The organism is Mycobacterium sp. 852002-50816_SCH5313054-b (assembly GCF_001667185.1).
Classification (GTDB): Bacteria; Actinomycetota; Actinomycetes; order Mycobacteriales; family Mycobacteriaceae; genus Mycobacterium.
Genome location: NZ_LZIC01000131.1, coordinates 1 through 55,671 on the forward strand (window position 1 = coordinate 1; position 55,671 = coordinate 55,671).

Annotated in this window: 58 protein-coding genes, 1 tRNA gene and 1 pseudogene (1 of these 60 only partly in view); 19 read left to right on the forward strand and 41 right to left on the reverse strand. The window is 69.3% G+C overall.

Going from position 1 to position 55,671, the window contains the following annotated elements:
• Positions 1–153 precede the first annotated feature (153 nt).
• Both A5787_RS23375 and A5787_RS23380 read right to left on the reverse strand, forming a co-directional pair.
• Positions 154–633 (reverse strand): NADH-quinone oxidoreductase subunit B family protein, encoded by a 480-nt coding sequence (locus A5787_RS23375; protein ID WP_066971471.1) that lies wholly within the window; start codon positions 631–633, stop codon positions 154–156.
• Between the two features lie 5 nt (positions 634–638).
• Complete coding sequence (locus A5787_RS23380; RefSeq protein ID WP_066971473.1) at positions 639–974, reverse strand: lsr2/espR transcriptional regulator; 336 nt, start codon at positions 972–974, stop codon at positions 639–641.
• 183 nt (positions 975–1,157) lie between these two features.
• On the opposite strand from A5787_RS23380, the gene A5787_RS23385 reads away from it, so the two are divergent.
• Both A5787_RS23385 and A5787_RS23390 read left to right on the forward strand, forming a co-directional pair.
• Positions 1,158–1,946, forward strand: a complete 789-nt coding sequence (locus tag A5787_RS23385) for a gluconate 2-dehydrogenase subunit 3 family protein (RefSeq protein WP_066971475.1) — start codon at positions 1,158–1,160, stop codon at positions 1,944–1,946.
• Entirely contained in the window at positions 1,939–3,636 is a 1,698-nt protein-coding gene (locus A5787_RS23390; protein WP_156764093.1) for a GMC oxidoreductase, read from the forward strand. The genes A5787_RS23385 and A5787_RS23390 overlap by 8 nt, the downstream gene beginning before the upstream one ends.
• On the opposite strand, the gene A5787_RS23395 is transcribed toward A5787_RS23390, so the two are convergent.
• The gene (locus tag A5787_RS23395) at positions 3,620–4,387 is read right to left on the reverse strand and encodes an alpha/beta fold hydrolase (protein ID WP_066971480.1); all 768 of its coding nucleotides are present in this window, start codon (positions 4,385–4,387) and stop codon (positions 3,620–3,622) included. The genes A5787_RS23390 and A5787_RS23395 overlap by 17 nt on opposite strands.
• A 63-nt stretch (positions 4,388–4,450) precedes the next feature.
• On the opposite strand from A5787_RS23395, the gene mhuD reads away from it, so the two are divergent.
• From mhuD to A5787_RS23410, 3 genes are read left to right on the forward strand one after another with little or no spacing between them, the layout of a single operon-like run.
• Positions 4,451–4,771, forward strand: coding sequence for a mycobilin-forming heme oxygenase MhuD (mhuD, locus tag A5787_RS23400; RefSeq protein WP_066971482.1), 321 nt, complete (start codon positions 4,451–4,453; stop codon positions 4,769–4,771).
• Positions 4,764–6,110 carry a serine hydrolase gene (locus A5787_RS23405; RefSeq protein ID WP_369829156.1) on the forward strand — a complete coding sequence of 449 codons (1,347 nt, stop codon included), beginning with the start codon at positions 4,764–4,766 and terminating at the stop codon, positions 6,108–6,110. Before mhuD ends, A5787_RS23405 begins: the two co-directional genes overlap by 8 nt.
• 3 nt (positions 6,111–6,113) lie before the next feature.
• Entirely contained in the window at positions 6,114–6,869 is a 756-nt protein-coding gene (locus A5787_RS23410; RefSeq protein ID WP_066971486.1) for a hypothetical protein, read from the forward strand.
• 89 nt (positions 6,870–6,958) lie between these two features.
• Here the strand turns inward: A5787_RS23410 and A5787_RS23415 are convergent, their stop codons facing one another.
• From A5787_RS23415 to ftsH, 18 genes are all read right to left on the reverse strand, one after another.
• Positions 6,959–7,510 carry a histidine phosphatase family protein gene (locus A5787_RS23415; protein WP_066971488.1) on the reverse strand — a complete coding sequence of 184 codons (552 nt, stop codon included), beginning with the start codon at positions 7,508–7,510 and terminating at the stop codon, positions 6,959–6,961.
• The gene (locus tag A5787_RS23420; protein WP_066971490.1) at positions 7,507–8,274 is read right to left on the reverse strand and encodes a CbtA family protein; all 768 of its coding nucleotides are present in this window, start codon (positions 8,272–8,274) and stop codon (positions 7,507–7,509) included. Before A5787_RS23420 ends, A5787_RS23415 begins: the two co-directional genes overlap by 4 nt.
• A 4-nt stretch (positions 8,275–8,278) precedes the next feature.
• A complete protein-coding gene (locus A5787_RS23425; protein ID WP_066971491.1) occupies positions 8,279–8,494 on the reverse strand; it encodes a CbtB-domain containing protein in 216 nt (71 codons plus the stop codon).
• A gap of 137 nt (positions 8,495–8,631) precedes the next feature.
• Positions 8,632–9,012 carry a YbjQ family protein gene (locus A5787_RS23430; RefSeq protein WP_066971493.1) on the reverse strand — a complete coding sequence of 127 codons (381 nt, stop codon included), beginning with the start codon at positions 9,010–9,012 and terminating at the stop codon, positions 8,632–8,634.
• Positions 9,013–9,082: 70 nt separating this feature from the next.
• On the reverse strand, positions 9,083–11,617 hold the full coding sequence (gene clpC1 / locus A5787_RS23435; RefSeq protein ID WP_066971495.1) for an ATP-dependent protease ATP-binding subunit ClpC: 2,535 nt from the start codon (positions 11,615–11,617) through the stop codon (positions 9,083–9,085).
• A gap of 267 nt (positions 11,618–11,884) precedes the next feature.
• Positions 11,885–12,223: a histone-like nucleoid-structuring protein Lsr2 gene (gene lsr2 / locus A5787_RS23440; protein WP_036363110.1), complete on the reverse strand. Its 339-nt coding sequence runs from the start codon at positions 12,221–12,223 to the stop codon at positions 11,885–11,887.
• A gap of 113 nt (positions 12,224–12,336) precedes the next feature.
• On the reverse strand, positions 12,337–13,836 hold the full coding sequence (gene lysS, locus A5787_RS23445; protein WP_066971497.1) for a lysine--tRNA ligase: 1,500 nt from the start codon (positions 13,834–13,836) through the stop codon (positions 12,337–12,339).
• 53 nt (positions 13,837–13,889) lie between these two features.
• Positions 13,890–14,714, reverse strand: a complete 825-nt coding sequence (locus A5787_RS23450) for a type III pantothenate kinase (RefSeq protein WP_066971499.1) — start codon at positions 14,712–14,714, stop codon at positions 13,890–13,892.
• A 2-nt stretch (positions 14,715–14,716) separates the two neighbouring features.
• Positions 14,717–15,136: an aspartate 1-decarboxylase gene (gene panD / locus A5787_RS23455; RefSeq protein WP_066971501.1), complete on the reverse strand. Its 420-nt coding sequence runs from the start codon at positions 15,134–15,136 to the stop codon at positions 14,717–14,719.
• On the reverse strand, positions 15,136–16,062 hold the full coding sequence (gene panC, locus A5787_RS23460; protein ID WP_066971503.1) for a pantoate--beta-alanine ligase: 927 nt from the start codon (positions 16,060–16,062) through the stop codon (positions 15,136–15,138). The genes panD and panC overlap by 1 nt, the downstream gene beginning before the upstream one ends.
• The gene (locus A5787_RS23465; RefSeq protein ID WP_066971505.1) at positions 16,059–16,970 is read right to left on the reverse strand and encodes a Rossmann-like and DUF2520 domain-containing protein; all 912 of its coding nucleotides are present in this window, start codon (positions 16,968–16,970) and stop codon (positions 16,059–16,061) included. The genes panC and A5787_RS23465 overlap by 4 nt, the downstream gene beginning before the upstream one ends.
• Before the next feature lie 124 nt (positions 16,971–17,094).
• Positions 17,095–18,414 carry a DUF6779 domain-containing protein gene (locus A5787_RS23470; RefSeq protein ID WP_066971507.1) on the reverse strand — a complete coding sequence of 440 codons (1,320 nt, stop codon included), beginning with the start codon at positions 18,412–18,414 and terminating at the stop codon, positions 17,095–17,097.
• Positions 18,415–18,478: 64 nt separating this feature from the next.
• On the reverse strand, positions 18,479–18,955 hold the full coding sequence (locus A5787_RS23475) for a DUF3180 domain-containing protein (RefSeq protein ID WP_066971509.1): 477 nt from the start codon (positions 18,953–18,955) through the stop codon (positions 18,479–18,481).
• Positions 18,955–19,482, reverse strand: a complete 528-nt coding sequence (folK, locus tag A5787_RS23480) for a 2-amino-4-hydroxy-6-hydroxymethyldihydropteridine diphosphokinase (protein ID WP_066971511.1) — start codon at positions 19,480–19,482, stop codon at positions 18,955–18,957. Before folK ends, A5787_RS23475 begins: the two co-directional genes overlap by 1 nt.
• On the reverse strand, positions 19,479–19,880 hold the full coding sequence (gene folB / locus A5787_RS23485) for a dihydroneopterin aldolase (protein WP_066971513.1): 402 nt from the start codon (positions 19,878–19,880) through the stop codon (positions 19,479–19,481). Before folB ends, folK begins: the two co-directional genes overlap by 4 nt.
• Positions 19,873–20,697 carry a dihydropteroate synthase gene (gene folP, locus A5787_RS23490; RefSeq protein WP_156764094.1) on the reverse strand — a complete coding sequence of 275 codons (825 nt, stop codon included), beginning with the start codon at positions 20,695–20,697 and terminating at the stop codon, positions 19,873–19,875. The genes folB and folP overlap by 8 nt, the downstream gene beginning before the upstream one ends.
• Complete coding sequence (gene folE, locus A5787_RS23495; protein WP_066971516.1) at positions 20,694–21,326, reverse strand: GTP cyclohydrolase I FolE; 633 nt, start codon at positions 21,324–21,326, stop codon at positions 20,694–20,696. The genes folP and folE overlap by 4 nt, the downstream gene beginning before the upstream one ends.
• Positions 21,327–21,340: 14 nt before the next feature.
• The gene (gene ftsH, locus A5787_RS23500) at positions 21,341–23,743 is read right to left on the reverse strand and encodes an ATP-dependent zinc metalloprotease FtsH (RefSeq protein WP_066971517.1); all 2,403 of its coding nucleotides are present in this window, start codon (positions 23,741–23,743) and stop codon (positions 21,341–21,343) included.
• 68 nt (positions 23,744–23,811) lie between these two features.
• On the opposite strand from ftsH, the gene A5787_RS27495 reads away from it, so the two are divergent.
• Positions 23,812–23,931 carry an epoxide hydrolase gene (locus tag A5787_RS27495; RefSeq protein WP_066971520.1) on the forward strand — a complete coding sequence of 40 codons (120 nt, stop codon included), beginning with the start codon at positions 23,812–23,814 and terminating at the stop codon, positions 23,929–23,931.
• A 71-nt stretch (positions 23,932–24,002) separates the two neighbouring features.
• Here the strand turns inward: A5787_RS27495 and A5787_RS23510 are convergent, their stop codons facing one another.
• The gene (locus tag A5787_RS23510; protein WP_066971522.1) at positions 24,003–24,419 is read right to left on the reverse strand and encodes a VOC family protein; all 417 of its coding nucleotides are present in this window, start codon (positions 24,417–24,419) and stop codon (positions 24,003–24,005) included.
• 136 nt (positions 24,420–24,555) lie between these two features.
• Between A5787_RS23510 and A5787_RS23515 the strand changes: the two genes are divergently transcribed.
• From A5787_RS23515 to A5787_RS23525, 3 genes are read left to right on the forward strand one after another with little or no spacing between them, the layout of a single operon-like run.
• The gene (locus tag A5787_RS23515; RefSeq protein ID WP_156764095.1) at positions 24,556–25,524 is read left to right on the forward strand and encodes an alpha/beta fold hydrolase; all 969 of its coding nucleotides are present in this window, start codon (positions 24,556–24,558) and stop codon (positions 25,522–25,524) included.
• A complete protein-coding gene (locus tag A5787_RS23520; protein ID WP_066971526.1) occupies positions 25,521–26,711 on the forward strand; it encodes an LLM class flavin-dependent oxidoreductase in 1,191 nt (396 codons plus the stop codon). Before A5787_RS23515 ends, A5787_RS23520 begins: the two co-directional genes overlap by 4 nt.
• A complete protein-coding gene (locus A5787_RS23525) occupies positions 26,711–27,724 on the forward strand; it encodes a zinc-binding dehydrogenase (protein WP_066971528.1) in 1,014 nt (337 codons plus the stop codon). Before A5787_RS23520 ends, A5787_RS23525 begins: the two co-directional genes overlap by 1 nt.
• A 9-nt stretch (positions 27,725–27,733) precedes the next feature.
• Here A5787_RS23525 and A5787_RS23530 read toward each other — a convergent pair whose 3' ends face one another.
• From A5787_RS23530 to A5787_RS28825, 4 genes and pseudogenes are all read right to left on the reverse strand, one after another.
• Positions 27,734–28,018 carry a WXG100 family type VII secretion target gene (locus tag A5787_RS23530; protein WP_066971530.1) on the reverse strand — a complete coding sequence of 95 codons (285 nt, stop codon included), beginning with the start codon at positions 28,016–28,018 and terminating at the stop codon, positions 27,734–27,736.
• A gap of 31 nt (positions 28,019–28,049) precedes the next feature.
• Positions 28,050–28,346 carry a WXG100 family type VII secretion target gene (locus A5787_RS23535; protein WP_066971532.1) on the reverse strand — a complete coding sequence of 99 codons (297 nt, stop codon included), beginning with the start codon at positions 28,344–28,346 and terminating at the stop codon, positions 28,050–28,052.
• Positions 28,347–28,422: 76 nt separating this feature from the next.
• Positions 28,423–29,538, reverse strand: a complete 1,116-nt coding sequence (locus A5787_RS28680) for a PPE family protein (protein WP_066971534.1) — start codon at positions 29,536–29,538, stop codon at positions 28,423–28,425.
• 566 nt (positions 29,539–30,104) lie between these two features.
• A pseudogene (locus tag A5787_RS28825) lies at positions 30,105–30,398 on the reverse strand (PE family protein); the annotation flags it as partial.
• 176 nt (positions 30,399–30,574) lie between these two features.
• Between A5787_RS28825 and A5787_RS23550 the strand changes: the two are divergent.
• Positions 30,575–30,925, forward strand: coding sequence for a hypothetical protein (locus A5787_RS23550; RefSeq protein ID WP_066971538.1), 351 nt, complete (start codon positions 30,575–30,577; stop codon positions 30,923–30,925).
• A gap of 75 nt (positions 30,926–31,000) precedes the next feature.
• Here A5787_RS23550 and A5787_RS23555 read toward each other — a convergent pair whose 3' ends face one another.
• The 3 genes from A5787_RS23555 to A5787_RS23565 form a co-directional block, all read right to left on the reverse strand.
• Complete coding sequence (locus A5787_RS23555) at positions 31,001–31,243, reverse strand: hypothetical protein (RefSeq protein WP_156764096.1); 243 nt, start codon at positions 31,241–31,243, stop codon at positions 31,001–31,003.
• A 264-nt stretch (positions 31,244–31,507) separates the two neighbouring features.
• Positions 31,508–32,728 (reverse strand): PPE family protein, encoded by a 1,221-nt coding sequence (locus tag A5787_RS23560; RefSeq protein WP_066971542.1) that lies wholly within the window; start codon positions 32,726–32,728, stop codon positions 31,508–31,510.
• Positions 32,729–32,741: 13 nt separating this feature from the next.
• Positions 32,742–33,041 carry a PE family protein gene (locus tag A5787_RS23565; RefSeq protein ID WP_066971547.1) on the reverse strand — a complete coding sequence of 100 codons (300 nt, stop codon included), beginning with the start codon at positions 33,039–33,041 and terminating at the stop codon, positions 32,742–32,744.
• Between the two features lie 323 nt (positions 33,042–33,364).
• Here A5787_RS23565 and A5787_RS23570 point away from each other — a divergent pair, with 323 nt between their 5' ends.
• Positions 33,365–34,117, forward strand: coding sequence for an SIMPL domain-containing protein (locus A5787_RS23570; RefSeq protein ID WP_066971549.1), 753 nt, complete (start codon positions 33,365–33,367; stop codon positions 34,115–34,117).
• Here A5787_RS23570 and hpt read toward each other — a convergent pair.
• Genes hpt through dacB form a run of 4 tightly spaced genes read right to left on the reverse strand, consistent with a single transcriptional unit; the run spans position 34,105 to position 38,144 of the window.
• Complete coding sequence (gene hpt, locus A5787_RS23575) at positions 34,105–34,716, reverse strand: hypoxanthine phosphoribosyltransferase (RefSeq protein WP_066971551.1); 612 nt, start codon at positions 34,714–34,716, stop codon at positions 34,105–34,107. The genes A5787_RS23570 and hpt overlap by 13 nt on opposite strands.
• Before the next feature lie 43 nt (positions 34,717–34,759).
• Positions 34,760–35,719 carry a tRNA lysidine(34) synthetase TilS gene (tilS, locus tag A5787_RS23580; RefSeq protein ID WP_066971553.1) on the reverse strand — a complete coding sequence of 320 codons (960 nt, stop codon included), beginning with the start codon at positions 35,717–35,719 and terminating at the stop codon, positions 34,760–34,762.
• Entirely contained in the window at positions 35,698–36,762 is a 1,065-nt protein-coding gene (locus A5787_RS23585; RefSeq protein WP_066971555.1) for a zinc-dependent metalloprotease, read from the reverse strand. The genes tilS and A5787_RS23585 overlap by 22 nt, the downstream gene beginning before the upstream one ends.
• The gene (gene dacB, locus A5787_RS23590; RefSeq protein WP_156764101.1) at positions 36,759–38,144 is read right to left on the reverse strand and encodes a D-alanyl-D-alanine carboxypeptidase/D-alanyl-D-alanine-endopeptidase; all 1,386 of its coding nucleotides are present in this window, start codon (positions 38,142–38,144) and stop codon (positions 36,759–36,761) included. The genes A5787_RS23585 and dacB overlap by 4 nt, the downstream gene beginning before the upstream one ends.
• Positions 38,145–38,258: 114 nt before the next feature.
• Here dacB and A5787_RS23595 point away from each other — a divergent pair, with 114 nt between their 5' ends.
• Complete coding sequence (locus A5787_RS23595) at positions 38,259–38,750, forward strand: inorganic diphosphatase (protein ID WP_066971559.1); 492 nt, start codon at positions 38,259–38,261, stop codon at positions 38,748–38,750.
• 59 nt (positions 38,751–38,809) lie between these two features.
• Positions 38,810–39,502 carry a hypothetical protein gene (locus A5787_RS23600; RefSeq protein WP_066971560.1) on the forward strand — a complete coding sequence of 231 codons (693 nt, stop codon included), beginning with the start codon at positions 38,810–38,812 and terminating at the stop codon, positions 39,500–39,502.
• Here A5787_RS23600 and A5787_RS23605 read toward each other — a convergent pair.
• The gene (locus A5787_RS23605; protein WP_066971561.1) at positions 39,499–40,593 is read right to left on the reverse strand and encodes a DUF475 domain-containing protein; all 1,095 of its coding nucleotides are present in this window, start codon (positions 40,591–40,593) and stop codon (positions 39,499–39,501) included. The genes A5787_RS23600 and A5787_RS23605 overlap by 4 nt on opposite strands.
• Positions 40,594–40,700: 107 nt before the next feature.
• On the opposite strand from A5787_RS23605, the gene A5787_RS23610 reads away from it, so the two are divergent.
• From A5787_RS23610 to A5787_RS23620, 3 genes are read left to right on the forward strand one after another with little or no spacing between them, the layout of a single operon-like run.
• Positions 40,701–41,960: a hypothetical protein gene (locus A5787_RS23610; protein WP_066971562.1), complete on the forward strand. Its 1,260-nt coding sequence runs from the start codon at positions 40,701–40,703 to the stop codon at positions 41,958–41,960.
• A 24-nt stretch (positions 41,961–41,984) separates the two neighbouring features.
• Positions 41,985–42,686 (forward strand): glycosyltransferase family 2 protein, encoded by a 702-nt coding sequence (locus A5787_RS23615; protein WP_066971566.1) that lies wholly within the window; start codon positions 41,985–41,987, stop codon positions 42,684–42,686.
• A complete protein-coding gene (locus A5787_RS23620; protein ID WP_066971568.1) occupies positions 42,683–43,039 on the forward strand; it encodes a DUF2304 domain-containing protein in 357 nt (118 codons plus the stop codon). The genes A5787_RS23615 and A5787_RS23620 overlap by 4 nt, the downstream gene beginning before the upstream one ends.
• 70 nt (positions 43,040–43,109) lie before the next feature.
• Here the strand turns inward: A5787_RS23620 and A5787_RS23625 are convergent, their stop codons facing one another.
• Both A5787_RS23625 and A5787_RS23630 read right to left on the reverse strand, forming a co-directional pair.
• Entirely contained in the window at positions 43,110–45,761 is a 2,652-nt protein-coding gene (locus tag A5787_RS23625) for a PE family protein (RefSeq protein WP_066971570.1), read from the reverse strand.
• A gap of 270 nt (positions 45,762–46,031) precedes the next feature.
• A complete protein-coding gene (locus A5787_RS23630) occupies positions 46,032–46,976 on the reverse strand; it encodes an NAD-dependent epimerase/dehydratase family protein (protein WP_066971572.1) in 945 nt (314 codons plus the stop codon).
• Between the two features lie 25 nt (positions 46,977–47,001).
• On the opposite strand from A5787_RS23630, the gene A5787_RS23635 reads away from it, so the two are divergent.
• Positions 47,002–48,759 (forward strand): hypothetical protein, encoded by a 1,758-nt coding sequence (locus A5787_RS23635; protein ID WP_066971641.1) that lies wholly within the window; start codon positions 47,002–47,004, stop codon positions 48,757–48,759.
• Here the strand turns inward: A5787_RS23635 and A5787_RS23640 are convergent.
• Positions 48,756–49,556, reverse strand: a complete 801-nt coding sequence (locus tag A5787_RS23640) for a hypothetical protein (protein ID WP_066971573.1) — start codon at positions 49,554–49,556, stop codon at positions 48,756–48,758. The two genes, A5787_RS23635 and A5787_RS23640, sit on opposite strands and share 4 nt — an antisense overlap.
• 1 nt (position 49,557) lies before the next feature.
• Complete coding sequence (locus A5787_RS23645; RefSeq protein ID WP_231994137.1) at positions 49,558–50,778, reverse strand: SRPBCC family protein; 1,221 nt, start codon at positions 50,776–50,778, stop codon at positions 49,558–49,560.
• 74 nt (positions 50,779–50,852) lie between these two features.
• On the opposite strand from A5787_RS23645, the gene A5787_RS23650 reads away from it, so the two are divergent.
• Entirely contained in the window at positions 50,853–51,458 is a 606-nt protein-coding gene (locus tag A5787_RS23650) for a TetR/AcrR family transcriptional regulator (RefSeq protein WP_197507367.1), read from the forward strand.
• Here the strand turns inward: A5787_RS23650 and A5787_RS23655 are convergent.
• Both A5787_RS23655 and A5787_RS23660 read right to left on the reverse strand, forming a co-directional pair.
• Positions 51,449–51,521 (reverse strand) — tRNA-Thr (locus A5787_RS23655). The genes A5787_RS23650 and A5787_RS23655 overlap by 10 nt on opposite strands.
• A gap of 42 nt (positions 51,522–51,563) precedes the next feature.
• Complete coding sequence (locus tag A5787_RS23660; protein WP_066971579.1) at positions 51,564–52,769, reverse strand: DNA polymerase III subunit delta'; 1,206 nt, start codon at positions 52,767–52,769, stop codon at positions 51,564–51,566.
• A gap of 106 nt (positions 52,770–52,875) precedes the next feature.
• Here A5787_RS23660 and A5787_RS23665 point away from each other — a divergent pair, with 106 nt between their 5' ends.
• Positions 52,876–54,528 (forward strand): adenylate/guanylate cyclase domain-containing protein, encoded by a 1,653-nt coding sequence (locus tag A5787_RS23665; protein ID WP_156764097.1) that lies wholly within the window; start codon positions 52,876–52,878, stop codon positions 54,526–54,528.
• Here the strand turns inward: A5787_RS23665 and topA are convergent.
• On the reverse strand, positions 54,525–55,671 hold the final stretch of the coding sequence (gene topA / locus A5787_RS23670; protein WP_066971581.1) for a type I DNA topoisomerase. 1,670 nt of this gene lie beyond the right edge of the window; only the last 1,147 of its 2,817 coding nucleotides appear in the window; the start codon falls outside the window, past its right edge; it ends in the stop codon at positions 54,525–54,527. The two genes, A5787_RS23665 and topA, sit on opposite strands and share 4 nt — an antisense overlap.

Below are 55,671 nucleotides of genomic sequence, written 5' to 3' on the forward strand. Positions count from 1 at the left end.
CCCCGGCTCTCCGGCCCGCCACCGGCCAGCGCCCCCCGAACCGGCGCCCCGGCCCGCCCCCCCCCCAACCCTCCTGGCCCGCCGACGCGGGCCCGCGTTCGTGGCGGGCCAGGAGTTTTGGGGCAGGGGCCGGACGGGCCAACAGTTCGGTGGTCACTTGCCGGTCACCGACCGGAGAGCCTCGACGATCTGGTCCGGCGAAGGCGGGCAGCCCGGGATTTCCAGGTCGACCGGCACCACCTCACCGACTGCGCCGACCACGCCATACGCATCCGCGAAGACGCCCCGGTCGATGGCGCAGTCCCCGCAGGCGATTACCCGCCGCGGCCGGGGCGTGGCGTCGAGCGTGGCGCGCAGCGGACCGGCCATGTTGTGCGTCACGACGCCGGTGACCAGCAGCGCGTCCGCGTGCCGGGGGGACGCCACCAGCCGCGCGCCGTACCGCTCCGCGTCGTAGACCGGCCCGAACGCGCCCGAGATCTCGACTTCGCATCCATTGCAGGATCCCGCGTCGACATGCCGGATCTGCAGCGAACCGCGCACTCCCGCAACAGATTTCATGGCCTGTGGCGGCACTGGTCCCGCGGGTTCGGTGATCCGGCCGACGCCGAAGGCCTTACGAATCCAGCCCATGAGCGTTACTGCGCACTCCCGGCGCGCAGGTCCTCCAACAGCGCCACCCGGTCGCTGAGCACACCGGTGAGGACCTTGCGCGCCACCAGCAGCAGTTCGGCGATGTCCGGGGAGGCGATCGAGTAGATCATCGTGTTGCCGTCCCGGTGCGCGTCGACCACACCCGCTCGGCGCAAGACCCCCAGCTGCTGGGACAGGTTCGACGATTCCAGCCCGACCTCGGGCAACAGCTCGGCGACCGACTTGTCCCCGGTAACGAGCAGCTCGAGGACCCTGATCCGCGCCGGATGGCCCAACGTCTTGAAGAACTCGGCCTTGACCTTGTACAGCGGCTCGGACACGCCAGCTCTCCTGAAGATTCGTTGGATTCTACGTATGAACAATTGAAGAATTTATCAGATTATGCCGCGTCGCGCGCGGCGAGGGCCCGCCCGGTATCGCAGAATCCGGCGCCGGCGCAACCCGACACGCCGCCCGGGCGAGCGTTCCACCGCAGATTCGAATCTGCGTCTTACCCTGCCGATGTGCCCAGCGAGGAGGCCGCCGACGGATCCCGCTTGCCGCCGGTGTCCCGGCGCGCGGTGCTGGGCGGCCTGAGCCTGCTGCCGCTGGCCGCCGCCATGCGGGGGCCCCTGTCCGCCGCGACCGCCGACACGGGCTACCGATTCCTGTCGCCGCACCAGGCCGCGGTGCTCGATGCCGCCACCCGCCGGCTGATCCCCGGGCCGGACGACTGCCCGGTCGAGCTCGGCAGCCCCGGGGCGCACGAGGCGAACGTGGTGAACTACCTGGACCGGATGCTGTCGGTGTTCGACGTCGCGCCCGCCGATGTGCACGCCGGCGGCCCATGGAGCGACCGCGCCGGCGGCTCCCAGGACTACATGGCCACCTTCGTCCCGCTCAACCGCGCCCAGGCCTACGGGTGGCAACAGCGGCTGACGCAACTTCGCAACCAGTACACCAGCGGCATCGCGCTGCTCGACCAGCAGGCCGGCGGCGACTTCACCGCGGCGCAGCCGGTCCGGCAGGACCTCATCCTGGCCCACGGGCCGGCGGCGGCCTTCGCCAACATCCTGTTCGGCCACACCATCGAAGCGATGTACAGCGTCCCCGAATACGGCGGCAACGCGAACCTGGTCGGTTGGAAGGACATCAAGTACCCCGGGGACTCCCAGCCGCGCGGATACACCCCCACCCAGGTCGAAGCGATCCAGTGGGACGTGGTGATCGTCACCGACATCATCAACCGGCTGCGCCACGGCTGGGAACAGGTGATCTCCAAACTGGGCGGAAGGGGCGGCGTGAGTGCCTAAGGCGATCATCGTTGGCTCCGGCGCCGGCGGGTCGACGGTGGCGATGGAGCTCGCCCAAAATGGTTGGGACGTCGTGATATTCGAGAAGGGGTCGAACTACTACACAAACCTCGACGGCACCGGCCCGCTCGGGACGACGTTCTCGAACGACGAACTCAAGTCGTTGTACCGCTACTTCGAGCAGCCGGACCCCCTGGCCTACCCGCGCACGTTCCGCGCCAACGCCAGCCAGGCGGCCAGCTACGTCGGCCCGGTCAACGAGCTCCCGGTGACCGTCGGCGGCGGCACCACGCACTGGGACGCGAAGGTCCCACGGTTCTGGGACATCGACTTCAAGGGGCTGTCGATGCTGGGCCCGCAGCCCGGCGCGGACGTTCAGGATTGGCCGTTCGAATACACCGAGATCGCCCCCTACTACGACGCGATCGAAACGCTGCTCGGGACGCAGGGCGATGTCCGGGCGATACCCGCGCTGTCCTTCAAGCACGCGCCGCGCACCCGGAATTTCCCGATGCCGCCGGGACCGCAGCAGCGCTCCTCCACGCTCATCGCCAAGGGGGCCAAGCGCATTGGGCTGCACCCGTATCCATTTCCGACCGCGATCAATTCGGTCGAGTACGACGGCCGCCCGGCGTGCAACAACTGCGGGTTCTGCAGTAATTACGGCTGCCCGATCTCGGCCCGGGTGGGCGCGCTGGCGCCGCTGCGCCTGGCGCTGCGGACCGGACGGGCGCAGTTGCACCCCGAAACCACCGTCACGAAGGTCAACTTCACCGGCCGGCGCGCCACCGGCGTCTCCTATCTCGACCCGCAGGGCAATCCCGGCGGGGAGAGCGCCGACCTGGTGGTGCTGGCCGCCTCGGCGATCGAGACGGCGCGCCTGGTGTTGCTCTCCGGCCTGCCCGACGCCAGCGGACGCATCGGCACCCGGCTGATGTTCCACAACTTTGTCGACGGGTTCGGCATCTACCTCGACCAACGGGTCCACGCCTACCGCGGCCGCTCGATCACGCAGTGCATGGAGGATTTCTGTGACCCGAACTTTCCCGGGGCCCGCCTCGCGGCGAAACTCGCCGGGCTGCCCTACATCCGCGGCGGCCTGTGCGAGCTGGGCGGCAGCCAGGACCCGATCACCGAGGGCAAGTTCTACCAGGAGATCCTGGGATTCCTGCCTGGGGTGCAGCTGTTCGGCAGCCCGTTCAAGGACCTGATGCGCGCCTCGCTGCTGCGCGACCGGCTCGCCGGCGTCAACTTCATCGGCACCGATCTGCCCTACCTGACCAACAACGTCACCCTCGACCCGACGGTCACCGACCTCAACGGCCAGCCGGTGGCCCGCGTGACCTGGGCGCCCGGCAGGCACGAGGCGGTCGCGCAAACGTTTTTCCTGGTGCCCATCACCGCGATGATGGCGGCCGCCGGCGCGCAGCTGTTCGCCGCCATCCCGGACGGTCTGGAGCGGAAACTAAGCGGCGGCACACCGCCCAACACCAAGCATGTGATGGGCGGCATGCAGATGGGCGTGTCCCCGGCGACGAGCGTCGTCGACCCCAACGGGCGAATGCACCAGATGGACAACGTTTACGTCGCCGACGGCAGCGTGTTCGTCACGTCGGGCTGCCAGAACCCGACCAACACACTCATGGCGGTGGCGCTGCGCACCGCGTTCGGGCTCACCGGCCGGCGGTAGCCACCAGGAAGGACTCCACGGCCTTGCGGTACTCCTGCGGCGCGTCGTCGTGGATCAGGTGACCGGCCTGCGGGACGCGCAAATAGGTTGTCGGGGAATCCGTTTCGGTCATCGCCCGCATCTGGCCCGGCGGGGTGACGGAGCTGCCGGCCTCGAGGAGCAGCGCCGGGGCCCGCACGGCCTTCCACTGCGCCCAGTAGTCGCGGGTGCCCCATTCGGCGGCGATCTCGATCCACCGGGAGGTGTGCCCGTGCAGCCGCCACCCGCCTTCCGTGCGGTCGAAGGCGTCCAGGAAATACCGGCCGGCGACGGGCCCGAATTCGTCGAAAACCTGCTCGGCGGAATCGAATTCGACTGGAAGGGCGTGCAGCCACGGCTCCCACGGCCCGGTGGTGCGGCCCCGGAAGTCCGGCGCCATGTCCTCGACCACCAGCACCGAGACCAGGTCCGGACGTTCGGCCGCCAGGCACCACGAGTGCAGCGCGCCCATCGAATGCCCCACCAGCCTGGCCGGTGCCCCCAGGGCGCCCACCGCGTCGGCCAGGTCGGCCACGAAGCGTTCGGTGCTGATCGGGTGTGGATCGTCGACGTCGCGGCCCCGGTGCCACGGGGCATCGTAGGTGTAGACGGTGCCCAGCCGGGCCAGCCACGGCAGCTGCCGCGACCACGTGGTGCCGCGGCCCATCAGGCCATGCACCAGCACCAACGGCTCGCCACGGCCGCCGTGGCAGGTCAACAGATCGCTGGGCATAGCACCATCTTGCGTGGCGCGCCCGGGGGTTGGACAGCTGGAGCCGCGCGGTAGCCTAGCGGAATGCCGCACGTGGTGAAGATCAACGCAATCGAGGTGCCCGCGGACGCCGGCCCCGAACTGGAGAAGCGGTTCGCCCACCGCGCGCATGCGGTCGATCGGCAACCCGGCTTCCTCGGCTTCCAGCTGCTGCGGCCCATCAAGGGCGAAAACCGCTACTTCGTGGTGACGCACTGGGAGTCCGAAGATGCCTTCCAGACGTGGGCGCAGGGACCCGCGATCGAGGCCCACGCCGGCGAGCGGGCCAACCCCGTGGCGACTGGGGCGTCGCTGCTGGAATTCGAGGTCGTGATGGACGTTGCCGGCACCAAGCAGGGTGGCTAGCGGTCACTCGACCCGGCGCCGCGTCGCGGCGTTGGGCGCCGCCGCGGCTCTGGTCGTGACGCTCGCGCCCGGTTGCGCGCCCTCCCCCGCCCCGCACGCCAACGCTGCCAACCCCGGGCGGCAGATCGACACCCGGACGCCCCCCGGCATCCGGGCCCAGCAGACCCTGGACATGCTGAACTCGGACTGGCCCATCGGCCCGGTCGGCGTCGGCACCCTCGCCGCGCCCGGCGAGGTCGAGTCGGTCGAGACCACCATGGAGGGGCTGTGGTGGGATCGCCCGTTCACCCTCGCCAGCGTCGACATCAGCGCCAGCGTCGCCACCCTGCACCTGGTCACCTCGTACGGCGCGCGCCAGGACATTCGGATACACACCGACGACGAGGGTCGGGTGGACCGGTTCGACGTCGACACGCAGGCGCCGAAGGTCAACTCCTGGCACGACATCGACGCGGTGCTGAGCAAGACCGGCGCCCGCTACTCCTACCAGGTCGCCAAGGTCGACAACGGTCGCTGCGACCCGGTGGCGGGCACCAACACGGGCGAATCCCTGCCGCTGGCATCGATTTTCAAGCTCTACGTGCTGCACGCGCTGGCCGGCGCGGTCCGGAGCGGAACGGTGTCGTGGGACGATCAGCTCACCGTCACAGACAAGAGCCGCGCGGTCGGCTCGTCGGGCCTGGAACTGCTTCCCGGAGATCATGTTTCGGTGCGCACGGCCGCCGAGAAGATGATCGCCACGAGTGACAACATGGCCACCGACCTCCTGATCGGCCGGATGGGCACGCACGCCATCGAGGAGGCACTCGTCACGGCCGGCCATCACGACCCGGCCAGCATGACGCCGTTCCCCACAATGTACGAGTTGTTCTCCGTCGGATGGGGCAAACCTGACCTGCGCGACCAATGGAAACAAGGATCCAAGCAAGTCCGCGCCCAGCTGCTGCAGCAGGCGGATTCGACTCCCTACCAACCCGATCCGACCCATGCCCACGCCCCGGCCTCGGCCTACGGCGCCGAGTGGTACGGCAGCGCCGAGGACATCTGCCGGGTGCACGCGGCGCTGCAGGCCGACGCGGTCGGCCCGGCCGCACCCGTCAGACAGATCCTGTCCGCGGTGGCCGGCATCCAGCTGGACCGCAACGTCTGGCCCTATATCGGCGCGAAAGCCGGTGGACTGCCGGGCGATCTGACGTTCAGCTGGTACGCCGTCGACAAGACCCAGCAGGCCTGGGTGGTCAGCTTCCAGCTGAACTGGCCCCGCGATCACGGGCCCAGGGTGACCGGCTGGATGTTGCAGGTGGCCCGGCAGGCCTTCGCGCTGATCGCGCCCCAATAGCTGGTGAGCGGTCGCGAATCGCTGCTGGACACCTTTCCCGGGCGCCTGTTCATCGAGGACATGCGGTCATTCGGCGGCCTGGTGATCCCAGAACGGCTCGTCAGAGCCGCGGCCCGGGCGGTCGGCGGCTATCTCTACTCCGATCGGTGCCTTGAGGCCGCGCACCTCGACGTGAGCGACAAGGAGCTGCGCGCGTACGACGAGGCGGGGCTGGCGGCCCTGTCGACGCTGCCCGCGTTCGGATCGCCGCAAATCCATCAGGGGACCCTCAGCGAGTTGCGCGCGCCGAGCATCCGCAATCGGGCTCCGTTGAGCGCGTTGCCAAACGGCGCGTTCTGGACCTCCACCCCCATCACCGACGGCGAAGACACCTGGACCTTGTGCGGTGAGAACCTGAAGCGCGAACGCCCGCGCTGGGAGGTGCATTTCGACGCAGCGCACGCTCGCGTCGCGCGGATAGCTTCGGCCGCCGACTGGGCCGACCTGATCGACTCGCATCCAGCGACGGCCGGTGGCTGTAAGTTCCCGGACTGGCCGGCGATCGCAGAGACCTGGGATGCGGTGCATCTGTCGCCTGCGGGATTGCTGCTGGCCCATCCCAAGATCTCGGCCACCCCGTTCGTCACGACCGATGGGTCCGGTTACGCGCATAGTGAGGCGGGAACCTATGCCAGCGTTGCGCACTGGTCCGCGGTCTCTACCGCCTGGCTGCGCGAACCACCGAACGCGGAATTCGGACCGGCGCCTGGCTCCGATTGACTCTGGGTATAGGTGACTTACGAATTCGATAGCGTATGCGCTATCAACTTCGGGGCAAGCCGCATGGTCTGGAGAGCCGCGAAGTCCCGTTACAAACGCAGCGTCCAGCGGCCGTTCCGGAAGTGCAGCACGGTGCGGCTCACCGGGGCAATGTCGATGCCCCAGAACGACTTCGGGGGCGCGTCGAGGCTGTGCAGGATGGCGGCGCGGATCACCGCCGGATGCGTCACCGCCACCACGGGCGCGGTGTTGCCGGTGAGGGACTCCAGCCAGCCCGCGACCCGTTGGATCAGGTCGAGGATCGACTCACCGCCGTGCGGGGCCCGGACAGGATCGGTCAGCCACGTCTCCAGGTCCGCGGGTCCGACGGCCCGCAACGTCTGCCCGCACCATTCCCCGCACTGCAGGTCGGCCAGCCGCGGTTCGGTTGCGGCGTGCAGGCCCAGCAGTTGTGCGGTCTCCCGCACCCGCTGCTCGGGTCCCGCGAGCGGACGCGCGTCTTTCTGAACATCAAGGCGCCCAGCCTTTTTGACCTGCCGGCGCCCGATCTCGTTGAGGGGCTCGTCGACGGGAAACCGTCCGGCCGCCATGGCGTCGGTCATAGCGTGCGAGACGAGGGTCAGCCGGACGACCTCGCTCACGCGGGCACTCGTTCCTCCAGCGGCCGCCGCACAAGGGTCGCGAACACCAGGCCTATCGTCGCCCACAACACCAGCTGAGTAGCCAGAGCAAGCAGCCTGAATTCGTACAGGACGTCGGCGGGAAAACCCGGATAGACGATCGCACCGGAGGCGTCGCGCACCGGTTGCGGAGTCTCGTCGGTGCTCGGCAGCAGCGCCAGCACCACCGCGACCGTCGCGACATAGGCGCCCGCCGCGAGCAGTCGCCCGTTCCATGCGCCGAACCGGGCGGTCAGCCCCCGCGCCGACCACACCGCGGCGATGGCCAGCGCCACCGACGCCAGCACCGCCACCAGATACCAGCCGGTGCGCGCCCCGATCGTGTCCGACTGGCCCACCGCGGGCGGGTTCGGCGGATATTTCACGAACGGCAGCAGGTACACCGCAACGAAGGCGGCCGTCGCCAACAGCAGCGAAAGCCGGCGTGGTGCAACGTCTCCCGCGCGCGGGACAACCACGCAGAACACGACGCCGAACAGCGCGCCCATCGCGACGCCGAAGATCAGGACGCCGAACCCCAGTCCCGCATTGGACTGCACTCCGCGACTGAACAACTCGGCGCCGTGCTCGTGCACGCCATGGGCGTCCAGCGCGTCGGCGCGTCCGTCCTCGAAAGCGATCGCGCGGCCGATGACCGGTTCGGCGCACAGGCGGGCGAAGGCGAACGCCAGCACCGCGCCGATTGCACCGGCCAGCAGGCCGCGTCCGATCAGACGCTTCTCCACGCGATCAGTGGCAGGGGAAGCCGAGCAGATGCCGGGCATCGTGCACGAACTCGTGCACGTGCGAATCGCCGCCGAACAACGACACAGCCCCCTGGTCGACGCCGACGAAGTACAGCGCCAGCAGCGCCAGGAAGGCGGTCGCCGCCAACCACACCGCGGCGCTCGCCGCCGCCAGGTCGACCGACCGGATCCGGGTACGGGTCGTCGGGAGATTGGGCATTGTCTGCTCCTTCCGGGATGTCGCGTCCCGCTTGGGGATGGGTGACGGGCTCCGGGTCTGACTGTGACAGTGGCGCGACCGTTCTGGAGTTTCACCAGAATTCCGGGTTGCCGTCGCTGGTCAGTGTAGACGGGGGGTCAATGCTGCGGCGCCGCGGAGCCGTAGCCGAGCTCGCCCGCGGTGTACTTGGCGGCGTCGGTGACCGGGACCGCTTGGACCGCGGTGCCATAGGCGCAGATCTCGGTCCACACGTCGCCGATCTCGGTGGTGTCGAACCGCATCGCGACGATCGCGTTGCCACCGCGATTGCGCGCCTCGGCGATCAGGCGTCCCATCGCCTCGTTGCGGCTCTCGGCGAGATTCTTGGTCATGCCGGCCAGCTCGCCGCCGAACATCGCCTTGAAGCCCGCGCCCATCTGGGAGAAGGCGTTTCGCGAGCGGACGGTCAACCCGAACACTTCGCCGCAGACGCGCTGGATTTCCCAGCCCGGAAGGTCGTTGGTCGTCACGATCAGCACAGGCGGGCCCCTTACATGCGAAACGGGCGGTTAATCCCGTCAGAGATTAACCGCCCGTTTGCTGCGATCGCTACTGCGTTTCCGGTGCGCTGTGCGCCCCAGCCTTGGCCAGGTCCGGCTCGGCCGGCGGCTTGCGGGTCCCGGTGAATGTGAACACCGCGTCCTCGCCGGCTCCCTCGCCGTCCCAGTTGTCCACGTCGACCGTGACGATCTGACCCGGACCGACCTCCTCGAAGAGGATCTTCTCGGACAGCTGGTCCTCGATCTCGCGCTGGATGGTGCGCCGCAGCGGGCGGGCACCCAGCACCGGGTCGAAGCCACGCTTGGCCAGCAATGACTTCGCCTTGTCGGTCAGCTCCATCGCCATGTCCTTGCTCTTGAGCTGGCCGGCGACCCGGGTGATCATCAGGTCGACCATCTTGATGATCTCGTCACGAGTCAGCTGGTGGAAGACGATGACCTCGTCGATGCGGTTGAGGAACTCCGGGCGGAAGTGCTTCTTGAGCTCGTCGTTGACCTTCTGCTTCATCCGCTCGTAGTCGTTCTCACCGCCACCCTGGGTGAAGCCCAGGCCGACCGGCTTGGAGATGTCGGACGTGCCCAGGTTGGAGGTGAAGATCAGCACGGTGTTCTTGAAGTCCACCGTGCGGCCCTGGCCGTCGGTGAGCCGGCCATCCTCGAGGACCTGCAACAGGCTGTTGTAGATCTCCTGGTGTGCCTTCTCGATCTCGTCGAACAGCACCACCGAGAACGGCTTGCGCCGCACCTTCTCGGTGAGCTGGCCGCCCTCCTCGTAGCCGACGTATCCCGGCGGGGCGCCGAACAGCCGCGACGCGGTGAACCGGTCGTGGAACTCGCCCATGTCGATCTGGATGAGCGCGTCGTCGTCGCCGAACAGGAAGTTGGCCAGCGCCTTGGACAGCTCGGTCTTACCGACACCCGACGGGCCGGCGAAGATGAACGAGCCCGACGGGCGCTTGGGGTCCTTCAGCCCGGCGCGGGTGCGGCGGATCGCCTTGGAGACGGCCTTGACGGCGTCCTCCTGGCCGATGATCCGCTTGTGCAGCTCGTCTTCCATCCGCAGCAGTCGGGTGGTCTCGGCCTCGGTGAGCTTGAACACCGGAATGCCGGTCCAGTTGCCCAGCACCTCGGCGATCTGCTCGTCGTCGACCTCGGCGACCACGTCCATATCGCCTGAGCGCCACTGCTTTTCGCGCTCCGCCCGCTGGGCCACCAGCTGCTTCTCCCGGTCGCGCAGGCTGGCCGCCTTCTCGAAGTCCTGGGCGTCGATCGCCGATTCCTTCTCGCGGCGGGCCTCGGCGATCTTCTCGTCGAACTCCCGCAGGTCTGGCGGTGCGGTCATCCGGCGGATCCGCATCCGGGCGCCGGCCTCGTCGATCAGGTCGATCGCCTTGTCCGGCAGGAACCGGTCGTTGATGTAGCGATCGGCCAGGGTGGCGGCCGCCACGATCGCGGCGTCGCTGATCGACACCCGGTGGTGGGCTTCGTACCGGTCGCGCAGGCCCTTGAGGATCTCGATGGTGTGCTCCACCGTCGGCTCCCCCACCTGCACGGGCTGGAAGCGGCGCTCCAGGGCGGCGTCCTTCTCGATGTACTTGCGGTACTCGTCGAGCGTGGTGGCACCGATCGTCTGCAGCTCACCGCGGGCCAGCTTGGGCTTCAGGATCGACGCGGCGTCGATCGCGCCCTCGGCGGCACCGGCACCGACCAGCGTGTGCAGCTCGTCGATGAACAGGATGATGTCGCCGCGGGTGTTGATCTCCTTGAGCACCTTCTTGAGGCGTTCCTCGAAGTCACCGCGGTAGCGGCTGCCCGCGACCAGCGAACCCAGGTCGAGCGTGTAGAGCTGCTTGTCCTTCAGCGTCTCCGGAACCTGGCCGTGCACGATGGCCTGCGCCAGGCCCTCGACGACGGCGGTCTTGCCGACGCCGGGCTCGCCGATCAGCACCGGGTTGTTCTTGGTGCGCCGGCTCAACACCTGCATCACCCGCTCGATTTCCTTCTCGCGGCCAATGACCGGGTCCAGCTTGCCTTCCATCGCGGCGGCCGTCAGGTTGCGCCCGAACTGATCGAGCACCAGCGACGTGGACGGGCTGCCGGACTCGCCGCCGCGGCCACCCGTGCCGGCCTCCGCGGCCTCCTTGCCCTGGTAGCCGCTCAGCAGCTGGATGACCTGCTGGCGCACCCGGGTCAGCTCCGCGCCCAGCTTCACCAGCACCTGGGCGGCCACGCCCTCACCCTCGCGGATCAGGCCCAGCAAGATGTGCTCGGTGCCGATGTAGTTGTGGCCCAATTGCAGCGCCTCGCGCAGGCTCAGCTCGAGAACCTTCTTGGCGCGCGGGGTGAACGGGATGTGTCCCGACGGCGCCTGCTGCCCCTGGCCGATGATCTCCTCGACCTGGCTGCGGACGCCCTCCAACGAGATGCCCAGCGACTCCAACGACTTCGCCGCGACGCCCTCGCCCTCGTGAATCAGGCCCAACAAAATGTGCTCGGTGCCGATGTAGTTGTGGTTGAGCATCCGGGCCTCTTCTTGCGCCAGGACGACGACCCTGCGGGCACGGTCGGTAAATCTTTCGAACATCGGTGGTTACCTGCTCTCCCTCACCATCGGTACAGCTGGGGCATCGCGTACCTGCCATCCACTGTAATGGTCGGCCCGCCGGGGTTCCTAACGTTGCGGTGGCTGGCGATCAGGCCGCATACCCCCGTTAGCGCAGAGCCGTAACAGGTAAACGAGGAAAATCGCCAAAGCGTTTCCCGTGAGGGCCGGCGATCATTCCGCCGCCAGCGAAATTGAAAACAACCGGCGCCCAGGCCTGCGGGGCCCGGGCGCCGGTAAGCGGTCCGCTTAGGTGGCCGCGTGGAACGCGTCGATGACGTCGGCGGGGATGCGACCGCGCGTCGACACGTTGTGCCCGTTGCGGCGGGCCCACTCGCGGATCGCGGCGCTCTGCTCGCGGTCGATGGCCCCACGTCCACGTCCCGAGCCGGAACGCCCGCGCCGACGACCGCCGACACGGCGTCCCGCCGCTACCCATTGCTTCAAATCGTTGCGCAGTTTCGCGGCATTCTTGGACGAAAGATCAATCTCGTAGGTCACCCCGTCAAGCCCGAATTCAACCGTTTCGTCGGCCGCGCCCGCACCGTCGAAATCATCGACCAAGGTGACGGTCACTTTTTTCGCCATTAGCTTACCCTCGCGTTTCGTCCTGAGCAGTTGCTGAGCAGTTCGGATTCACTCCCCAAGACACCAATCTGCCATAAGAACGCAGGATACTCAATCCGGACGCAACGGGTAACTCAACCGGAGTGCGGTCGAACAATCGGGAACAAAACTGTCTCTCTAATTGACAGGCCGGTCAAAGTCATCAGCAACCGATCGATACCCATTCCGGTTCCGGTGCACGGCGGCATCCCGTACTCGAGCGCGGCGAGAAAGTCTTCGTCGAGCACCATGGCCTCGTCGTCGCCGGCCGCCGCGGCGCGGGCCTGCGCAGCGAACCTCTCGCGCTGCACGACCGGGTCGTTGAGTTCGGAATACCCGGTGGCCAGCTCGACCCCGCGCAGGTACAGGTCCCACTTCTCGGTGACACCGGGAATGCTGCGGTGCTGGCGCGTCAAAGGTGTTGTCTCGACAGGGAAATCCTTGACGAAGGTGGGAGCGGTGAGCGCGTTGCCCACGGCGTGCTCCCACAGTTCCTCGACGAGCTTGCCGTGCCCGTAGCCGCGGTTCTCGGGGATCTCCACCCCGAGCCGATTTGCGATGGCCCACAGCCTGTCGACCGTCGTCTCGGGCGTGATCTCCTCACCGAGCGCCGCCGACAGCGACGGATACATTTGTATCGACGCCCATTCTCCGTCTATGTCGTAGACGCTGCCGTCTGGCAACGGGAGTTGTCGAGTTCCGATGGCCTCGTCGGCCACCTCTTGAATAAGCTCGCGTGTGACGATCGCTGAATCGTCATAGGTTCCGTAGGTCTGGTAGGTCTCCAACATCGAAAATTCTGGAGAATGCGTCGAATCGGCCCCTTCGTTTCGGAACACGCGATTTAGCTCGAAGACCCTGTCGAATCCGCCGACGATGCAGCGCTTGAGGAACAGTTCCGGCGCGATCCGCAGGTAGAGATCGATGTCGAGCGCATTGGAATGGGTGATGAACGGCCGGGCCGCGGCGCCACCGGCCAGCGTCTGCAACATAGGCGTTTCGACTTCGAGAAACCCGCGCCGTTCCATCGCGTTGCGTATCGCGCGGATGACGGCGATTCTCTGCCGGGCCACCGACCGGGCCTGAGGGCGGACGATGAGGTCGACGTAGCGCTGCCGCACCCGCGACTCTTCGTTCATCTCCTTGTGCGCGACGGGCAGCGGGCGCAGCGACTTGGCCGCCATCCGCCAGGAATCCGCCAGCACGGACAACTCGCCGCGCCGCGAGCTGATCACGTTGCCGTGCACGTAGACGATGTCACCCAGGTCGACGTCGGTCTTCCACGCGTCGAGCGCCTGCTGCCCCACCTTGTCGAGGCTGATCATCACCTGCAGGGTGGTGCCATCGCCGTCCTGGAGTGTCGCAAAGCACAATTTCCCGGAATTGCGCGCGAAGATGACGCGGCCCGCGACGCCGACGATGTCGTCGGTGGCGGTGTCGGTCGGCAGGTCGGGGTGGGCGGCGCGCACCTCGGCCAGGGTGTGGGTGCGCTCGATGGCGACCGGGTAAGGGTCGCACCCCTCCTCCAGCAGGCGAGCGCGCTTGTCCCGGCGGATCCGGAACTGCTCGGGAAGGTCGGGGTCGGCTTCGCTCACGACGTGCCAGCTTAATTGACGGGGCATCGAGCCTGCGCCGACGGCGACGACCGTCAGCGGGCGGTCTTGAGCCGACCGCGCTGGGCGTCCCGGTTGCGTTCGAAGACCAGCTGCAGTCCGTGCAGCGTCAGGTGTTGGTCGTAGTGGCTGACGGTGTGCAGCTCGGGCAGCAGCAGGGGCGCGGTATGGCCGGTCGCCACGACCGCGACCTGATCGCCCAGGGCGTCGGCGAAGCCGTCCACGTCCTCGCGGACGCGCTGGACCAAGCCGTCGACCAGCCCGGCGAACCCGAACACCGCGCCGGCCTGCATGCATTCGACGGTGTTCTTGCCGACCACCGAACGGGGCCGGGTCAATTCGACGCGACGCAGCGCGGCGGAGCGGGCCGCGGCGGCATCGGAGGACACCTGCACGCCGGGGGCGATGGCGCCGCCGAGAAACTCGCCCTTGGCCGACACGACGTCCACGCAGATCGAGGACCCGAAATCGATGACGATGGCCGCCGTGCCGAACTTGTGAAACGCCGCCAGGCAGTTGACGATGCGGTCGGCGCCCACTTCTTTCGGATTGTCGACCAGCAGGGGAATCCCGGTACGCACACCCGGCTCGATGAGCACGTGCGGCACCGACGGCCAGTACTGATCGAGCATCACCCGCACCTCGTGCAGCACCGACGGAACGGTCGACAGCGCGGCGGCGCCGGTGAGGCGCTCGGAATCGTCGCCGATCAGGCCGTCGATCGTCAGCGCCAGTTCATCCGCGGTGGCCTCTGATTCGGTGCGGATCCGCCAGTGCTGCACGACTTTTGCGTGCTCCTTGGATCCGGATATCAGTCCGACGACGGTATGGGTGTTGCGGACGTCGATGGCCAGCAGCACGGCTACCGCGCGCCGATCCGCGGGTCCAACAGCTCCGCCGCGTCGGCCGGCACGAAGGCCGGGTCGTGCCCGAGGTCGATCGGCTTGTTGTCGGCGTCGACGAAGACGATCCGCGGGCGGTAGGCGCGCGCCTCCGCCTCCTCCATCGTCCCGTAGGCGATCAGGATCACCAGGTCACCCGGGTGCACCAGATGCGCTGCGGCGCCGTTGATTCCGATCACCCCGGTGCCGCGTTCGCCGGTGATCGCGTAGGTGACCAGGCGGGCACCGTTGTCGATGTCGACGATGGTGACCTGTTCGCCCTCGAGCAGGTCGGCGGCTTCCATCAAGTCGGCGTCGATGGTCACCGAGCCGACGTAGTGCAGGTCGGCCTGCGTGACGGTGGCGCGATGGATCTTCGACTTCAGCATCGTCCGTAACATCAATTCCTCCAATGTGATTGGGCGAGTTCGTCCGGCCCAGCGGTGCCGGCGAGGTTTCCGATCTGGATTGAGACATTGTCGAGCAGCCTGGTGCTGCCGAGCCTGGCCGCGACCAGCAACCGGCCGGATCCGTTATCCCGCAACGGCGCAAGGTCGGCGTCGCGCAGCTCGAGGTAATCGACCACGAGGCCGGGCGTCGCTTCGAGCACCGCGCGCGCCGCGTCCAGCGCGGCCCGGGCGCCGGAGGTCGCGGCGTGCGCTCCGGCCGTCAGCGCCGCCGAAAGCGCCACGGCCAATTCGCGCTGCGTCGCGTCCAGGTAGCGGTTGCGCGAGGACATCGCCAGCCCGTCGTGTTCGCGCACCGTCGGGACGCCGACGACGGCCACGTCGAAGTTCAGGTCGGCGACCATCTGGCGGATCATCACCAGCTGCTGATAATCCTTCTCGCCGAAGTAAACCCGGTCAGGACGCACGATCTGCAGCAGTTTGCACACCACCGTGAGCACGCCGGCGAAATGGGTCGGCCGCGGGCCGCCCTCGAGCTCGGCGGCCAGCGGGCCGGGCTGCACGGTGGTGCGCAGCCCGTCGGGATACATCGCCGCAGCGGTCGGCGCGAAGACGATCTCGACGCCTTCGCCGCGCAGCAGCGCCAGGTCGTCGTCGAGGGTGCGGGGGTAGGCGTCGAGGTCTTCGCCGGCCCCGAACTGCAGGGGGTTGACGAAGATCGAGACCACCACCACGGCACCGGGCACGCGCTTGGCGGCACGCACCAGCGCCAGGTGCCCCTCGTGCAGCGCGCCCATCGTGGGTACCAGCGTCACCCGGCGGCCGGTGTGGCGCAGTGCGCGGCTGACGTCTGTGACGTCACGCGGCGCCGAGTACACGTTGAGCGCACCCGGTTTGAAGGCGGGCTTGTGTGCGGTCATCGCGCCAGCACCGCCACGACGTCCTCGGGGGCGTGCGCGCGCTGGGCGGTCCGCAGGGCGTTGACCCGGTAGGCCTGGGCCAGCTCCGGCTCGACCTCTGCGAGCGCGGCGAGATGCTCGGCGACCGCAGCCGCGTCGCCACGGGCGACCGGGCCGGTGAGCGCGGCCTGCCCGCGCTGCAGGGTGTTCTCCAGCGCCGCCCGGGCCAGCGGCCCGACAATGCGTTCGGCGAGGCCCCCCGGCTGATCGTCGACGGTCTGTTGGCCGAGCAGTTCGCTGCCGCGCAGCGCGGCCCGCAGCGCCTCGAGCGCGTCGGCGATCACCGTCACGATGTGGTTGCCGGCGTGCGCCAGCGCGGCGTGGTACAGGACGCGGGCGTCCTCGCGGACGCAGAACGGCTCCCCGCCCATCTCGAGGACCAGCGACTGCCCGATCGCGTACCCGACGTCGTCCGCCGCGGTGATCGCGAAGCAGGTGTCGGGCAGCCGGCTGATGTCCTCGTCGGAACCGGTGAACGTCATCGCCGGGTGAATCGCCAGCGGGATGCAGCCGTCGTGGGCCAGCGGTGCCAAGATGCCGACGCCGTTGGCGCCGGACGTGTGCACCACGATGGTGCCCGGCCGCACGGCCGACGTCGCCGCCAGGCCCGACACCAGGCCGGCGAACTCGCTGTCCGGGACGGCCAGCAGCAGCAGTTCGGCGTTGGCGGCCACGTCCGGCGGCGCTACCACCGGCGTCTCGGGCAACCGGCGCTGCGCCCGCTGGCGCGACACCCTCGAGACGCCGCTGCACGCCACAACGACGTGGTCGGCGCGCTCCAGCGCGACACCGAGCGCGGAGCCCACCCGGCCGGCGGAGATGATTCCCACCTTGAGCCTGGCCGGGCGCAGTCCGTCGAACTGCCCCATCGCAGACGACCTCACAGCTTTCTTTTTCGTTCCGGTCCACTGCTCGGGTACCGGACGGTCACTAAGACTTTAATCGATTCATCATGCCGAGCCCAATGAAAGCCGGTGTGAGGAAGCTCCCAGCTCAGCCGTCACGTCGACGGCGCCGACCGCCGCCGGACGGCTCGGCCTGCAGCCTCGCCAGCAGTTCGGCCACCGACTGGCCGCCGCTCGGCGGCCCATCCGCCGAGCCCTCCGGCCCCGGCTCCAGCGGATCCGCGCCGCGATGGCGCGGGACCGGCTCCACCGACGGCGGCGGAGCCATCTGGGGTGGCGGCGGCGCGGCGGGAGGCGGCGGCATCGGATGGGGAGGCGGCGGCGCGGCGGCCGGCGCGCCGAAGTCGCGGTAGTCGGCCGAATGGCGCGCCCGCGCCCGGCCACCAGATTCGCCGTACGGCGGCGGCGGCTGCTGCGCGTGTTCGAAAGGCGAGCCGTCCAGCGTTTCCCCGGCGCCGTAGTGCCGCGCGCGACGCCCGCCCGTCGGCTCACCACCCGGTCCGCCGGCCGACTCGGCGCCCGCCCAGTTGCCGCCCGGTGCCCCGGGAGGCAGCCACAGCCCCTGGGCGCCGGCCGGCTGCCAGTCCTGCATCTGCGGCTGCGGTTGCGGCGGCGGTGGTGGAGGCTGTTGCCGGGGATCGAATCGCGGCTCGGGCTCCGGCGGCGCCGTCATGTACGGGGGCTCCTGGGAAACCACGTACCGGGCCTCGGGCGGGACCTCGTACTGGGCGCGCACGCGCTCGCCCGGGGACGACGGCGGCTGGCGGGGCGGCAGCAGCGGCTCCTCGGGCACGTCGATGATCGCGGCCTCGTCGGCGCGGCCGTCGCCGTGACCGGGCGGGTTGTCCCGGGTGACCGATGTCACCCGGTCGCTGGCCACCCAATCCGGGTTGCTCTCGCCGTTGCGGTCCCAGTCGCTGTAGGCGCGGGTGCGCGGCGCCTCGGTTTCGACCGTCTCCAGCGCCGGGTGGTGCTGCAGGTCGGTGTCGAACAAGATCTCCAGGCTGGTTCGCAGCGCGCTCAGCTCGGCGCGCAGCGCGGCCAGGTCGTCTTCGGCCTGCGCGCGCAGCTCGGAGGCCAGCTCGCGACGCAGCTGGGACTCCACGGTCAGCTCGTACTCGCGCCGGGCCGAGATTTCCCGATCCAGCTGCAGGTCGTAGACGAGCTTGAGGTCGCGCACCCGGGACTGGTCCGCGTCGCTTTGCCGGCGGTACAGCACCGATACGAAGGCGCCGGCGACTGCGGCCCACAGCGCCAGGATTACAGCGAGCTTGAGGAGTTCCACCCGATTGGTGAAAACCAGTGCGGAACTGGCCCCCATCGCGAGGACCAGCAACGCGGTCAAGAGCACCCACCCCGGCCTGCGGCCGCCGCGCCGCACCCGGGCGCCGCGGGACAGAACGGTCATGGCCTGAGAGTACCTGCGCGAGGTCACTCCGCGTGTCGCGCGGCACCGGCGATTCTCACCGCGGTCAACCTTCGGCACCCTCGCCGTGCTCGGGGGGCTCCGGCGGAGACTTGCAGCAATGCTGTAGCCACAGGGCGGCGACCACCAAAGCCAACGCGCTGGCGGCCGCCACCACCGTGCCGGCGGTGTCCTCGGCGGCCGCCCGCAGCCATGGCCGCCGCGGCAGTAAAAACACCAACACCCCGACCCACCACCCCAGCACCAGCGCACCCACCCATGCCGACGCCTTCGCGATCATCACGCTGCGCGCCACCGCAAGCGGGTGCAGCCAACCGGGCCCGTCACCGATTTCGCCGTTGCTGATCTTGTTCCGCACATAGCGCGCCCACAGCGCCTCGGCCGCAGCAACCGCCAGCAGTGACAGACCGGTCAGCGCGGTGATCGGCGGGAACCACCGGTACAGCAGCAGGACCAGCAGATAACCCAGCAGCCCGGCGCCGACCACGGCGGCCGTCAGTTCACGCTTCCGGGTGGGGCCCATCAGGTATGGGACCCCTTCAACTCCAGCGTCAGTCCCGAGAGCCGCACCGCCGCCCGGTCGGCGGGCTCGAGCTGGGCCAGCAGCTGCGCGACCGGACGCGGCCCTTCGGCGACCGTCAGCTCGGCGTCGGGCTCGATGGCCAGCCACGGCACCATCACGAAGGCCCGCAGGTGGGCCAGTTGGTGCGGCAGCGTCAGGTTGGGTTCGCGGACGACCACCTCCGTGTCGCCGTAGCACGCGATCAGGTCGACGTCGAGGGTGCGCGGGCCCCAGCGCTCGCCGCGCACCCGGCCCGCGGCCTTCTCGAACTCCTGCGCCCGGCGCAGCCAGGCCTGCCCGTCGCACGCCGGGTCCTCGGCGATGAGCGCCGCGTTGAGGAACGGCGCCTGCTCCACCCGGCCCCAGGGGTCCGTCTCGTACACCGGGGAAACCGCCACTACCGCCTCGCCCAGCCCGTCCACCACCGACTGCAGCCGCGCCAACCGGTCGCCCAGGTTGGACCCGATGGACAGCACGACGCGGGTCATACCGCCCCGCCCGCCGGGATCACCGAGCCGCGGCCCCCACGCCGCGACCGCCGAACCACGACGGCCACGTCGGCGAACTGGTGCGGGATGGGCGCCTGCGGCTTGTGCACCACCACCTCGACGGCGTGCACGCGTTGGTCGCCCATCACCCGGTCGGCGATTTCGCCGCCGACCGCCTCGATCAGCTGGCGCGGCGGCCCCCCGACGACGTCGGCCGCCAGTTGGGCGAGCGCGCCGTAGTCGAAGGTGTCGGCCAGGTCGTCGCTGGCGGCGGCGTCGGCCAGGTCGATCCACACGGTGATATCGACGACGAAGTCCTGCCCGCTGGCGCGCTCGTGCTCGAACACTCCGTGTCGGCCACGGGCCGTCAAGCCGCGCAACTCGATTCGATCAGCCATTCTGCGTCCAGGCCTCGACCACCTTGAGGGCATCGACGGACGCGCGCACATCGTGCACGCGCACACCCCAGGCGCCGTACAGGGCGGCCAGCGCGGAAATCACCGCGGTCGCCGTCTCGCGCCCGTCGGGCGGTCGCGGCGAGCCGTCGGGTCCGGCCAACAACGTACCCAGGAACCGTTTACGCGAGGCGCCCAGCAGCACCGGCACCCCGGTGGCGACCAGCTGCGGCAGCGCGTGCAGCAGCGCCCAATTGTCTTGTCCGGTCTTGGCGAATCCCAGCCCGGGGTCGATCACCAGCTGGCCGGGATCCACGCCGGCGGCCACCGCGTCGTCGACGCTGGCCAGCAGCTCGGCGCGCACTTCGGCCACCACGTCGCGGTAATGCGGCGCCTGATGCGGACGCTCAGCCGACACCGATCGCCAATGCATCAACACCCACGGCACGCCGGACTCGGCCAGTAGCGGCGCCATCGCGGGATCGGCCCGCCCACCCGACACGTCGTTGACGATTCGCGCGCCGCTCTGCAGGGCCGCCCGCGCCACGTCGGCATGCATGGTGTCGATGCTCACGGTAATGCCCTGTGCGGCAAGCTCTTTGACGACGGGCACTACCCGGGAAGTCTCGACGCGCGGGTCGACGCGGACGGCGCCGGGCCGGGTCGACTCCCCGCCGACGTCGACGATCCCGGCGCCCGCGGCGGCCATCGCCAGACCGTGGGCGACGGCGTCGTCGGTATCGAGGTAGCGCCCACCGTCGGAGAAGGAGTCGTCAGTGACGTTCAGAACTCCCATCACCTGCACGGGCGCCCAACTCACTTGCGCAGGATCAGGTCGAGCGCTTCGGCTCGAGAGGCGGGACTGGTCTTGAACATGCCACGCACCGCCGAGGTCGTGGTGATGGCGCCCGGCTTGCGGACACCGCGCATCGCCATGCACAGGTGTTCGGCCTCGATGACGACCATCACACCGCGCGGATCCAGTTTGCTCACCAGGGCGTCGGCGATCTGGCTGGTCAGCCGCTCCTGCACCTGGGGCCGCTTGGCGTAGAGGTCCACCAGCCGGGCGATCTTCGACAGGCCGGTCACCCTGCCGTCCTTGCCGGGTATGTACCCGACATGCGCCACCCCGTGGAACGACACCAGGTGATGCTCGCAGGTGGAGTACATCGGGATTTCCTTGACGATCACCATCTCGTCGTGGTCCTCGTCGAACATGGTGTTCAAGACGCTGTCGGGATCGGTGTAGAGCCCGGCGAACATCTCGCGGTAGGCGCGCGCGACGCGGGCCGGAGTGTCCTGCAGGCCGTTTCGATCCGGGTCTTCCCCGATCGCGCAGAGCAACTCGCGGACCGCGGCCTCGGCGCGCTGCTGATCGAACGCCCGTATGCGTGGAGTCGTGTGGTGGGTGTCCGGCCCCAAATCCGGCCCCAAATCTGGGAGAGCCATCGATCCTCCGTTCCTCAGCCGTGGGCCGGCGGGTTGGACCGGCTCACGTCATCGCCCTGGTTGTCGGGAGCCTTGCCGGCATCCGGATTCGGTTGAGCGGGAGGCGGATAGGGGGGATACGGCGGGTAATACTGGTGGGTCGGGTGACCCTGGCCCTGGGGGCCCTGCTGGCCCGGGTAACCCGGCGCGGGGTAACCGGGCGCGGGCTGCGGCCAATACGGTTGCGGCGGGGGCGGTGTGGGGCTGGCGGCGGGCGGATGCCAATGATTCGGCTGCTGCTGGTGCTGCGGCGGCCAACCCGGCGCATGCCAGCCCGCCGGCGCGCCGTAGTCGGGCTGCGTCGCACCGTGCGGAACGGGCTGGCGGTTACCGGCACCTTGATCGCCGTGAGAGCCATTGCCGCCGTTGGCGTTTCGGGCGGCCTCGGCCTGCGCGGCCTCGCTGGCCCGGGCGATGGCCGCCTTGAAGGCGGGCTCCTGCACCGGCGGTGGCCACGGCTCGCCCCGCTCCATAGCAAGCTCGCCGGGCGTCTTGATCGGCGGCTTGTCCGACGGGATCCGGCCGCCGAAATCGTCGAACATGGTGAGCCTGGGCCGTTTTTCGACCCCGGAGAAGATGCCCTGCAGCTCGGCGCGGTGCAGGGTTTCCTTTTCCAGCAGCTCGCCGGCCAGGGTGTCGAGGACGTCGCGGTATTCGGTGAGGATCTCCCATGCCTCGGTGTGCGCCGCCTCGATCAGCTTGCGGACCTCGTCATCGATGTCGCGGGCGACCTCGTGGGAGTAGTCCGCCTGGGTTCCCATGGTCCGGCCCAAGAACGGGTCGCCGTGCTCGGAGCCGTATTTGACGGCGCCGAGCTTCGAGCTCATGCCGAACTCGGTGACCATCGCGCGGGCGATCTTGGTGGCCTGCTCGATGTCGGACACCGCGCCGGTCGTCGGCTCACGGAACACCAGCTCTTCGGCGGCTCGCCCGCCCATCGCGAACACCAGCTGAGCGATCATCTCCGAGCGCGTCCGCAGGCCCTTGTCCTCCTCCGGCACCGCCACCGCGTGGCCGCCGGTGCGCCCCCGGGCCAGGATCGTCACCTTGTAGATCGGCTCGATGTCGGGCATCGCCCACGCCGCCAGCGTGTGCCCGCCCTCGTGGTAGGCCGTGATCTTCTTTTCCTGCTCGCTGATGATGCGGCCCTTGCGGCGCGGCCCGCCGATCACCCGGTCGACCGCCTCCTCCAGCGCGGCGCCGGTGATGACGGTGCCGTTCTCGCGGGCGGTCAGCAGCGCCGCCTCGTTGATGACGTTGGCCAGGTCGGCGCCGGTCATGCCGACGGTCCGCTTGGCCAGCCCGTCCAGGTCGGCGTCGGGACCGATCGGCTTGCCCTTGGAGTGCACCCGCAGAACGGCGCGACGGCCCGCCATGTCCGGGTTGGTCACCGGGATCTGCCGGTCGAACCGGCCGGGCCGCAGCAGTGCGGGGTCCAGGATGTCGGGGCGGTTGGTGGCCGCGATCAGGATGACGCCGGTGCGATCGCCGAAACCGTCCATCTCGACCAGCAACTGGTTCAGCGTCTGCTCGCGTTCGTCGTGCCCGCCGCCCAGGCCGGCGCCGCGCTGGCGCCCGACGGCGTCGATCTCGTCGACGAAGATGATGCACGGGCTGTTCTGCTTGGCCTGCTCGAACAAGTCGCGCACCCGCGAGGCACCCACACCGACGAACATTTCGACGAAGTCGGAACCGGAGATCGTGAAGAACGGCACCCCGGCCTCGCCCGCCACGGCGCGGGCCAGCAGCGTCTTGCCCGTTCCGGGGGGCCCGTAGAGCAGCACGCCCTTGGGGATCTTGGCGCCCAGCGCCTGGTACCTGCTGGGGTTCTGCAGGAAGTCCTTGATCTCGTAGAGCTCCTCGACCGCCTCGTCGACACCCGCGACGTCAGCGAACGTGGTCTTGGGCATGTCCTTGTTCAACAACTTCGCGCGCGACTTGCCGAACCCGAAGCCCATCCGGGCGCCGCCCTGCATCCGGGAGAACATGACGAACAGACCCACCAGCAACAGCAGCGGCAGCACGTAGACCAGCAGCTCGCCCAGGATGCTGCCCTCGTTCACGACGGTGCTGACCTTGGCGTTCTTGGCGTTGAGCGAGTTGAACAGGTCGACCGCATATCCGCTGGGGTATTTGGTGATGACCTTGTCGGAATTGTCGGTGTCCTTGTTGCCCTTTTTCAGGGTCAGCCGCACCTGCTGCTCGCGATCGTCGATCTGCGCGCTCTTGACGTTGTCGCCGTTGATCTGGGCCATCGCCACCGAGGTGTCGACGGGCTTGTAACCGCGGGTGTCGTCGCTAAAGTAAAAAAACGACCAACCCAGCAGCACCACAACGGCGATCGCCGTGAGCGTGCGAATCACGTTTTTCCGGTTCATCAATCATCGGCCTCGTCGGCCAGGTCCTTCCGCGAAACACGAAGCTGGAAAAGTCCAGGCTACCGCTAGTGTCGATCGCCAGCCCCGGCAGAGCCGGGGCGCAGCGGGTCGGCACCATCGGCACCGTGTCGATCGCCAGCCCCGGCAGAGCCGGGGCGCAGCGGGTCGGCACCATCTTGGTCAGATAACGACTGGCGGTTCCCGATGCGGTTCCCGACGTGGCAAACCACACATCGTCGGGCTCGACGCTCGGGGCCTCTTACTCGTAATAGCGAGCTTCGACCACATTGCCGTCGGGGTCGGCGAAGTAGTAGCCCTGCGGCGCGATCCCGCGTGCCCCATAGCTGTTGTACAGTCGCGCGCTGGTATCCGCGCCCTCTTCCCGCAGACGCCGATCCAACGCGTCGTAGTCGGACTTCGACATGGCCAGGCAAACGTGGTTCACCGGGTGGCCGGCGCTGCCCGCGACCTTCGTGAACGACTCGGTGCCCGAGATGTTCGTCGTCGGCAGGAGATCGATGAGGGAGTCTTCGCACACGCGCACGCTCGGGAACGGCGCCTCCCCGGCCTCGAACTCGGCGAACCGCACCGGCGCGAGGCCGACCACCCTCGAGTAGAAATCCATCGACGCTCGCGGATCCTTGGTCCACAAGACGATGTGGTCCAGCCGCTTCATAGAAACCACCCCTTCAGCTACCGCCGGTGCCTCAGTCGCGATGTCTACCAGGCCGACGGACTCGGCAAGGCAGAAAGGCGGTTTCCAATCCGGACATACCCTTCTCAGCCCGGGGTCCTTGTGCTTTGGTGAGACGGTGCTTTCGTCAACCGAACGGTTAGTAGACACCAACGGCGTGCAACTGCGGGTGACGGAGGCGGGAGATCGCGGCGCGCCCGTCGTGATCCTCGCCCACGGCTTCCCCGAACTGGCCTATTCATGGCGGCACCAGATACCGGCCCTGGCCGAGGCCGGCTATCACGTGCTGGCGCCCGACCAACGCGGCTACGGCGGCTCGTCCCGCCCGGAAGCGATCGAGGCCTACAACATTCACGAGCTGACCGCCGACATCGTCGGCCTGCTCGACGACGTCGGCGCCGAGCGCGCCGTGTGGATCGGGCACGACTGGGGTGCGCCCGTGGTCTGGCACGCGCCGCTGCTGCATCCCGACCGGGTCGCGGCCGTCGCCGCGCTCAGCGTGCCGGCGCTGCCGCGCTCGCACGTGGCGCCGACGAAAGCGTGGCGCAAGCTGTTCGGCGAAAACTTCTTCTACATCCTCTATTTCCAGGAGCCCGGTGTTGCCGACGCCGAACTCGATGGCGACCCCGCCCGAACCATGCGCCGGATGATGGGCGGCTTGACGGGTTCCGGGGGCAAGGACGCGATGCTGAAGATGGCCGCCCCCGGCCCCGAGGGCTTCATCGATCGACTCCCCGAACCGAACGGGCTGCCGGACTGGATCAGCCAAGACGACCTCGACCATTACATCGCCGAGTTTTCCCGCACCGGATTCACCGGCGGCCTGAACTGGTACCGCAATTTCGACCGCAACTGGGAGACCACCGCCGAACTCGACGGTGCCAAAATCGCTGTGCCGTGCTTATTCATGGCCGGGACCGCCGATCCCGTGTTGGGATTCACCAGCACCGACCGTTCGTCGGAGGCGATCTCCGGGCCGTACCGCCAGGTGCTGATCGAGGGCGCCGGTCATTGGCTGCAGCAGGAACGGCCCCAAGAAGTCAACGCCACCCTGTTGGAATTCCTCGACGGATTGGAGCTGCGATGAGCCCGCCGCTGCGTTTCGGAGTCTTTATCACGCCATTCCATCCGACCGGCCAATCCCCCACGCTCGCATTGGAATACGACATGGAGCGCGTCATCGCGCTGGACCGCCTCGGCTTCGACGAAGCCTGGTTCGGCGAGCACCACTCCGGTGGCTACGAGCTGATCGCCTGCCCGGAGGTGTTCATCGCGGCCGCGGCGGAGCGCACCAAGCACATCCGGCTGGGCACCGGTGTGGTCTCGTTGCCCTACCACCATCCGCTGATGGTGGCCGATCGGTGGGTGCTGCTGGACCACTTGACCCGCGGGCGGGTCATGTTCGGGACCGGCCCGGGCGCGCTGCCGTCGGACGCGTACATGATGGGCATCGATCCGATCGAGCAGCGGCGGATGATGCAGGAATCACTCGAGGCGATTCTCGCGCTGTTCCGCGCCGAGCCGACGGAGCGAATCGACCGTCACTCCGACTGGTTCACGCTGCGTGACGCGCAGTTGCACATCCGCCCCTATACGTGGCCTTATCCCGAGATCTCCACGGCGGCAATGATTTCCCCATCCGGACCGCGGCTGGCCGGTGCGCTGGGCACGTCGCTGCTTTCGCTGTCGATGTCGGTGCCGGGTGGCTATGCCGCGCTCGAAACCACCTGGGACGTGGTGCGCGAGCAGGCCGCCAAGGTGGGCCGGGACGAGCCGGACCGGTCCGACTGGCGCGTGCTGAGCATCATGCACATCGCCGACAGCCGCGAGCAGGCAATCGACGATTGCACCTATGGGCTCCAGGATTTCGCGAATTACTTCGGCGCGGCGGGCTTCGTGCCGTTGTCCAACGCAGTCGACGGTGAGGCGCAGACGCCGCGCGAGTTCGTCGCGAACTATGCGTCCCAAGGCAATTGCTGCATCGGCACGCCCGACGACGCGATCGCCTACATCGAGGACCTGCAGGAGCGGTCGGGCGGTTTCGGAACGCTGCTGATGCTCGGCCACGACTGGGCCGCACCGGAGGCGACTTACCACTGCTATGACCTGATGGCCCGCAAGGTGATTCCCTATTTCAAGGGACAGCTCGAGGCGCCACGGTCGTCGCACGACTGGGCCAGGGGCAAACGCGACCAATTGATCGGACGCGCCGGCGAGGCCATCGTGAAGGCCATCACCGAGCATGTCGAGGAGCAGACAGGCGCGGGAAGCTGATGCGCGCTGCGGTTTTACGCGACGGCCGGATGGTTTATCGGGACGACGTCCCCGAGCCCGTGCCCGGGCCGGGTCAGGTGCTGGTGGGTGTGAAAGCGTGCGGAATCTGCGGCTCGGACCTGCATTTCGCTGCCCATGGCGACGAGGTGGTGGAGATGACCGCTCAGGTGGCAGCCGGCGCCGGGGGCATGGCCGTGGACCTGAGCAGCGATGTGTTCATGGGGCACGAGTTCAGCGCCGAGGTGCTCGAGGCCGGACCCGACACGGAAACGCATCCGCCTGGAACCCTGGTCACCTCGCTTCCCGTGCTGCTCTCCGCCAGGGGCGTCGAGCCGATTGTCTACAGCAACAGCACCATTGGCGGCTACGCCGAGCGGATGCTGCTTTCGGCGCCGCTGCTGATGCCCATCCCCAACGGCCTGGACCTCAAGCGTGCCGCGTTGACCGAACCCATGGCGGTGGGTCTGCACGCGGTGAACAAGTCGAACATTGCGCCGGGCGAGACCGCCCTGGTGCTCGGCTGCGGGCCGATCGGCATCGCGATCGTCGCGTCCCTTCGCGCCCGAGGGGTGGAAAACATTGTGGCGGCCGACTTCTCGCCGAAGCGTCGCGAGCTGGCCACCGCGATGGGCGCACACCAGACGGTGGACGCCGCCCAGGGCTCGCCATTCGACACCGTCAAACCCGCCGTCGTGTTCGAGGCGGTCGGGGTCCCCGGAATCATCGACGACGTGCTGCGACGGGCTCGGCCGGGCACCCGTCTGGTGGTCGCGGGCGTCTGCATGCAGTCCGACACCGTGCACCCCTTCTTCGCGATCGCCAAGGAGATCAACGTGCAATTCGTGCTCGCCTACAACCCCGAGGAGTTCGGCGACTCGCTGCGCGCGCTGGCCGAGGGCGAGATTGACGTCACGCCACTGATCACCGGAGAGGTCGGACTGGAAGAGGTCGGCCAGGCCTTCGACGACCTGGCCGACCCCGAGCGGCACTGCAAGATTCTCGTTACTCCGTAGGCATTGCCATTAGGCCCAGCTCGACCCGACAGCGCTGTCGGTTCCGGCCATGTTGTCGCCGGCGGTTTGCACGTTCTGGCCATGGGCGTTGGCCTGCTCGTAGATCACCTGGAAGTTGCGGCCCAATTCGGTGACGAACTGCTGACAGGCCGTCGACCCGGCGCCGCCCCAAAAGTCCCCGGCGGCAAGCACATCCCGGACGATCGCCTGGTGCTCGGCTTCCAGCGATGCGGCCTGGGCGCGGATCGTGGCGCCGTGGGCGTCGACGTCGGAGAATTGATAGTTGATCGTCATGCGAAAGGTCTCCTGTTCTGGTCGGGTGGGGCTAGCTGCTCAGGGCCTGCTGGGAGGCCTGCTCCTGCTGTTCGTAGTTGTTGGCGTCACGGACGAGGCCGTCGCGTACCCCGTGCAGCATGCCGACGATGTTCCGGAAAGCCTGGTTCATCTGGCCCATGGTGTCCAGCGAGGTCGCCTCGGCGGCACCGCTCCAGCCCGCGCCGGAGATGTTCTGCGAGGACGCCCACATCTTGCGGGCCTCGTCCTCGACCGTCTGGGCGTGGACCTCGAAGCGGCCCGCCATGTCGCGCATCGCGTGCGGGTCGGTCATAAATCGTGCGGTCATTTCGTTTCTCCTTCGAAAACCTTGTGCTTTTTCTTGATTGGTCACCGATAAGTCGCCGAAGCGTCTCCCCCTTCCGTCATCCGACCGCGCGGGGCAACACGCTCATTCGGGGCAGCTCGGCTGCCCCGGCCGCGCGCACTTCCATGCCCGCAACGGTGGTGGCGGGGACGCCGCGCGAGGCGAGCATCGGCGCGCTCGCGGGGGCGCCACCCATCGTTGCGACCTCCGAGGTGGCGGCGGGAACCGCCGCCGGCGTCCAACCCGCGGGCACCGACAAGCCCCCGACCGAGGTTGCCTTGCCCAGCGCCGACGACGGCATCAGGCGCTCGGGCGCGGCGGGCATCAGCGGCCTGACGCGCATCGTCGGCAGCGTAGGCGTTGCGGGCATGGACGGTGGCCGCATGATCGTGCCCGGTGCCAGGATCGGCGCCCCCGGGTTCGGTGCGGCCGTCGTTCCCATACCGGCGCCCTGGCTGAGGGGCGCGCCGATCAGTTCGGCGAATTCGCCGATGCCGGACTGGAACCCACTAATCAGCGTCGACGCGGACGAGTTGAGCGCCGACGGGATCGTGGACAGCCCCATGACCGCCTGATCGGCCAGGCTTTGTGCCGCGCCCTGCAGGTTGCCGACGGCAGTCGCGATGGCGGCGCCGGCCAGTCCCGCCGGGTTGGTGGTGGGCGGCGCCGTCACCATCGGGGCCAGCGCGGACGCCGTTGCTGCGGATGCGGCGTAGGCGTACATCGCGGCGGCGTCCTGGGCCCACATCTCGCCGTACTGCGCCTCGGCCGCGGCGATCGCCGGGGTGTTGATGCCCAGGAAGTTGGTGGAGATCAGGGCCATCAGCAAGGAGCGGTTGGCGGCGATCACCGGCGGGGGCACGGTAGCCGCGAAGGCGGCTTCGTGCGCGGCCGCCGCCGCGGCCGCCTGCATTCCGGCCTGCTCGGCCTGCGCGGCCGTGCTGTGCAGCCAAGCCACGTAGGGCGCAGCCGCGGCCGCCATCGATGCCGACGAGGGGCCCTGCCAGCCGGCGTCGGTGAGCTCCAAGATCGCCGACCCGTAACCGATTGCGGCCGAACGTAGCTCGGCGGCCAAGCCGTCCCAGGCCGCCGACGCGGCCAGCATCGTTGACGAGCCCGGGCCTGCGTACATGAGCCCGGAGTTGATTTCCGGAGGAAACGCGGCGAAGTCCATTGATAAATCCCTTCTTTGAGTGGTTGTGGCTAGGCCCGCACCGGCACGGCGACCGTGGGAGCTTCGGGTGCGGCGGGCGCCGGGTAGACGGGCATGTAGTGCTCGTGCTGAACCGTCGGGTGAACGGGTACGGCCGGTCCCGCGGGCACCGGCTGCACGGTCGCCGGCTGAGCGGGCATGGCCGGCAGGGTCGCCGGGCCGGACGGCGAGGCGGGCGCGACCGGAGCGTGCTGGGTGGGCGCCGGGTGGGCGGGCACTGCGGGCGCCGGGTGACCGCTGTAACCGCCGCCGTAGTGCGCCGGGTGAGCGCCGTAGCTGAAGCGCGAATAGGGATCGACGTGACCGCCGTAGCTGAAGCGCGAATAGGGATCCACGCGGCCGCCGCCGTACCCGCCGCCATACTGCGCCCGACCGGCGGGCGCCCCCGGCGCGCTGGGCGCCATGCGCGCGGGCATCGCGGGGCGGGCCGGAGCCGTTGGGGCCATGCGGGCGGGCGCGGGCATCGCGGGGCGGGCCGGCGCCGTTGGGGCCATGCGGGCGGGCGCGGCCGGCACGTGGCCGCCGGCGGCCTGCGTCGCGTTGGCGGCCTCGGTGGCCGCATAGGAGTGGGCACCGAGCCCCAGGGCGCTGACGAACTCGTCGTGGATGACCGCGGCCTCGGCGCTGATTGCCTGATAGATCTGGCCGTAACCGGAGAAGGCCGCCGCCGTCGCCGCCGAGACCTCGTCGGCCGCCGCCGGGACCACGCCGGTGATCGGAAATGCGGCCGCCGCGTTGGCCGCGCTGATGGTCGAACCGATCACCTGCAGCCGGCCGGCCGCCGCTGACAGCAGGTCCGGCACTGTGACGACGAAAGACATGTGGTGTTCCTCCTGATGAAAACCGCGGTTGCGGGTTTGTGCGTACTCAGTGTGGACACTGTGTCATAAATTATGAATCAATGTCTAGTTCTAGACCATTATTTCTTAGATTTGTCTGACGGTTCGCAGCTCAAGACCTTTTGACCAAGTTTTGGCATCCGGTTACTCTCGGTGGCATGCCGAGAACAAACGCAGCCGGCTGGAGCCTCAAGCGCCTGCTCGAAGCCACGCTGAACCGCGACATCACCGTCGAGCAATTGCGGGATGCCTGCGGGGTCACCAAAGGTCGGTGGTATGGCGGGGTCGGGCGCGCCAACGCCGATGACTTCCCGGACGCCGAGGAAGCCCGGCGCGCGGCTCATGCGTTCGGCCTCAGCGCCACATGGCTGCAAGTCGAACTAGGGCTCATCACGCTCGACGACGTGCGCGAGGCCCTAGACGAGTCGCAACCGTTGGATCCGTTCCGGATGACCACCCGGCAACGGGTGCTGCAGATCCCCAATCCGGCTGATCCGCCGCGCGACTAGGTCAGCGGGGGTTGGCGGGCGCAGCCTGGCCGGGGAGTCGGCGCCGCCCGGCGAGTGTCGGTCGAGATCTTCGGACTATTGCCAGTCTTGCGGCATGTCGCCCGCGTGGTTGGGGCACACGTCATGAGTGGCAGCCCGCAGGATGTGCGCCGCGTCCAGCGGTGGCATCTCCTTGGAAAGCACCGAGAACGCGTATTCGCTGGGATAGGACGAATAGCCCAGGTGTACCGCGGTGGCGTGATCATCCATCAGCGCGCACGCTTGCTGCTCGTAGTTCGGGTCGGAGTGGGCGATGCCGGAGCCAAACCAAGCGGCCACGCCGACCGTCGCCGTGGTCGCTACGAGCCTGATGGTGTGCTGGCCGGTGACCTTGATTCGCTTCGCGCGCCGCGCGGCAGGAGAGTACTGGCGTGTGTGTAATTGCTTGGGGGACATATGAAGCTGTACCCACACGCGCGCGACTTAAACCACGAATTCTTCGGGCCGAATCTGCTTCAACGTCAATTTCTTCCACCGCCGGGGAACGGCGTATATCCTAAATATGTTGTTCCCCAGTCTATTTCGATCACGGGGCCGCCCCGCTCATCCCCCGACGGACGGCTGGGGCACCACCGTGGGCTTGAATCCGTATCGCGGAGCGGCAAAGTGGCCCACGCTGCGGCCTCCTCCACTCATCAGCGGCAGCCCACCCAGCGCGCTCGTGGCCGGTTCGACGGACGCCCCGGCCGACAGGCCGTTGAGCGTCACGAGGCCGGGTCCGGCCATCGGTGGCGCACCCGTCCAGGAGGCCGGAACCGACAATCCCCCCACCGACGCCGCCTTGCCCACGGCTCCCGCGGCGCCGCCCACCACGCCCGACGCGGCGTGCGGCAGCGCCTCCACTGCCTTGGCGGCGCCCTCGGCAGCCTTGGCGGCCTGCGGCATCATCGCCTGGGCCACTCCCTGGATGTCCTTGAACGCGGTGGTGAAAAGCCTTGTGGGTGAGATCAATCGGATGAATGCGTCAAAGCCCGTACTGGCGTCCACGGTGGCCGAGCCGGTCAACCCCTCCACCAGGTCGCCGAGCAAGCCGGCCACGACGATCCCGTCGCCATTGCTGTTCCACACGTGTCCGGTCAGGCCGAGCGCGGCCGCCGGGTTGGCAAGCCAGGGCGGCGAATTCGTCAGGCCCGCCAGACTCAGCAGCGCGGTGGGCACGCCGTACAGCCCCTGCGCGCTGGCGGCGGTCCCGGCCGCGCGGGCGACGGCGGCGGCCTGCCCGGCCAACCCGGCCGGATCGGTCGTGGGCGCCGCAGGAGTGAACGGCGTCAACATCGAGGCCGATGCCGACGCACCTGCGTAGCCATACATCGCGGCGGCGTCCTGTGCCCACATTTCGGCGTAGTCCGCCTCGGTGGCTGCGATCGCCGCCGTGTTCTGACCCACGAAATTCGTCGCCAGCAGGGCCATCAACAGCGCCCGATTGGCCGCAATCTCGGGCGGCGGCACCGTCGCTGCAAACGCCGTCTCGTAGGCGCCCGCCGCCGCCCCGGCTTGGGTCGCCGCCTGTTCCGCCAGCTCGGCGGTGCCGCCCAGCCAACCCACCTGCGATGCGGCCGCCGCCGCCATGGACAGCGCGGCGGGCCCCTGCCAGGGCCCTTCGGTCAGGCCGGTGATCAGCGACCGGTAGGCGGACGCCGTGTTGTGCAACTCGGTGGCCAGGCCCTCCCAGGCGGTCGCGGCGGCCAGCATCGGCGCCGAGCCTGGCCCGGTGTACATCAGCGCGGAGTTGATCTCCGGCGGCAACTGCGCGAAGTCCAGCATGATTGCCGCCCGCCTAGCTGACCGCGGTGGTGTTCGCCGCTTCGGTGGCGTCATATGACCCGGCGCTGACGCCCAGCGTGGTCGCCAACAGGTCGCGGAGCGCTGCGGCCTGAGCGCTTACCTCCTGGTAAAGCCTTGCGTGCGAGGCGAAGTGAGCCGCGGTCAACATCGACACCACATCCGCAGCGGCGGGCACCACCCCGGTCGTCGGGACCGCCGCTGCCTCATTTCCGGCTGCCACCAACGCATTCAATGAATGCATTTCGGCCGCCGCCGCCGCGAGCAACTCGGGCCGTGTGATCACGTTCGACATGTTTTCTCCTCAAAACCACTTTCAACCAATGGATTTCGGCAACCACGGGGTGTCACCGGAGTAGGTCAGAGGTTAGGCCGGACAGCTCCGGGGACCACAACCCTTAGCCGCGCGTATTCATTGTCGAGTCGAAAACTGTTCATTTAGCCGGAGTCACACGCTGCAACTTCTGCGAATGAAATGAAAGATGTTGTGAACCAATATGATTAGAGTTCGACATGAGCTTTGGCCCAATTGTCGCAACGCGCACTAGGCTTTGCGGGCCAAACCTTCCTTCGCGCATACCGCCGATCCAGCGCGACCACTGGCGCTAGTGTCCACACATGCCGATCGCACCAAACGCCCCGAGGCCGGCCCGCCGGTTGATTGCCTTGACCGCCGCCGGCTTGACCGTCGCCGCCCTGTCGGCGTGCGACAAGCACAACGCGACGCCACCGGGCGCGAACCCCCGCCAAGTGACGGTCGTTGGCTCGGGGCAGGTCCAGGGCGTCCCCGACACCCTGACCGCCGAGGCCGGCATCGAGTTCACCGCACCCGACGTCACCACCGCGATGAACCAGACGAACGATCGCCAGCAGGCGGTGATCAGCGCGCTGGTCGGCGCGGGCCTGGACCGCAAAGACATCAGCACCACCACAGTCACCCTGGAGCCCCAGTACGGCAACGGCAGCGCGACGATCACCGGCTATCGCGCCACCAACGCGATCCGGGTCAAGATCCACCCGACCGATGCCGCGTCCCGCATGCTGTCCCTCATCGTCGGCACCGGCGGCGACGCCACCCGGATCAGCTCGGTCAGCTATTCCATCGCCGACGACTCGCAGCTGGTCAAGGACGCCCGCGCGCGGGCGTTCAACGACGCCAAGGCCCGCGCCGACCAGTACGCCCAATTGTCCGGCCTGCGCCTGGGCAGGGTGCTCTCGATTTCGGAGGCCTCCGGCAACGCGCCGATGCCCGGCGGGCCGCCGGCGCCGCCCCGCAGCATGGCCGCGGTCCCGCTGGAGCCGGGACAGCAAACGGTGAGCTTCTCGGTGACCGCGGTGTGGGAGCTCGACGAGCCCGGCTACTCCTCGTAGACCCGAGGATCAAGAGTTCCGATATAAGACAGGTCGCGGTAGCGCTCGTCGTAATCGAGGCCGTAGCCCACCACGAAGTCGTTCGGAATATCGAAGCCCACGTAAGCGATCTCGACCGTGGCGCGCACCGCGTCGGGCTTGCGAAGCAGCGTGCACACCCGCAGCGAGCGCGGACGCCGGCTCTTCAAGTTGCGCAGCAACCAGGACAAGGTCAACCCCGAGTCGACGACGTCCTCGACGATCAGCACATCGCGGTCGTTGATGTCGCGGTCCAGGTCCTTGAGGATCCGCACCACGCCCGACGACGACGTCGAGGACCCGTAGGAGCTGACGGCCATGAATTCGAACTGGGTCGGCACCGGAATCGCGCGGGCCAGGTCAGTGACGAAGATCACCGCCCCCTTGAGCACGGTGATCAGCAGCAAATCCTGGGTCGTTTCGGCGGCAAGCTCGCGGTAGTGGTTGCCGATTTCCTCGCCCAGTTCGGCGATGCGGGCCTGAATCTGCTCCGCGGTGAGCAGCACCGACTTGATATCCCCGGGATACAGCTCCGCGGGCTGCGCCGGGGTGATCGGCGGCGACGTCTGGGCCACGACCACAGAGTGCCACGCCAGCGGCCGAATAACCAACGGCAGTCCCGATTTACACAGGTTCCCGCCACAATGTGAGCAGGCCGTCGCGCCGCCCGGCGATCAGTCGCTCAGCCCGAAGCGGCGAGCCCACCGCCACCCCGCCCTGCCCGCGCCAGTCGGTGATCAGCGTGTCCACGCCGCGAATCTGCTTGTCGGTCAACCCGGTCGCGCCCCCGGCCAGCAGCCAGCCGCGGATCACCCGCCGCCGCACTGGGCCGGGCAATCCACCGAGGGGCCCGGGCTGCAGCCCCGAGCCTGCCCGCACCCCGGGCAGCGCTTGCACGGCGAGGGCGTCGATCAGCTCGGTGTCCTCTCGCAACGCGGTAGCGGTGCGGGCCAACGCCTCGGCCACGCCGCCACCGAGCACGTCCTCCAGCAGCGGCAGCACCTCCAGGCGCAGCCGGGTTCGGGTGAAGCGCCGGTCGCTGTTATGCGGGTCCTGCCAGGCGGTCAGACCCAGTTCCGCGCACGCGGCGTGCGTCGCCGAACGCCGCACCCCCAACAACGGCCGACACCACGGGGGGTCGTGCGCGCGCATCCCGGCGATCGAGCGCACCCCCGAGCCGCGGCCCAGTCCCAGCAGCACGGTCTCGGCCTGATCGTCGAGTGTGTGGGCCAACAGCACCGGGCCGGCGGAGGACTCGCGCAAGGCGGCGTAGCGGGCGGAGCGCGCCGCCGCTTCCGGGCCGCCACCCTTGCCCACCTGTACGCAAAGCACTTGCGCGCCAACGCATCCCAGAGCGATTGCCTGCCGGCGCGCCGTCTCGGCGACCGTGGCCGAATCGGCCTGCAGGCCGTGATCGACGATCAGCGCGGTGGTCGGCCGAAGCGGCGCCGCGACGGCGGCGAGCGCCAGCGAGTCCGGACCGCCGGACAGCGCCACGCACCACGGCTGCTCGGCGGCGAGATAGCTGTGGGCGAACGCCTCGACAGCCGTGCGCAGCCGCCCTACAGCACCCTGTCGATCCATCGCTGGGGGTTTTCGATTTCGGCGGGCTGCGGCAGCGTATCGGGGCTCGACCAGACGGCGTTGAATCGCTGCATTCCCACCTTGCCCACCACGTGGTCGACGAACGCCTTGCCGCGCGTGTATTGGCTGAGCTTGGCGTCGAGCCCGAGCAGCGCGCGCAACAGGCGCTGCAGCGGGGGTTGCTTGCGGTGGCGACGCTCGTCGAAGCGGCGGCGGATGGTGGCCACCGACGGCACGACGACCGGCCCGACTGCGTCCATCACGTGGTCGGCGTGGCCCTCGAGCAGGGTGCCGAGCACCAGCAGCTGATCCAGGGCCTTGCGTTGCGGCTCGGACTGCACGGCGCGCACCAGGCCGACGATCCCCGACGCGCCGCCGTCGGATCCGACGGCACCGGCGCCGCGGTTGCGCACGAAGTCGGCGAGCCGCGCCGCCACCTGGCCGATGTCCTCCCCCACGTCCTGGGTCAGCAGCCCCAGCGCCTCGGACATGTAGTCGGACAACCACGGGTTGGCGGTGAACTGGACCCGGTGGGTCACCTCGTGCAGGCACACCCACAGCCGGAAGTCGGAGGGCTCGACCCGAAGCTGGCGCTCGACGGCGATGACGTTCGGATACACCAGCAGCAGGCTTCCCTCTTTGGTGGCCGCTTGGCCGCTGGCGAACGGGTCGTACTGGCCGAGGATCCCCGATGACACGAACGCCAGCACGGCACCCGTCTGCGCACCGGTGATGCGGCCCGTGAGGAACCCATGGGGCGTCTCGCTGCCGTTGGTCATCACCCGCATCGACTCGGCCGCCGCGCCGATCCACTCCGAGCGGTCGACGATGCGGGCGGCCGGAACCGCACCGTCGGTGACCAGGCCGGTGACTTCGCGCACCGGCGGTTCGGCTTTGGCCGCCGCGCTCGTCAGCTCCTCGATCACCTGCCGGCGGGTGTAGTCACTGGAGGCCGGGCCCGGGCGGGCCAGCCGTTGGCCGACCGTCGCGGCGAATCGCCAGTCGATGGCGGTACCGAGGGTCAGGCTGGACGACGACGTCATGCGCACCCGCAGAACCAGAGCTTGGTGGCCAGCGCGTCCATCGCGTTGCGGCCGTTCGGCCCGGCGTCGTTGGACAGGAACGCGAACGTGAGCACCCGCCCGCTGCGATCGGTGAGCACCCCGACCAGCGAGTTGACGGCGGTCAACGAGCCGGTCTTGGCGCGCAGCCAGCCGGCGGGACCTCGATCGGTGGCCGCGTCGAGGAACCGGTCGCCCAGCGTCCCGCTGCCGCCGGCGATCGGTAGCAGGTCCAGCAACGCGCGCAGCGACGGCTGCTCGGGTCCGGCGGCCGCCTGCGCCACGCCGTCCAGCGTCTTGGCCGTCAACCGGTCGTCGACGGAAAGCCCGCTGGAATCCACCAGCCTGGCGCCGGCGGTGTCGACGTGCGCGGCGCTCAACCGGTTGGTCACCGCGTCGACCGCCCCGGCGAAGCTCTGTGGCCGGTTGATCGCGGCCGCCACCTCCCGGGCGATGCACTCGGCCAGCACGTTGTCGGAGTGGTCCATCATCTCGGACAGCCGCTGGATCAGCGGCGCCGACTGCACCACGGCCAACTGCCGCGCGCCGGACGGCGCCGTGCCGATCGTCACCGCGCCCGGATCCAGCCCGAGGCCCTTGGCCAGCTCCCGGCCGGCGTCCAGCGCCGGCGTCCTGGACCGCCGCGAGTTGACCGTGGTCGGCTGGATGCGGCCCGCGTCGATCATCACCGACTCGATCGGCGCGATGTCGCCGTTGTCGACGTCGGCCGGGTCCCAGCCCTGGGCCATCGTCGGTCCGCTGAACGCCGAGGTGTCGACCTGCACCGCGGTCGGGGTCACGCCGCTGCGGCGGACCTGCTCGACCAGGTCGCTGATGCGCGCCGAACCCCGGTACCAGGTGTCCACACCCGGCGGCGCCGCCGACAACGCCGGGTCACCGGCACCGACCAGCACGACGGGGCCCTGCGCATTCTGGCTGCCGGCGACCACCCGGGTGCTGATCCGGGCCTGACGGTCCAGCGTCAGCAACGCCGCGGCGGCCGTCAGGACCTTGTTGGTCGACGCCGGCACCAGCGGCAGGTCGGGGGCGACCTGCCAGAGCTCTTTTCCGGTGAGGGCGTCGGTGATCCGGCCCCCCAGCTTGCCCAGGTTGGGATCGGCGGCCACGGGTCCCAGCGCCCCGGCCACGCCGCCCGGGCTGGGCGTCTCGGCGGTATCAGGCACCGCGACCATCCCCGGCTTGACCGTCGGCGGACGCGGCGGCGGCACCGGGACGTGCGCGGCGCCGGCGCCGTGGCCGCCCGTGGTGAAAAACGTCGCCGCCGCCACCACCGCGGCGACGAACGCCAGCACGGCCAGCCCGATGAACACTTGGGTGGATTTCCGCCAGCGAGTAGGACCCATCACTCTCCTGACTGTTTGAACCCATTCTGCCGAATCGACCGCAAGACGCTCGACTAGGGTGATGCCCGGCGTACTGACCTACCAAGACCCACCCCTCGTGAAGGAGCCCGCGCGGTGCAATTCGATGTGACGATCGAGATTCCGAAAGGCCAACGCAACAAGTACGAGGTCGATCACGAGACGGGCCGGGTACGTCTGGACCGCTACCTCTACACCTCGATGGCCTATCCCACGGACTACGGGTTCATCGAGGACACCCTGGGCGAGGACGGCGACCCGCTGGACGCCCTGGTGCTGCTGCCGCAGTCGGTGTTCCCCGGCGTGATCGTGGAGGCGCGCCCGGTGGGCATGTTCCGGATGGTCGACGAGGCGGGCGGCGACGACAAGGTGCTGTGCGTGCCGGCCGGCGACCACCGCTGGGACCACGTCCAGGACATCGGCGACGTGCCGGAATTCGAACTGGACGTGATCAAGCACTTCTTCTCGCAGTACAAGGCGCTGGAGCCGGGCAAGTTCGTCAAGGCGGCCGACTGGGTCGACCGCGCCGAAGCCGAAGCGGAGGTGCAGCGTTCGGTGGAGCGGTTCAAGGCGTCCGGCGGGCACTGACCCGCGCTCACGCTTTCGGCATAACCGCGCGCGCCGCGGCGCGGTGGCATCCTGGCGATGTGACCCCGCTGCTCCATTTCGCCGGCAATTTCTGGTGGCTGATCTTCCCACTGGGCGGCTCGATCGCCGCGAGCGTCAGGGCGGTCGCGGCGGCCAACGAGCGCCGCGCCGAACGGCGCCTCGAGCGCTACCGGCTGAAGCAGCAGGCCAAGATCGCGGCGGCACAGGCGTCCGGGCGCGCGCGCGACAACCTGGACGGCTCACGCCGGGAGCTCGCGAAACTGCTTGCGGCGCACGACCGTACCGACGCGCGGTGGTTCGACTACGAGCTCGACATCGCCAAGCTGCTGGACTTCCCCATGATGACCGACATGCGGGCTCCGCTGACCATCGCGTTTCACAGGGCGAAGGCGCGCGCCGACCTGCTGCGCCCGGAGCGCACCGAGGACCTGGTCGGTGACCGGACGGCTCAACGGGAATACCGCGACGCCGTGCACGAGTACATCAGCGCGTTCGAGATCGCCGAGGCCGAGGCGATCCGCCGCCGCCGTAGCGACTTCTCGCAGGACGACCAGCAACGGCTGGCGCGCGCGCAGAACCTGCTGCACCTGGCGCAGGACGAGGCGGCCACGCACGACGAGCGACAGAACGCCTACCTGCGGGCACGCAAGGAACTCGACGGGCTCATCGCGCTGCCGGCGCCGGCCCGCGCCGCCATCGAACGGCGCATCGCCGGGCAGATCGAGGCCTAGGTCGAGTTCGCCGCGGCCCTGGCAGTGCGCCGGTTGCGCAACACGCTCCAGCCCAACGCCGCCGCGATGAAGACCACGCCCACCGAAGCGGTGACCGCCTCGGGCACCTGAAAACGCGGCTCGATGGAGAACAACATGATCGCGGCCAGCACGCCGATCGCCCAGTGCGCGCCGTGTTCCAGGTACACGTAGCGGTCCAGGGCGTCCTGTTGGACGAGATAGATGGTGATCGACCGGACGAACATCGAGCCCACCAGCCCCAGGCCCAGCGCGATGAGGATCGGGTCCGAGGTGATCGCGAAGGCGCCGGTGACCCCGTCGAAGGAGAAGGCGGCGTCGAGCACCTCGAGATAGAGGAACAGCGTCAGCCCGGCCTTGCCGACCGCCGCGCCGGCGGCCTTGCCGGCCGTCACCGCCTCGACGTCGGAGGGCCGAAACGCCCGGCTCATACCGTTGACGATGAGGTAGGTGATCAGACCCAGCAGCCCGGCGATCAAGACCGTCGCGCGTTCGTCGCTGGAGTGCGTCAGCCGCGTCCCGGCAAGGACCAGCGCGGCCGCGGCCACCACCACCGACACCTGACCCAGGCGCCCGATGCGCGCGAACGGGATCTCAATCCACTTGAGCCACTTGATATCCCGGTCGTGGAAGACGAAATCCAAAAACAGCATCAATAGAAAGACTCCGCCGAAGGCCGCGATCTGGGGGTGGGCGGCAACGATCAGCTTTTCGTAGCTGGGTGACCCATCGGGGAATTCCTGCGCACCGTGCGGCGGCGGGTTGAGCGCCAACTCGAATGCGCGCACCGGTGCCAGGCCCGCGGTCGCCCACACGATCAGCAACGGGAACACCAACCGCATGCCGAACACGGCGATCAAGATCCCGATCGTCAGGAACATCTGCCGCCAGAACGGGCTCATCCGCTTCAGGATCGCCGCGTTGATGATCGCGTTGTCGAACGACAGCGACACCTCGAGAACGGCCAGCACCACCAGCACAAAAAGGGCGTTCGGTCCGCCGTGGGCGTACCCGGCGGCGAGCGCCGCCACGGTGATTAACAGCGAAATCCCGAAGATGCGGAACGCGGCCATGGATCCTTCCCGACAGCCGCCCACGATAGCGAACCGCCTCGCCGGCGCGGTCCGTCACTGCCGGGCACTTACTATTTTCAAATTGTGGGGAAACAGGCGCTGCCCCGGTGACCGAAGTCGGGGCCTCCAGGGGGCCGGTCGCGCGTGGCAGCGTGGCCCGGGTCGGCACCGCCACCGCGTTGACCGCGCTGTGCGGGTACGCGGTGATCTATCTGGCCGCCCGTGATCTGGCGCCGCGCGGCTTCTCGATCTTCGGGGTGTTTTGGGGGGCGTTCGGCCTGGTGACCGGCGCCGCCAACGGGTTGCTGCAGGAGAGCACCCGGGAGGTCCGCTCGGCGAGCTACCTCGGCGACATCGGGGCGGCCTCGCTCGGGCGCACCCATCCGCTGCGCGTCGCCGCGCTGGTCGGCGTGGCGGCGGCCGTGGTGATCGCCGGCAGCTCGCCGTTGTGGAGCGCCCGGGTTTTCGTCGAGGCGCGCTGGCTGTCGGTGGCTCTGCTCAGCGTCGGGCTGGCCGGATTCTGCCTGCACGCCACCCTGCTCGGCATGCTGGCCGGCACCAACCACTGGACCTCATACGGGGCGCTCATGGTGACCGACGCGGTCATCCGGGTGGCGGTGGCGGCGGCGACGTTCGCGATCGGCTGGGGCCTGGCCGGGTTCCTGTGGGCCACCGTGGCCGGCGCGACGGCGTGGCTGATCACGCTGGCCATCTCGCCGACGGCGCGCGCAGCGGCCCGGCTGCTGACACCGGGCGACACCGCGACCTTCCTGCGCGGGGCCGCCCACTCGATCACCGCGGCCGGTGCCAGCGCGATCCTGGTGATGGGCTTTCCGGTCCTGCTGAAGCTGACCAGCACCGACCTGGGGGCGGAGGGCGGCGTGATCATCCTCGCGGTGACCTTGACCCGCGCGCCGCTGCTGGTGCCGCTGACCGCCATGCAGGGCAATCTCATCGCTCACTTCGTCGACGAGCGCAGCGACCGGCTCCGGGCGCTGGTACGCCCGGCGGCGATCATCGGCGGCATCGGCGCGGTCGGCGTGCTGGCGGCCGGGGTGGTCGGGCCCTGGTTGCTGCGCGTCTTCTTCGGGCCGCAGTACCAGGCGAGCAGCGCGCTGCTGGCCTGGCTGACGGCGGCCGCCGTGGCGATCGCCATGCTGACGCTGACCGGCGCCGCCACCGTCGCGGCCGCACTGCATCGGGCCTATGCGCTGGGGTGGGTCGGGGCGACGGTGGCGTCGGGGCTGTTGTTGATGTTGCCGCTGCCGCTGCAGACGCGCACCGTGGTCGGCCTGTTGTGCGGCCCGCTGGTGGGAATCGGTGTCCACCTGGCGGCGCTGGCGCGCGCCGGGCGCTTAACCGGCTGATCCTGGCTACCCTTATGGGCTTAGATGGCTACTGAATCCCAATACTCCGGCGTCTGGATCGTCATTCCCGCCTTCAACGAGGCCGCGGTCATCGGCGAGGTGATCGCCGACGTGCGCTCGGTCTTCGATCACGCCGTCTGCGTGGACGACGGCAGCACCGACGGCACGGGCGAGATCGCCCGGCGGGCCGGGGCCCATTTGGTGCGCCATCCGGTCAACCTCGGCCAGGGCGCGGCGATCCAGACCGGCGTCGAGTACGCCCGCAAGCAGCCGGGGGCGCAGGTGTTCGCCACCTTCGACGCCGACGGCCAGCACCGCGTCAAGGACGTGGCCGCGATGGTCGACCGGCTCGGCGCGGCCGACGTCGACGTCGTCATCGGCACCCGGTTCGGCACGCGGGAGGGCAGCCGGCCGCCGTTTTTCAAGCGGATCGTGCTGCAGACCGCGGCGCGGCTCAGCCGCCGCGGTCGCCGACTTGGCTTGACCGACACCAACAATGGGCTGCGCGTGTTCAACAAGAGGGTCGCCGACGGGCTCGACATCACCATGAGCGGCATGAGCCACGCCAATGAGTTCATTTCGTTGATTGCCGAAAACCATTGGCGCGTAGCGGAACAACCCGTCGAGGTGCTGTACACCGAATACTCGAAGTCCAAGGGGCAACCCCTGCTCAACGGCGTCAACATCATTTTCGACGGGTTCCTGCGAGGGAGGACTTCGAGATGAACTGGATCCAGGTGCTGCTGATCGGGGCGATCGTCGCGCTACTGGTCTACCTGCTGAGGTCCCGCCGGAGCTCACGATCCAAGGCGTGGGTCAAGGTCGGTTACGTCATGTTCGTGCTCGCCGGCGTCTACGCCGTGCTGCGGCCCGACGATACGACGGTGGTGGCGCACTGGTTCGGCGTGCGCCGTGGCACCGACCTGATGCTCTACGCGCTGATCATGGCGTTCAGCTTCACCACGCTGAGCACCTACATGCGGTTCAAGGACCTGGAATTGCGCTACGCGCGACTGGCCCGGGCCGTCGCGCTGGAGGGCGCACAGGAACCCGAGCAGCGCACGGCGTCGTCGAGCTGACCCGCGACCACCACCGCAAAACCTTTGGGATGAAACCGAAGTCGGACGCCTCCGCGATGTGGCGACTGGCCTAACCGATCAGCCCGTGGGTGCCTCGGTTGCCGTACAGCCGGCCGCCGGTACCACCGCTGCCGCCGATGCCTACGTTGCCAGTCCCGGGGGCGGCGCCGCCGTTGCCGCCATTGCCGCCATTGCCGATCTGCCCGACGACGTTCCCGCCGTTACCGCCGGTACCGCCGTTACCAGTCAAATTCCCGCCGCTGCCGCCGGTGCCGCCGTTGCCGGCATTGCCGATCAGTCCGACGGCGGCACCGCCATTACCGCCATTGCCGCCCGAGCCGCTCGCCACGCCATTGCTGCCGTTCCCACCGGAGCCGCCGTTGCCGTACAGCCGTCCTCCGGCGCCGCCGTCACCACCCTGGGCGCCGGTGCCGAACACGGGCGTTCCGCCGTTGCCGCCGGCGCCCCCGCTGCCGAACATGCCCGCGTTCCCGCCGGCACCGCCGGCCTGGGCGCTCCCGCCATTGCCGCCGTTACCCCCGTCACCCCGCAGGTAGCCGCCGTTCCCGCCGGCCCCGGCGGCGCCGCCGGGGCCGGTGCCGCCGCTGGCGATGCCGCCGCTGCCACCGCTGCCGCCGTTGCCGTACATGCCAGCGTCGCCGCCGGTGGCACCGGCCCCGCCGCGGGCTCCGCCGTTACCGCCGTTGCCGCCGGCGCCGCCATCGCCGTGCAGCAGCCCGCCAGTGCCCGCCGCGCCGCCGGCCGCGCCGACCCCGTTAAAACCGGCATTGCCGCCCCTGCCGCCACTGCCGCCATTGCCCCACAGTCCAGCGTTGCCGCCCGCACCGCCGACGGCGCCCGGGGCGGTGGCGGCGTCACCGCCGTTGCCGCCCGCACCGCCATTACCCCACAAGGCCCCGCCATGACCACCATTGCCGCCGGGCTCACCGGGCCCACCGAGCCCGCCGGTGCCGCCGGCGCCGAAAAGCCCGGCAGCCCCCCCACCGCCGCCGGCCTCGCCGGCCCCGCCGGAGCCGCCGCTTCCGCCGTTGCCGAACAGCAGCCCCCCGCTGCCGCCCGCCTGGCCCGTGCCGTTGCTCGCGTTACCGCCGTTGCCGCCGAGCTGTGCGTTGCCGCCCCTACCGCCGGTTCCCGCGGTGACGGTCCCGGCGCCACCCGTGTCGCCGCCGTTACCGCCGCTGCCGAAGAGACCCGCATTGCCGCCGTTACCGCCGCTGCCGCCATTCATGCCGGCACCGCCGGCGCCGCCGTTGCCGAGCAGCCCCACGGCATTGCCGCCGTTACCGCCGATGCCGGTTCCGCCGTTCAAAGGGACACCGGCGTCGCCGCCGCGGCCGCCGTCGCCATACACCAGTCCTCCCGTACCGCCAGCGCCTCCGGTGCCGCCGTTGTTATTGCCCCCGAAACCGCCCGCGCCGGGCCCGCCCGTGCCGCCGGCCCCGCCGTGACCGAACAGACCCATGGCATTGCCGCCGTTACCGCCGTTACCGCCGTTGACGACACCTCCCTGGAGGCCCACGCCGCCGTGGCCGCCGATACCGCCGTTACCGGCCACGATCCCGCCATTGCCGCCCGCCCCGCCGGCCTGTTGCACGAACGCGGCGCCACCGGCACCGCCGTTGCCGATCAGCCAGGCGTGCCCACCGTTACCGGGGGCGAGAGCCTGGCCGATGGACTGGCCACCGTCGCCGCCGTTGCCATACAGGAACCCGCCATTCGCGCCGGCTTGACCACTGCCGCCGGTGCCGCCGTTGCCGACCAATAGTCCCGCGTGGCCGGCGGCGCCGCCCAGAACATTCCCGCCGACGGCCATCCCGCCCCTGCCGCCATTGCCGAACAGCTGGGCGTTGCCGCCGGCTCCGGCCGCGCCGGACGTCGCCACCGTGCCGCCGATACCACCGTCGCCGCCGTTACCGGCGTTGCCGTACCACAGCCCGCCATTCGCGCCGGGCCGGCCGGCGCCACCGGCGCCGGTACCACTGCCGCCGTCGCCGCCGTTACCGCCGGCGCCACCGAAGAACCCCGCGGCACCCGCGGCGCCGCCGCTACCGCCGTTCCCGCCTCCGATGCCGAAGCCGTTGCCCCCGGTGCCGCCGTTGCCACCACCACCACCGAACAGCCCACCGGCAGCGCCATTCCCGCCGGCGCCGCCGGCGCCGCCGGCCGCGGAATTGTTCGCGCCGGCCCCGCCGCTGCCGCCGTGACCCCACAGCAGCCCGGCCGCCCCGCCGTTGCCGCCGGGCCCGCCCGTGGCGGCCACGCCGGATCCGCCGTTGCCGCCGTTGCCGATCAGGATCCCGGCGGCCCCGCCGTTTAACCCGCTGCCGGCGGGTGCGTCGGCGCCATTGCCGATCAACGGGCGTCCCACCAGCGCCTCGGTGGGAGCGTTAATCAGGTTCAGCGCGGCCTGCAGGGGACTCGCGTTGGCCGCCTCGGCGGCCGCATACGAGCTCGCGGCGCCATTCACCGCCTGCGCAAACTGCTCGTGAAACGCCGCCGCCTGGGCGCTGACCGCCTGGTAGACCAGCGCGTGTTCCCCAAACAGCGACGCAATCGCCGCCGACACCTCGTCCGCAGCCGCCGCCAACAACCCAGTTGTCGGGGCCGCCGCCGCCACGTTGGCCGCGCGGACCGCCGAACCAATATTCGCCAAATCCATTGCCGCCGCAGCCAATTCCGGATCCGCGCTCACAAGCAACATGACGATCCTCCACCCTGGGATACCTCAGCCATAGCCAGAGCCGCTAGCACAGGCCAATGGTATAGCGGTCCCCGATCCAGGTCGCCAGTTCCGCCAGTTTGTCGGGCCAACAATTGATCGGACATTTCGCGATCGGCGCTGTCACTCCACCAGCGTGACGCTGTTGCGGGGCAAGGCTTTAGACCGGACACAACCCGAACAGCCGTCGAACGTGTAACCAGGGCGGAAAATCCGCCGGATTTTCGCCGTCAGTGCACGCTCGGCGGAGGGTCAAACGGTGTGGGCGTTGCGGAAGTACTCCACCGTGCGGCGCACGCCCTCGTCGAGCTGAATTTGCGGGCGCCAGCCCAAAACCTCTGCGGCCAGGCCGATGTCGAGGCACGACCGCTTCAGGTCACCCAGGCGATCCGGATGAAAGTCCGGGTCGTCTGGCCCCCCGACGGCCGCGGCCACCGCCGAATGCAGTTGGCGGTCCGATGTTTCTATTCCGGTGCCGACGTTGAAGCGCAGCCCAGCGCCCGCGTCGCCGGAGGCCTTCACGAAGGCGTCCACCACGTCGTCGACGTACACGTAGTCGCGGGTCTTTCCGCCGTCGCCGAACACCTTGGTGGGCTTTCCCGACAGCAGCGCCTGGGCGAAGATCGCCACCACGCCCGCCTCGCCGTGCGGGTCCTGGCGGGGGCCGTACACGTTCGCGGGCGCAATGTGCGAGCAGTCCAGGCCGTACAGGTGGCGGAACGTGTTCAGGTAGATCTCGCCGGCCACCTTGCCCGCGGCGTACGGCGACGCCGGGTCGGTGGGCACTGTCTCGGGGGTCGGGTACACCGGCGGCGTGCCATAGATGGATCCCCCCGACGAGGTGTGCACGATCTTGCGCACCCCGGTCAGGCGGGCCGCCTCGGCCAGGCGGACGGTGCCGATGACGTTGACCGACGCGTCGAACTGGGGGTCGGCCACCGAGTGCCGCACGTCGATCTGGGCCGCGAGGTGGAACACCACCTCCGGGCGGTGCTCGTCCAGGATGGCGTGCAGGTCGGCGGTGACGATGTCGGCCTCGACGAAGACGTGGGCCGGGTTGTCGGCCAGGTGCTCGAGGTTGGTCGCGCGGCCGGTCGCGAAATTGTCCAGCCCCACCACCGTGTGACCGTCGGCCAGCAGGCGGTCGACTAGCGTCGACCCGATGAATCCGGCTCCCCCGGTGACCAGTGCGCGCACCGGCCCACCATACAAGCGGGGGGTCATGGCGGCAGCCGCCGCACTCATCGTCGCGCAGCTGGGGGTCCGCGCGGTGCTGGCCTGCCGGGGCTACTTCTACTGGGACGACCTGATTCTCATCGGGAAGGCCGGCACCGAGGGCCTGCTGTCTCCGTCGTACCTGTTCGACGACCACGACGCCCACGTGATGCCGGCCGCGTTCCTGGTCGCCGGCGCCATCACCCGGCTGGCCCCGCTGGAGTGGACGCTGCCGGCGATCAGCCTGGTGGTGTTGCAGCTGGTGGCCTCGCTGGCCCTGCTGCGCGCGCTGCACGTCGTCCTCGGCTGGCGCTGGGCGCTGCTGATCCCGTTGACGTTCGCGCTGTTCACGCCGCTGGGCGTGCCGGGTTTCGCGTGGTGGTCCGCGGCGCTGAATGGGCTGCCCATGCTGGCGGCGCTGGCGTGGGTGACCGCCGACGCGATCCTGCTGGTCCGCACCGGGAACCAGCGCTACGCCCTGACCGGCGCGCTGGTGTATGTCGGCGGCCTGCTGTTCTTCGAGAAGGCCGGGGTGATTCCGTTCGTCGCGTTCGCGGTGGCCGCCCTGCTGTGCCACGTGTCCGGTGACGGGTCGGCGCTGGCGACGGTGTGGCGGGGCGGCCAGCGGTTGTGGATCGCGGCGCTGGCGTTGACGGTCGCGTGGGTCGCGCTGTACCTGGCCGTGGTCAATCAGAAGCGGTGGAGTTCCGACCTGGCGATGACGGGGGATCTGCTGTGGCGATCGGTCACCCACGGCATCGTGCCGGGGCTGGCCGGCGGGCCGTGGCACTGGGACCGGTGGGCCCCGGCCTCGCCATGGGCCACGCCCCCGCCGTCGGTGATGGCGCTCGGCTGGCTGGTGCTGATCGCGGCGGTTGGCCTGTCGCTGTGGCGCAAGCGCGGCATCGGGCCGGTGTGGCTGACCGCGGCCGGTTACGCCGTCGCGTGTCAGGTGCCGATCTATCTGATGCGGTCGTCGAAGCAGACGGCGCTGGAGCTGGCGCAGACGCTGCGCTATCTGCCGGATCTCGTCGTCGTGCTGGCCTTGCTCGCGGCCGTCGCATTGTGCGCTCCCAACCGGCCGGCCACGGCGCGTTGGCTGGACGCGTCCCCGAAACGGGCCGCGGCGACGGTGGGTTTGGCGGTGGCGTTCGTGGCGAGCAGCCTGTACTCGACGGCGACGTTCCTGACCAGCTGGCGGGACAACCCCACACAGACGTACCTGCAAAACGCCCGGGCCGGTCTGGCCGCCGCCCGCGCTGCCTCGGACGCACCGCTGCTGGATCAGGAGGTCGACCCGCTGATCCTGCAGCGGGTGGCCGCACCGCAGAACCTGGCCAGCCACATGTTCGCGCTGCTGCGGGACAGACCCGAATTCGACTCCGCAACATCACAATTGCGAATGATCGACAGCTCGGGCCGGCTGATCAACGCGCGCGTGACCTGGATCCGCACCATCGTGCCAGGGCCCATGCCGCAGTGCGGCTATTTCGCCCAGCCGGACAGGCCGGCGCGGCTGGTTCTCGACGGCCCGCTGCTGCCCGCCGATTGGACCGTCGAGCTCAATTACCTTGCCAACAGCGACGGTTCGATGACGCTGGCGCTGTCCGAGGGTCCCGACGTGAAGGTTCTGGTCCATCCGGGCCTGAACCGGGTCTTCGTGCGGCTGCCCGGCGCCGGGGATGCGCTCAACGTCCGGGCCAACACGACCGCGCTGGCGTTGTGCCTCGCGGCGGGACCGGTCGGATTCGTCGCGCCGGCCTAGCGCGCATCCCGGCTGAGGTCGGCCAGGGCCTGGGCGCGCGCGGTAACGGCGATCACGGAGGCGACGGCGCCGTCGGCGACGCGGGCGATCCCGGCGGCGTGCAGCGCTGCGGGCTTTCCGGCAAGTTGTTCGGAGCCGGCGCCCAATCCACCCCGGTAGGAGCCGTGGATCGTGACGTGGAACGGAACATCATCGCCAGCGGAAAAGAGGTCGTTGATCACCACACGGTCGGGATCGAGCACCGCTTCGTAAGCGGCGCCGGTGCGTTCGTCGTCGATCTCATGCAGCGGGGCGTCGGCAAGGTCCCCTTTTTCCAGCCACCCGCGCACGGTTGCTTCGGCCTCGGGGTCGGCCGGCACCGCCTCGGTCGTCGTCCATGGATCGACGTGCGGCGGGATCAGCGGATGCGTTCGGCCGCTGCCGATTTGGGCCCGCATCGCGAAATAGTCCTGCTCGACGTAGTTTTCGGTCAGGCGGTTGCCGTTCCATTTGTAGAGACCGACGCCGCGCCAGCAGGTGAGCGCCCGCGATCCTCCCGCCGGCATGGCCGCATGTTCGCTGAAGTGCATGCACAGCCGGTCGCCGTTGAGCACGAACTCGTGCACGACGATGCCCAGACCCTGAGCGGCGTCGAAGATCTGCCGAACGGCCTCCGCGTACGTGGTGGACCGGACGAGCGTCAGGCCGTTGATGTGCACGACGTAATCGGGCTCCATGATCTCGGGGCAGACCGATTGGTCGTGCGAATTGGTGTAGTCGATGCAGTACCTGCGCATCAGCGCGACGAAAGGATGCATGTCATTTCGCAGCGTTCGGGCCGAGAAGCTCTGGCACACGCAGGGATTCGGGGACGTTCTCGGCGCCTATGGCACGGTCGATCGCTTCGTGCAGGTAATAGATTCGCCGCTCGTGGTAGCCGAGCCGCAGCGACTCGAGGGCTCCCGCGTCGAGCGACCGCTGTACGCCGGGCAGGACGTTGAGATCTTCGAAGAGCACCTGGGACAAGACCGCGATGACGGCGTCGTGGGTCTCCCGGTTCGCGTCGGTGGCCAGCGACGAACACCAGTGGACGCAATACGTCGACGTGGCCGGGCCGGTCGGCCAATTCGTGATCAAGAAGACGAACCCCGTGCCGTTGAACACGATGCTCAGGTTCGGGAAGACGTGGTAGGAGAACGTGCCCCGGAATGGCAGATCACCGAGACCCGGAAACACGCACGGGAACGATGACAGCGACTCGCCGTCGATGCCGTCGCGATACGAGACGAGCATCCGGGAATGCCCGTTGCGCAACAGCTGTATGCCGGTCGCGGATTGCTGAAGCGCGCGGGCGGCCGAGGCGCGGTGCACGTAGTTGACGTGGTAGGTCTCGAGGTTGGCGTCGACCGGCAGCTTCCAGTTGACCGGGACGTCGCGCACCGTGCGGTTCACCAGGTGTAGTCGCCCGTCGAGCTCGGCGAAGTCGCTCAGATCCTCACCGACGGCGCCGAGAAACTCCGACAACGGCTGCGCGTCGGGGTCGAGGTTGACGAACACGAGGGGACCCCACGACTCGCAGCGCACCTCGGCCAGGCCGTGGCACTCGGGGTCCAGGCCGGAGAAGTTGGACCCCTCGGGGTAGCCCACCAGTTTTCCCTCGAGCGAGTACGTCCAGGCATGAAAAGGACACGTGAGCCGGCGGCCGGCGTTGCCCTGCGGCTCTTCGAGGAGCGCGGCCCCCCGATGCCGGCAGGTGTTGTAGAAGGCGCGAATGACGTTGTCCCGACCTCGGATCAGCATGACCGGCTTGTCGAGCTGCTCCAGCAAGACATAGTCGCCCGGGCTCCGGAGTTGATCGGCGTGCGCGACGAACAGCCACGAGCGCGAAAAGACCGCGGCGGCTTCGAGTTTTGCGAAGTCTGCTTCGAAATAGCGTCCGGCGGGCACGGGTGGGAGCACGGGGAAGTCCGGCGGATACGCCCGCCGATCCGCCTCGTCTTGCGCGTGCCGCTTGATCCCGTCCATCAGCTGGGAGCTCATCGCCACCACCCGAGTATATGAATGATCGCTCATTTATCAAGACATCAGGTCTTCTTCGCGCAAGAATGGCGAGCATGCCGAGCAAGCAGGAGGCGCCCGCGCGCCGGCCGCGGGGCCGGCCGCCGAACTCGGACGGTCAGCTCACCGCCCAGCGACTCCTTGACGCCGCGGCGGCGGTCTGCGTCGAGAGGGGCGTCGAAGGCAGCACGTTGCCGCGGATCGCGGAGCGCGCGGGCCTATCGCCGACCGCCGTGTACAACCACTTTCACAGCCGGGAGGAGTTGCTGTACGCGGCGGCGGTGCGTGCCCTCGACCAGATCACCGCGGCCGCGCTGCGGGCCGGACGCGGCGCCGGGACCCTGCAAGCCATCGCGATGGCCTACCTGCGGCCGGAGATGACACAACACCGACGCCTGATCGCCGAATTGCACCTGGCCAGCCGGCGCGACGAGCGATTGGCGGCGTTGATCGCGCAGTGGCACCAGGAGTACGCCGACCGGTTCGTGGGAGCCCTGGCGGGGAGCGATGCCAACCCGAAAGCCACGACGAAAGTCGTGTTCCTGCTATTGCTCGGGCTTTGTCACTTCGACGACCTGTCGGCGCTCAGGGCGTCGCGCGCCGCGGTGGCCGAGCGGGTCGAGCGCCTCATCGAGGTGCTGTTACCGGGACGAGCCACCTAGGAGAATCGAACTCCTGACCTGCTCATTACGAGTGAGCCGCTCTACCGACTGAGCTAAGGTGGCGTGCCCTGTCGGGCGGCACGAGTCTACGGCAGGCGGGCCGAGTCACCCAAGTTGCTGGCCGATGGTCGCGACCATCGCGTCGACGGCGAACTTGGGTTTGACGTTGACCGCCAGCGCCTCGCGGCACTGAAGCACCGCCTCGATGCAGCGCAGCAGCCGCTCGGGTGAGGCATGGTCCGCCAGCGCGGCCACCCGATCGGCCATGTCGGGATGATTCGCCTGGACGCCACCGGCGTGCGCCGACACCACCAGCGCGTCCCGGAAGTAGGTCGCCAAGTCGATCAGCGCGCGGTCCAGCGCGTCGCGCGACGCCCGCGTTTGGCGCGACTTCTGCCGTCGCTCGAGATCCTTCATCGCACCGGTGGCCCCCCGCAGCGCGCCCGCGGTGCCCTTGCCCGTCCCCCCGGCGCCCAGCGCCGTCCGCAGCTCTTCGGTTTCGGCCTCGGCGCGGTCCGCGGTCAGCACCACGGCCTCGGCCTCGGCGGCGGCCACCAGCTCCTCGGCGGCTGCGTAGGCGCGGGACGGGGTCGCCGCGTCGCGCACCAGCCCCAGCGCCCGCTCCCGTCGCTGCCGGGCCTCGGGGTCGGTGGCCAGCCGGCGCGCCCGCCCAACGTGTCCGCCGCTGACCGACGCCGCCCAGTTGGCCGTGTCGACGTCTAGGCCGTCGCCGCCGGCGAGGACTTGCGCGATCGCCTCGGTCGGCGGGGTGACCAGCGCGACGTGCCGGCAGCGGGACCGCAGCGTGACCGCGATGTCCTCGGGGTCCACCGACGGCGCGCACAGCAGGAAAACCGTCGACGGCGGCGGTTCCTCGACGACCTTCAGCAGCGCGTTCGCCGCGCCCTCGGTCAACCGGTCGGCGTCCTCGATCACCACGATCTGCCGGTGCCCGGTGGTGGGGCGGCGCGACGCGATCTGCACGATGCCGCGCATCTCGTCCACGCCGATCGACAGGCCCTCCGGAATCACCCGGCGCACGTCGGCGTGGGTGCCGGCCATGGTCGTCGTGCACGCCCGGCAGCTCCCGCACCCGGGCTCCCCGTCGGAAGTGCATTGCAACGCGGCCGCGAAGCACAGCGCCGCAACCGAGCGGCCGGAGCCGGGCGGCCCGGTGATAAGCCACGCGTGTGTCATAGTCCCGTCGCCCGCATCGCTGTGAGCCGGATCACCGCGGGCGGCACGGGCGGCGGCGAGCAGCCCGGCCACCACGGCCTCCTGGCCTACCAGCCGCGTAAACACTCCGGACATCACCGGCAACAGTAGTGACACCGGCAGACAGATACCGATCGGCCACCGTATCGCGACAATTCCGTTACCTGACGCCCGTTTCGGCAGGTGTTGGCGGCTTGCCGGGATACTTATTGTTTTCCGAGAAGTCCGCCCTGCCCGATACGGTGGATTGGTGGCAACCGAGGCAGCACTGACCGGGCGAATCAGCGCGTTCGTCCGGTGGGTCGTGCGCACCCCGTGGCCGCTGTTCGCACTGAGCATGCTGCAAGCCGACATCATCGGCGGACTTTTCGTGCTGGGCTTCCTGCGCTACGGCCTGCCGCCCCAGGACCGCATCCAGTTGCAGGACCTGCCGCCGGTCAACCTGGCCGTCTTCGTCAGCGTCGTGATCAGCCTGTTCCTGGCCGGGATCGTGTTCAACCTCAGGCTGATGTTGCCGGTGTTCCGCTGGCAGCGTCGCGACAATCTGCTGGCCGACGCGGACCCGGCCGACACCGAGCTGGCCCGCAGCCGCGCGCTGCGGATGCCGTTCTACCGGACGCTCACCAGCGGGGTGGCGTGGTGCATCGGCGGTGTGGTGTTCATCGTCGCCAGCTGGTCGGTGGCCAGGTACACCGCGCCCGTCGTGGCGGTCGCCACCGCGCTCGGCGCCGCCGCGACGGCGATCATCGGTTACCTGCAGTCCGAGCGGGTGCTGCGCCCGGTGGCGGTCGCGGCCCTGCGCAGCGGCGTGCCGGAGAACGTCAAGGCGCCCGGCGTCATCCTGCGCCAGATGCTGAGCTGGATGCTGTCCACCGCCGTGCCGCTGCTGGCGATCGTGCTGGCCGTGGTGGCCGACAAGGCCTCCCTGCTGCACGCCACGCCGGAGAAGCTGTTCAACCCCATCCTGCTGTTGGCGCTGGCGGCGCTGGGCGTCGGGTTGGTGAGCACGCTGCTGGTGGCGATGTCCATCGCCGACCCGCTGCGGCAGCTGCGCTGGGCGCTCTCGGAGGTGCAGCGCGGAAACTACAACGCGCACATGCAGATCTACGACGCCAGCGAACTGGGCCTGCTGCAGGCGGGCTTCAACGACATGGTTCGCGACCTGTCCGAGCGGCAGCGGCTGCGCGACCTGTTCGGCCGCTACGTCGGCGAGGACGTGGCCCGCCGCGCCCTGGAGCGCGGCACCGAGCTGGGCGGGCAGGAGCGCGACGTCGCTGTTCTGTTCGTGGACCTGGTCGGCTCCACCCAGCTGGCCGCGACGCGGCCGCCCGCCGAGGTGGTCCACCTGCTCAACGAATTCTTCCGCGTCGTGGTCGACACCGTCGGCAAGCACGGCGGGTTCGTCAACAAGTTCCAGGGCGACGCCGCGTTGGCCATCTTCGGCGCGCCGATCGAGCACCCCGACGCTTCGGGCGGCGCGCTGGCGGCCGCCCGCGAGCTGCACGACGAAATCCTTCCCGTGATCGGCTCGGCGGAGTTCGGCATCGGGGTGTCGGCCGGCCGCGCCATCGCCGGCCACATCGGCGCGCAGGCCCGCTTCGAGTACACGGTCATCGGCGACCCGGTCAACGAGGCCGCCCGGCTCACCGAACTGGCCAAGCTCGAGGCCGGGCACGTGCTCGGCTCAGCGATCGCGGTCAGCGGCGCGCTGGACGCCGAGGCGCTGTGCTGGGACGTCGGCGAGGTGGTTTATCTGCGCGGGCGCGCGGCACCGACTCAGCTGGCCCGACCGGTGAAACTGGCCACCCCCGAAGGGGTTGCCGGCGAACAGGTTTCGAGCGAGGTCAGCGGCTAAGCGCGCTTGGCGGCCTTCTTGGCCGGCGCCCTGCGGGTGGATTTCTTCGCGGGCCGCTTGGCGGGGCCCCTGGCCCGCCGGTCGGCCAGCAGCTCGGCGGCGCGCTCGTCGGTAATCGCCAGCACGTCGTCGCCCTTGCGCAGGCTGGCGTTGGTCTCGCCGTCGGTGACGTACGGGCCGAATCGGCCATCCTTGATCACCATCGGCTTGCCCGACGCCGGATCGGCGCCCAACTCGCGCAGTGGCGGCGCCGAAGCGCTCTGCCTGCCACGGCGTTTGGGTTCGGCGTAGATTTTCAGCGCCTCTTCGAGGGTGATGTCAAAGATCTGATCCTCGGTCGCTAGGGAACGAGAGTCGTTGCCGCGCTTCAGGTATGGGCCGTAGCGGCCATTCTGCGCGGTGATCTCCTCACTGGACTCGGGGTCCACGCCGACCACGCGGGGCAGCGACAACAGCTTCAGCGCATCCTCGAGCGTCACGGTCTGCAGGTCCATGCTGCGCAGCAGCGAACCGGTCCGGGGTTTGGGCCCGGTGGGTTTCTTGCCCTTCTTCGCCGGCGCTGCGCTGTCGGGACCGCCGTCGCCCGAGTCGGGCTGCGGGGGTAGGACCTCGGTCACGTACGGCCCGTACCGCCCGTCCTTGGCGACGATCTCGTGCCCGGTTTGCGGATCGACGCCCAACACGCGCCCCTCCTGCGGGGTGGCGAAAAGCTCTTCGGCCACCTCAAGAGTCAGCTCGTCGGGGGTCAGCGAGTCATTGAGATTGGCCCGCTGCGGCGTCGGCTCGCCCTCGTCGTTGGTCACGATGCGTTCCAGGTAGGGCCCGTTCTTACCCACCCGGACGTGGACGGGCCGACCCTGCGCGTCGTCAAACACCCTGATGGAGTTGACTTCTCGCGCGTCGATGCCTTCGAGGTTGACGCCGACGAGCTTCTTGAGACCACCCGAGCGGGCCACCGAGTCGGCCACACCGTGGTCACCGCCGAAGTAAAAGTTGTTGAGCCAGTTGGTGCGTCGCTCGGTGCCCGACGCGATCGCGTCGAGCTCGTCTTCCATCGCCGCGGTAAAGCCGTAGTCGACGAGGCGGCCGAAATGCTGTTCCAGCAGCCCGGTGACGGCGAACGCGACCCACGAGGGCACCAGC

Bases quoted from the DNA above. Each gene is read 5' to 3' on its own strand.
- A5787_RS23375 (WP_066971471.1), bottom strand. From the start codon at position 633: ATGGGCTGGATTCGTAAGGCCTTCGGCGTCGGCCGGATCACCGAACCC.
- A5787_RS23395 (WP_066971480.1), bottom strand. From the start codon at position 4,387: ATGCCCAGCGATCTGTTGACCTGCCACGGCGGCCGTGGCGAGCCGTTG.
- mhuD (WP_066971482.1), top strand. From the start codon at position 4,451: ATGCCGCACGTGGTGAAGATCAACGCAATCGAGGTGCCCGCGGACGCC.
- A5787_RS23425 (WP_066971491.1), bottom strand. From the start codon at position 8,494: ATGCCCAATCTCCCGACGACCCGTACCCGGATCCGGTCGGTCGACCTG.
- clpC1 (WP_066971495.1), bottom strand. From the start codon at position 11,617: ATGTTCGAAAGATTTACCGACCGTGCCCGCAGGGTCGTCGTCCTGGCG.
- lsr2 (WP_036363110.1), bottom strand. From the start codon at position 12,223: ATGGCGAAAAAAGTGACCGTCACCTTGGTCGATGATTTCGACGGTGCG.
- panD (WP_066971501.1), bottom strand. From the start codon at position 15,136: ATGTTACGGACGATGCTGAAGTCGAAGATCCATCGCGCCACCGTCACG.
- panC (WP_066971503.1), bottom strand. From the start codon at position 16,062: ATGACCGCACACAAGCCCGCCTTCAAACCGGGTGCGCTCAACGTGTAC.
- A5787_RS23465 (WP_066971505.1), bottom strand. From the start codon at position 16,970: ATGGGGCAGTTCGACGGACTGCGCCCGGCCAGGCTCAAGGTGGGAATC.
- A5787_RS23470 (WP_066971507.1), bottom strand. From the start codon at position 18,414: ATGACCGTTCTGTCCCGCGGCGCCCGGGTGCGGCGCGGCGGCCGCAGG.
- A5787_RS23475 (WP_066971509.1), bottom strand. From the start codon at position 18,955: ATGGGCCCCACCCGGAAGCGTGAACTGACGGCCGCCGTGGTCGGCGCC.
- folK (WP_066971511.1), bottom strand. From the start codon at position 19,482: ATGACCCGCGTCGTGCTGTCCATCGGGTCCAACCTGGGCGACCGGTTG.
- folB (WP_066971513.1), bottom strand. From the start codon at position 19,880: ATGGCTGATCGAATCGAGTTGCGCGGCTTGACGGCCCGTGGCCGACAC.
- folE (WP_066971516.1), bottom strand. From the start codon at position 21,326: ATGGCTCTCCCAGATTTGGGGCCGGATTTGGGGCCGGACACCCACCAC.
- ftsH (WP_066971517.1), bottom strand. From the start codon at position 23,743: ATGAACCGGAAAAACGTGATTCGCACGCTCACGGCGATCGCCGTTGTG.
- A5787_RS23510 (WP_066971522.1), bottom strand. From the start codon at position 24,419: ATGAAGCGGCTGGACCACATCGTCTTGTGGACCAAGGATCCGCGAGCG.
- A5787_RS23520 (WP_066971526.1), top strand. From the start codon at position 25,521: ATGAGCCCGCCGCTGCGTTTCGGAGTCTTTATCACGCCATTCCATCCG.
- A5787_RS23525 (WP_066971528.1), top strand. From the start codon at position 26,711: ATGCGCGCTGCGGTTTTACGCGACGGCCGGATGGTTTATCGGGACGAC.
- A5787_RS23530 (WP_066971530.1), bottom strand. From the start codon at position 28,018: ATGACGATCAACTATCAATTCTCCGACGTCGACGCCCACGGCGCCACG.
- A5787_RS23535 (WP_066971532.1), bottom strand. From the start codon at position 28,346: ATGACCGCACGATTTATGACCGACCCGCACGCGATGCGCGACATGGCG.
- A5787_RS28680 (WP_066971534.1), bottom strand. From the start codon at position 29,538: ATGGACTTCGCCGCGTTTCCTCCGGAAATCAACTCCGGGCTCATGTAC.
- A5787_RS23550 (WP_066971538.1), top strand. From the start codon at position 30,575: ATGCCGAGAACAAACGCAGCCGGCTGGAGCCTCAAGCGCCTGCTCGAA.
- A5787_RS23560 (WP_066971542.1), bottom strand. From the start codon at position 32,728: ATGCTGGACTTCGCGCAGTTGCCGCCGGAGATCAACTCCGCGCTGATG.
- A5787_RS23565 (WP_066971547.1), bottom strand. From the start codon at position 33,041: ATGTCGAACGTGATCACACGGCCCGAGTTGCTCGCGGCGGCGGCGGCC.
- A5787_RS23570 (WP_066971549.1), top strand. From the start codon at position 33,365: ATGCCGATCGCACCAAACGCCCCGAGGCCGGCCCGCCGGTTGATTGCC.
- tilS (WP_066971553.1), bottom strand. From the start codon at position 35,719: ATGGATCGACAGGGTGCTGTAGGGCGGCTGCGCACGGCTGTCGAGGCG.
- A5787_RS23585 (WP_066971555.1), bottom strand. From the start codon at position 36,762: ATGACGTCGTCGTCCAGCCTGACCCTCGGTACCGCCATCGACTGGCGA.
- dacB (WP_156764101.1), bottom strand. From the start codon at position 38,144: ATGGGTCCTACTCGCTGGCGGAAATCCACCCAAGTGTTCATCGGGCTG.
- A5787_RS23605 (WP_066971561.1), bottom strand. From the start codon at position 40,593: ATGGCCGCGTTCCGCATCTTCGGGATTTCGCTGTTAATCACCGTGGCG.
- A5787_RS23615 (WP_066971566.1), top strand. From the start codon at position 41,985: ATGGCTACTGAATCCCAATACTCCGGCGTCTGGATCGTCATTCCCGCC.
- A5787_RS23620 (WP_066971568.1), top strand. From the start codon at position 42,683: ATGAACTGGATCCAGGTGCTGCTGATCGGGGCGATCGTCGCGCTACTG.
- A5787_RS23625 (WP_066971570.1), bottom strand. From the start codon at position 45,761: ATGTTGCTTGTGAGCGCGGATCCGGAATTGGCTGCGGCGGCAATGGAT.
- A5787_RS23635 (WP_066971641.1), top strand. From the start codon at position 47,002: ATGGCGGCAGCCGCCGCACTCATCGTCGCGCAGCTGGGGGTCCGCGCG.
- A5787_RS23640 (WP_066971573.1), bottom strand. From the start codon at position 49,556: ATGCATCCTTTCGTCGCGCTGATGCGCAGGTACTGCATCGACTACACC.
- A5787_RS23645 (WP_231994137.1), bottom strand. From the start codon at position 50,778: ATGAGCTCCCAGCTGATGGACGGGATCAAGCGGCACGCGCAAGACGAG.
- A5787_RS23650 (WP_197507367.1), top strand. From the start codon at position 50,853: ATGCCGAGCAAGCAGGAGGCGCCCGCGCGCCGGCCGCGGGGCCGGCCG.
- A5787_RS23660 (WP_066971579.1), bottom strand. From the start codon at position 52,769: ATGTCCGGAGTGTTTACGCGGCTGGTAGGCCAGGAGGCCGTGGTGGCC.